This is a genomic window from Cellulomonas hominis (assembly GCF_901521055.1).
Classification (GTDB): domain Bacteria; phylum Actinomycetota; class Actinomycetes; order Actinomycetales; family Cellulomonadaceae; genus Cellulomonas; species Cellulomonas endometrii.
Genome location: NZ_CABEGA010000032.1, coordinates 1 through 48,377, shown reverse-complemented (window position 1 = coordinate 48,377; position 48,377 = coordinate 1). Strand labels below are relative to the sequence as shown.

Below are 48,377 nucleotides of genomic sequence, written 5' to 3'. Positions count from 1 at the left end.
ATCACCATCAGCCGTGCTTCGCAGAGCGCGATGTGTACTAATGTTTGCTCCTGAGCGCGCGGCCCCCGGGGCAGATCTGGAAAGGCTTCAGCGGCAGCGTCAGCTGTGTATGCGGGACAGGGGTGCGGGGACGGGCGACCCCGGTGGCCACGGGGGCCTCGGTGCTGCTCATGTCTCTCCCTCGGGGGATCGGGGTGGTGCCGGTGGGTGGTGCCGGCTGGTGCCGGCCCCGCGGGTGGCGGGGCCGGCACCGCGGTCACGAGGTCGCGCCGGCCTCGGTGGCCTCGACGAAGGTGGTGTCCAGCAGCGCGGAGACGTCGACGTCGCCGTCGATCTGCTGGAGGGCCGCCATCTGCTCGACGAGCGCCGCGACCTGGCTCTCGTACTCGGCGTCGATCTCCCAGCGCGGCCAGATGTTCTGCACGGCGGTGTCGACGACCGCCTGGTCGATGCCGAACTCGGCGACCACGCCGTCGGCCCAGGCCTGCGGGTCCGCGGCCATCTGCTCGGTGGCGCGCACGTGGGTGTCGACCACCTGCTGCACCAGCTCCGGGTCCTCCTCGATCAGCGTGCCGGTCGTGTACAGGCCGATGTTCACGCGGCCGACCGGGGTGTCGTACGGCGAGGCGACCTCGACCGCGCCCGCCTGCAGCGCGGTCGACGGGCCGAGCTCAGCGCTCGCGAACGCGTCGATCCGGCCGGCGGCCAGCGCGCCGGCCATGTCGGAGAACGGCAGGTTCACCAGCTCCAGGTCGGTGTCCGCGTCCATCCCGGCGGCCTCGAGCGTGAGGCGCAGCAGGATCTCCTGGGACGAGCCCTGCGGGTACCCGACCGTCTGGCCGGCGAGCTGCTCGATGCCCTCCAGGCCCTCGCGGCCGATGATGCCGGAGCCCCCGTCGGCCGCCGCGGCGACCACGACGACGTCCTGCCCGGCGGCCGAGCCGGACACCGCCGACGGCACGCCCGCGACGCCGAAGTCGATGTTGCCGCTGACCACGGCGTTCTTGATGTCGGGCGAGGTGTCGAACTGGACGACCTCGAACTCGACGCCCTCCGGTGCGAGGTCCTGGTAGAGGAACGGGTGGTACAGGTGCGGCTGGCCCTTGAGGGTGCCGACGGTGACGACCGTCGTGCCGTCCTCGGCGGCCGTGGTGGCACCGGCGGAGTCGGGGCTGCACGCGGCGAGGCCGGCGACCAGCAGGACGGAGGAGGCGGTCGCGAGGCGACGGGAGAGGCGCACGGGGATCTCTTCTCTTCGGGGGTGCGGGAGCTCAGGGAGGTCAGGCGGGGACGAGGCCGGCGGCGAGCGCCGCCCGCCAGCCGCCGAGGTGGGTGACGTCGACGCCGTCGGCCACCGCGCCGGGCTGGCCGAGGAACCCGACGACGTCGCGCCCGTCCTCGGTCCGCAGGCGGCCGAGGCCGAGCGGTGCGCCGATGCTCAGCAGCAGCCGGCCCAGCGCGTGCGGGGTCAGCAGCCACTCCTCGCCGGCGAGCGCGCCGCCGGTGCCGGGGCGGACGGCGTGCACGAGGGGCTTGGCGGGGACGGTGGGCAGCGCGAGCATCCGGTAGTCCGGCGCCGTGCGGACCGGGCCGACCCACCGCGCGCCGAGCGCGACGAGCTCGTGGTGCAGCGGCTGCCCGCGCAGGTGGGCGCCGAACACCACGACCGGGACGCCGCCGGCCGCGTACGGCTCGGGTGCCGGGGCGTCGCGGTCGACGTCGCCGAGGAGCAGCGCGGCCAGGTCGATCGCGACCTGGTCGTCGAACGCCCGGGTGAGCACCGTGACGCCCGCCTCGCCGTGCGGCGTCGCACCGAGCGGCACCGCCACCCCGGCCATGTCGAACAGGTTGACGAAGTTGGTGAACACCCCGAGCCGCGCGTTCGTGGTCAGCGGGTCGGCCGCCACCTCGGCGAGCGTCGGGTGCTCCGGCGCGGTGGGCACGAGTAGCGCGTCGCACCCGTCGAGCTGCGCCTGCGCGGCGAGGCGGAGGTGCGCGACCTCCTCCCGCGCCGCGATGTACTCCGCGGCGGTCACCCGGCCGGCCGCGGCCGCGATGCTCGCCACCGACGGGTCCGCGCCGTCCGGGTGGTCGGCCAGGAACGCGCCGTACGAGGCGTAGCGCTCGGCGACGAGCCCGCCGCCGTAGAGCAGCTGCGCCGCCTGCAGGAACGGCGTGAGGTCGACGGTCCGGACCCGGGCGCCCGCCCGCTCCAGGCGCGCCACGGCGGCGTCGAACCGGTCCAGGACCTCCGGGTCGACCACGTCGAGGTCGGCCCGCCGGGGGACCGCCACGACGGGGGACGGCGGCGCCGCGAGCCGGACGTCGGCCGGCCAGGTCCGCGACGTGGGGTCCAGGGCGCTCGGCGCGGTCATCACGGCGAGGGTCCGCCGCGCCAGGTCCAGGTCGCCGGCGAGCACGGTGACGCAGTCGTAGGACGGGCACGCCGGGACGACGCCGTCCTTGGGCACGAGGCCGAGCGTCGGCTTGATGCCCACCACCCGGTTGAACGCGGCGGGCACCCGGCCGGACCCCGCGGTGTCGGTGCCGAGCGCGATGTCGGCGACGCCCAGCGCCACGGCCACCGCCGAGCCCGACGACGACCCGCCGGACACCCGGTCCGGGGCCACCGCGCTGGCCACCGCGCCGTACGGGCTGCGGCTGCCGGTCAGCCCCGTGGCGAGCTGGTCGAGGTTCGTCTTGCCGAGCAGCACCGCCCCGGCGTCGCGCAGCAGGTCGACGACGGTCGCCGACCGCGCCGGCACCACCTGGCGGGCCGGGTGCGCGGCGGTGGTCGGCAGGCCGGCCACGTCGATGTTGTCCTTGACGGCCAGCACGAGGCCCGCGAGCGGCAGGTCCTCGCCCGCGGCGACCCGGGCGTCGACCGCCCGGGCGTCCGCCTCGACGTGCGCCCGGGGGCGGACCAGGGTCCACACGTCCGGCCGGGCTGCCGCGTCCAGGGCGGCGAACGCCCGGTCGACGCGCGCCGTGGCGGTGGTGCCGGTGCCGCCGGTGCCCGTGGTGGGGGTGCTCGTCACGGTGGTCATCGCTGCTCCTCGCTCGCCCGCATCCGGGTCACCGCCAGGGCGGCGGCGGCGCGCTCCATGACGACCTCCCGGGACGCGCCGACGTGGGCGCGCAGGGCCTCGAGGGCCTGGGGCAGCCGGTCACGGACGACCAGCTCGGCGATGCCGATGTGCTCCGCGATCGTGGCCGCCATCCGGTCCTCGGTCAGGTAGTCGTACATCCGCACGGACCGGATCCGGCGGTTGACCTGGTCCAGCGCGTGGGTCAGCGCCGGGTTGCCGGAGGTGTCCAGCAGCGTGGCGTGGAACCGCTCGTCCTGGGCGACGAACCCGGCGTCGGGGGCGGGGCGGTCGTCGCGGAACGCGTGCCAGCGGTCCAGCTCGGCCTCGAGCCGCGCCCGGTCGTGGTGCACCGTCGGGTCCTCCAGGGCCCGGGTGAGCCCGCGCAGCTCGAGGGTGATGCGCAGCTCGTACAGGTCCGTCAGCTCGTGGAAGCTGGGGACGTACAGGTGCAGGCCGCTGTCCCGCTTCACGACGATGCCGTCGGCCTGCAGCCGGGCCAGCGCCTCGCGGACGGGGGTGCGGGACACGCCGTGCCGCTCGGCCAGGCGCTCCTCGGTGAGCCGCTCGAACGGCGACACCCGCCCGCTCATCAGCTCGGCGCGGATGGTCAGGTAGACCCGCTCGCGGCGGGAGACGACCGGCCCGGGCGGCGGGACCGCCCCGGGGACGACTTCTGTGCTCATGGATGTATACAGAACCGGGTACGTGTTTCGGCACGTCACGCCCTGTGTTGCGAGTGCGTGACAGGTTCGGGGCGGCCCGACAGCTGCTCTCCGCGCTCGCGCGCGCGAGGCCCGCACGTGCGGGCGAGGGGCGTTCGGGGGGGTTGCCGCTGGTTCGTCGCTGGTTCGCCGCCGGGTCGCCGCCGGCCTCGCGGGCGCCGCGACACGCCGACGCGGCACGACACGCCGCCGCTTCCGGAGCACGCCGCGTGGGACCTCGGTCACCCCCGCCGGGCGGGTGAATCGTCGTCCACATGTGCACCCACATGTGTGCGGATCTGGGGACGGCTGTGGACGACGACGCAGGTCTGCGGGCCCTCCGCACGCGGCCTGTGTGTCAGTGGTCGCCCGTAGCCTGTGGATGAAGTCGGACATCCGAGCGTTGTGCACAGCCTGTGGAGAACGACACGCGTGTAACACCAGCCCTTGTGGTCTCTTGCCGGACCCACCACTAGGTGTAGTGTTCTGACTCGCCGCTCGACGCGGGGCCCGGACCACCGGACGACCCGCTCGGACGGCCCGAGAACAGCATCAGCAGCAGTGCGGGGCGGGCGCGGGGCGCACGTACCAGCGAGTCCTTCAGACCGGGGAGACACGATGACCATCACCGTCTACAGCAAGCCGTCGTGCGTCCAGTGCAACGCGACCTACCGCGCGCTGGACAAGGCCGGCCTGCAGTACGAGGTCGTCGACATCACCGAGGACGCCGACGCGCGTGACTACGTCATGTCGCTCGGTCACCTGCAGGCCCCGGTCGTCGTGGCCGACGGCCACCACTGGTCCGGCTACCGCCCCGACCAGATCAAGGCGATCGCGGACCGCGCTGCGGTCACCGTCGCCTGACACGGCCGTCGCCGCCCGCTGACCCGGGCGGCCCGGTCGCACAGGTCCACGATCCAGCCGGGGCGAGGGGGGATCGAGCCGTGAGCTCCCTGGTCTACTTCTCCAGCGTCTCGGAGAACACCCGCCGGTTCGTCGACAAGCTGGACATCGACGCGACGCGGATCCCGCTCCGTCCCTCGGAGCCGTTCCTGCACGTGCGGGACCCCTATGTGCTGGTGGTCCCCACGTACGGCGGCGGCAACGAGGGCGGCGCGGTCCCGCGTCAGGTCGTGAAGTTCCTCAACGACAAGGCCAACCGTTCCCTGATCCGCGGCGTCATCGCGGCGGGGAACACCAACTTCGGTGCTGCGTACTGCATCGCCGGAGACATCATCGCGGCGAAGTGCCAGGTCCCGTACCTGTACGCCTTCGAGCTCATGGGAACGACCGAGGACGTCACGCGCGTCCGAGAGGGATGGGGACGATTTTGGCAGCGACACTCACAGATGCCGGCGTGACGGACGCGACCGAGGTCATCTCCATCACCCCGGACATGGACTACCACTCGCTCAACGCGATGCTGAACCTGTACGGGCGCGACGGCGAGATCCAGTTCGACAAGGACCGGGAGGCGGCGCGGCAGTACTTCCTGCAGCACGTCAACCAGAACACGGTCTTCTTCCACGACCTGGACGAGAAGTTCGACTACCTGGTCGAGCACAAGTACTACGAGCCCGAGGTCCTGGCGCAGTACGACCGCGCGTTCATCAAGCGGCTGTACCAGCACGCCTACTCGAAGAAGTTCCGGTTCCAGACCTTCCTCGGCGCGTTCAAGTACTACACCTCGTACACGCTGAAGACGTTCGACGGCAAGCGCTACCTCGAGCGGTTCGAGGACCGCGTCGCGATGGTGTCGCTCGCGCTGGCCGAGGGCGACGAGACGTTCGCCCTGCACCTGGTCGACGAGATCATCTCCGGCCGGTTCCAGCCCGCGACCCCGACGTTCCTCAACCTCGGCAAGGCGCAGCGCGGCGAGCCCGTGTCCTGCTTCCTGCTGCGCATCGAGGACAACATGGAGTCGATCGCCCGCGGCATCAACTCCGCCCTGCAGCTGTCGAAGCGCGGCGGCGGCGTCGCCCTGCTGCTCAGCAACATCCGCGAGCACGGCGCCCCGATCAAGCACATCGAGAACCAGAGCTCCGGCGTCATCCCCGTGATGAAGCTGCTCGAGGACTCCTTCTCGTACGCGAACCAGCTGGGTGCCCGCCAGGGCGCGGGTGCGGTGTACCTGCACGCGCACCACCCGGACATCATGCGGTTCCTCGACACCAAGCGGGAGAACGCGGACGAGAAGATCCGCATCAAGACCCTGTCGCTGGGCGTCGTCATCCCGGACATCACGTTCGAGCTCGCGAAGAACAACGAGGACATGTACCTGTTCTCGCCGTACGACGTCGAGCGCGTCTACGGCAAGCCCTTCGCCGACGTCAACGTGTCCGAGAAGTACCGCGAGATGGTCGACAACGGCCAGATCCGCAAGCAGAAGATCAAGGCCCGCGACTTCTTCCAGACGCTGGCCGAGCTGCAGTTCGAGTCGGGTTACCCGTACATCCTGTTCGAGGACACGGCCAACAAGGCGAACCCGATCAAGGGCAAGATCACCCACTCGAACCTGTGCTCCGAGATCCTGCAGGTCTCGACGCCGTCGACGTTCAACGAGGACCTGTCCTACGACCACGTCGGCCGCGACATCTCCTGCAACCTCGGCTCGATGAACATCGCCCTGGCGATGGACTCGCCGGACTTCGGCCAGTCGGTCGAGACCGCGATCCGCGCGCTGACGGCCGTCTCCGACCAGACCGACATCGAGTCGGTCCCGTCGGTGAAGCGGGCGAACCGCGGCGGCCACGCCATCGGCCTCGGGCAGATGAACCTGCACGGGTACCTGGCGCGGGAGCGGATCTTCTACGGGTCCGACGAGGGCCTGGACTTCACGAACATCTACTTCTACACGGTGGCGTACCACGCGATCCGGGCGTCGAACCTGCTCGCCAAGGAGCGCGGCCAGGCCTTCGCCGGCTTCGAGGACTCGAAGTACGCGACCGGGGAGTACTTCCAGAAGTACATCGAGCGGACCTGGGTCCCGAGGACCGCGCGGGTGGCCGAGCTGTTCGCGACGGCCGGCGTGCACATCCCCACGCAGGACGACTGGCGGGCGCTGGCGGAGTCGGTGCGCGAGCACGGCATCTACAACCAGAACCTGCAGGCCGTCCCGCCGACGGGCTCGATCTCGTACATCAACAACTCGACGTCGTCGATCCACCCGATCGCGTCGAAGATCGAGATCCGCAAGGAGGGCAAGCTCGGCCGCGTGTACTACCCGGCGCCGTTCATGACGAACGACAACCTGGAGTACTACCAGGACGCGTACGAGATCGGCTACGAGAAGATCATCGACACGTACGCCGAGGCCACCCAGCACGTGGACCAGGGCCTGTCGCTGACGCTGTTCTTCAAGGACACCGCCACCACGCGTGACATCAACAAGGCGCAGATCTACGCCTGGCGCAAGGGGATCAAGACGATCTACTACATCCGCCTACGGCAGATGGCGCTCGAGGGCACCGAGGTCGAGGGCTGCGTCTCCTGCATGCTCTGAGCCGATGACGCCGGCCGGGCCCTCGGGCCCGGCCGGCGCACCCGCGTCAGGGTGCACGATGGATGCAGTACCTCGCGGGCCCGCCCGCCGCCGCGGTGATCGCGGCCCGAGAAGACACGACATGGAGCAGTGATGGCCGAGAAGCTGAAGTTGGTCGACCGCGTGCAGGCGATCAACTGGAACCGGGTCGAGGACGAGAAGGACGTCGAGGTCTGGGACCGGCTGACGGGCAACTTCTGGCTGCCCGAGAAGGTGCCGGTGTCCAACGACATCCAGTCCTGGGCCACGCTGACGGACGCCGAGAAGCAGATGACCAGCCGGGTGTTCACCGGCCTGACGCTGCTCGACACCATCCAGGGCACCGTCGGCGCCGTGTCGCTGATCCCCGACGCGATCACCCCGCACGAGGAGGCCGTCTACACGAACATCGCGTTCATGGAGTCGGTGCACGCCAAGAGCTACTCCTCCATCTTCTCGACGCTCGTGTCCACCCGCGAGATCGACGAGGCGTTCCGCTGGTCGGAGGAGAACCCGAACCTGCAGCGCAAGGCCGAGATCGTCCTCGACTACTACCGGGGCGACGAGCCGCTGAAGCGCAAGGTCGCCTCGACCATGCTCGAGTCGTTCCTGTTCTACTCCGGCTTCTACGCGCCGATGTACTGGTCCAGCCGCGCCAAGCTCACCAACACGGCCGACCTGATCCGCCTGATCATCCGCGACGAGGCGGTGCACGGGTACTACATCGGCTACAAGTTCCAGAAGGGCCTGGAGAAGCTCACCGACGCCGAGCGCCAGGAGCTCAAGGACTACACGTTCGAGCTGCTCTTCGAGCTGTACGACAACGAGGTGGAGTACACCCAGGACCTCTACGACCCCCTGGGCCTCACCGAGGACGTCAAGAAGTTCCTGCGGTACAACGCCAACAAGGCGCTGATGAACCTGGGCTACGAGGCGCTGTTCCCGCGCGACGAGACGGACGTCAACCCCGCGATCCTCGCGGCGCTGTCCCCGAACGCCGACGAGAACCACGACTTCTTCTCGGGCTCCGGCTCCTCGTACGTCATCGGCAAGGCCGTGAACACCGAGGACGAGGACTGGGACTTCTGAGTCGCTGACCTGCACGGACGCCCCGTTGTCATTTGACAGCCGAGTTCAGAAGATGACAGCGAACGCTGGAGTTCCAGCGTTCGCTGTCATTGCTTGACGCGGCAACCAGCAGCACGCTCGGTCGGTCGGTGCCAGGCGGTCGTCCGGACTAGCGAATGCACGTCCCCGTTATGCCGCCCACAGGGATCGAGCCGGCCTCAGCACGTCCGGGAGGCCGACCGGCCTATGAACGAGCTCGACGTAGCGATCACATCGCTCGGGCGCCTCGTCGACTCTGCCGGTCAGTGGATCTCGGTTGCGTCGTCGTTCGCGGCGGAGCGGACCGCGTCGAGCATCGCCCGGTGGTGCTCGCGCCGCTCACGACGCGCGTGCTTGAACTCCTGGACGAGTTCCTCCAGGTTCCCGGGTGTCGCACGGGTCGTACGGATGTCGCCTAGCCGAATCGTGAGCTCGTCGGCGAGCTCTGTGCCATCAGGAGCCGCACCGGTCAGGGTCAGCTTCACGACCTCGGGTTGGTTGGCGACGCTGAGCAGCTCGCTTCCGATCCCGAGCGCCCAGGAAAGCACCCTGCCGGGCGGCAGGGAGGCGATGCCGGCAGCGGCAGCGTCCTGACCGGCTTCGCATGACATCGGGAAGGGACCTGGGACGATCGGCGGGCTCACGACCGCGCGCACGTTCCGCGCGGTGGTAGGCCCGCTGTTACCGACGTAAAGACAGATGACCGCCCGATGCTCCGTGTCCGGGCGGATGTCGGCCCACAGCATGGGCAGCCGCGCTTCCGCGACGGCTAGGCGCTGCAACTCGGTCTGAGCCTTCGCGGCATTCGCGGCGCGGATCGTGAAGGGCAAAGCCACCAGGGCGAACAACGCCGCGGCGACCGCGGCGATGGCAGCGGCCACTGCGGCAACCGTGTTGGGGTTCACGACCGCAACGTACCGCCGACGCCGGACATCGAGGTCATGTCCGAACGCGTGCATGGACCACCGCCGTACGGACGCCTCGCGCCCCGGACCAGCGTGGCCACGGCTCAGGAGCGGTCGAACTCCGGGCTCCTGACCCGAGCGTCGAACGCGTTCAGCAGCGCGTACAGACGAGCCGTGGACTGTCACGGCGGCTTACAACCGGATCAACGGGCTGTTCGCCTCGCAGAACCCCTGGCTGCTGACGCCCAGTGCACGCGAGGACAGGGGCTTCGACGGGCGCGGCATGATTCCAGTGCGGGAACAAGAACACGACTGCAGGGCGCTCTGCTCGAGCGACATGCCACCGCTTGCGGTGCTGCACCGGTTCGAGACCGAATCGCGACACACCTCAGCCGAGTCCGGGACCCCCGAGTGCCTCGAACTGAGGCCCGTTCCGGTGCCGTTCGTACACCAAGGCGATTCGCGGAGCTCGCTCGGACGATCGACCGGGCGGCGCCACGCATCGCGGAGGTGGGTCAGGCGTGCAGGACGTGGCGGACCGCGGGTGCGACCACGTCGCCGAAGCGCTCGATGGATTCGCGGACCATCTGCCGCGGCATCCCGCCGAGGTCGACCTGCCCGAGGAACCGGTTGACGCCGAGCTCCGCGCTCAGATCCAGGATCTTCTCGGCGATCTCGCGCGGGCCCCCGACCATGAGTGCACCCCGACGTCGCGGTCGAGGCCCGATATCGGAGTCATCGAATCGCTCTCTGAGAGCCGCGGCACGGCCACCCGCAGGGTGTTGTCCCCGACCCAGCGCTTGCTCTCATCGGCGCGCTCGTTCACCTGCTTGCGTTCGGCCCGCCACAGGACTTGGCCAGGTTCGTCAACTTCAGCGGGAAGCGCACGCGCGCGTTCGTCGACCGGTCGGAGGCTTCCGCGCTGCGTCGCTTCTTCGAGAAGCGCGACCGTCGGTGGTTGCAGCGCGTCAGCCGGGGGGGAGGCTGGCTCAGCGGTCCGCGCCCTGACCGGCGGTGACGGGCCGCAGATGCCGGCTCAGTCCGCGGAGATCGGCACCCGGATGCTGTCGCGCGCCACCACCACGCCGTTCTTGATGATGTAGCACTCGACCAGGTGTTCGCCGCGGAACCGGGTGTGCTCCTGGCGCTCACGACCCGTGGTGGAGTGGATGACCTGCCCTCGGATCTCGTCGCGACGCTCGGCTTCGTCGCCGCGGTTCAGGACCTTCCACCGCACGTCGTACGTCTCGGGCGTGTCCGTGTGGACGACCGTGAACTTGAGCGTCTTCCTGGGCTGGAGAATTCGACGCGAGCGCAACAGTTCACGCAGGGACGTGGGCCGGAACCCGTCCTGAGTGACGGTGCAGTCGAGCGCCAGGTCGTACCGGATGTCGACGGGGAACAGGTCCTCGACGAACTCCTCGGTGTTCCTGAACCTCGGCGTTGAGGCGAGCAGCGCCTCCTCGACCGCGGCGACCTCCGGGACCGCTCTGCCGAACACGGCGCGCCACTTCTTGTTGGCGTTGGCGTTGCCGTCGGCTTCGATCGCCGTGACGGCGAGTGCGTGGGCCTTCTTCGCTCGGTGCTGGAACTTTTTCTTCACGCGGACTTGCTGGCCGCTGCCGAGGGCTGCGTAGAACGCGTGATCGGTCTCCTCGGACAGGTAGAGGAAGAAATCCCGGACCATCTCGCCGTACTGGTCCGACTTCGCGGTCCGGTACGTGTCGTGCTTCTGCATGAAGTTGTACGCGAGCGTGTCGATCAGCAGCCCGCCCATCGCGACGCCGTGCTTGTTCTTCCACGCCCGCGCGAACCTGGACAGCCGCCGCAGGTTGCCGTGGGTGAGGCTGTCCTCCCGGCTGGTCTCATCGATCTCGGCCCGGGGCTTGGTCGTCTTCCAGGAGTCGGACTGGGTGTCCGGGTACGCGAAGCTGCCGTCGTCGTTCGCGAACACCGGCTGGACCTCGAACATGAAGTTGGTGAACTGCACGACGACCACGAGGCTGTCGACTGTCACCGACGTCTTCGAGTACCGGGCGGCGATCGCGTCCCTGGTCCTCTTGAGCACCTTCGACGGGCCGCCGGGCTGCTGGTAGGTCGCGCGCTGCGACGCGGGCAGGATGTACAGCAGGTCCAGGTCGGAGATGCCGCGGATCGCCGTATGGCGTCCGTACGAGCCCACCATCATCTGGTTGCCGGTCGACCCGTCGAGGTCACGGAACTCGTGGTTGAGGACCTTGGTGATCTGGTCACGCCGGGCAGCGATGTCGGCTGCGTTGTCGACCTTCAGGTTGGCGAGGAGCCCCTCGAAGATGTCACTGGTCTGGGACACCGTCACCCCTCCCGGTGGGACCGCAGGGCTGGCGGGAGCAGTTCGTCGAGCTCGGCCTCGGAAAAGGTGAGCTCACCACCCTTCAGGGAATCCTGCGCGCGTCCGTACGCCGTCTCGGTGGTCCGCGGGGCGTCCTTGTACACGGCGCCGGCCTCCTCCTGAAGCTGATCCCGGCGTGCGCGGGCGTCCTCCACCGTGACGCAGCGAGCGAGCAGATCCACCAGCAGGGACATGTAGGACTCGCGCACGGCCCACAGCTTCGTGGCCGTCTCTCGGTGCTGTTGCATGTCCTCGCCGTACCGGAACGTCTTGTCGCCCAGGGTCGCAGCAGACACGACGACGGCGATGAACGACGTCGCCAGCGCCGCCCACTGCTCGTCGAGCACGAGGCCGAACAGCGACGCAAGGAACGCACCGGAACTCACCGCCGTGAGTGCCACCTTCCAGCGTCGCTGCGAACGATGCTTGTCTGCGTACATGTCGGCTTGCTTCTCATGCGTCTTGTGCGCGTAGGCGGTGCGCCCGTACGCCTCGCGGATCTGCGCGAGCAGCAGGTCGCGATCACCACTCTCCGGCGACGGGACTGCGACGGTGCTCATCGTCAGGCAGTTCCTCTCGTGCTGGCGCTTCAGCGGTCACGTGCCGGTGATCTGGTGCTGAGGGTAGAGGGCACCTCCGACACGACCGCGCCGGCGGGCGGGGATGAGCCGTGCTCGCGCGTAGAAAGAGGCTGGACGCGATCACGTCTCGATGGTCCACAGGATCCACCTCGTGCCGATAGGAACCGCGTGAACGCGAAGCGTTGGTTCCCGCCGGTCGCCGTGCTGGTCCTGTTCGTCGCACCTTGGACGCAGATCGCGCTCGAGCGCTTTCCCGCCTTCGTGATGCCGGGAGTGGTCATCTGGGCGGGTGTCTTCGCCGCGATGCTCTCGAACGGTGCTCTTCTGCGGACCGTGCGCAAGCTCGCCGCGGGGGCCGCGACGTTCCTGCTCGCGGTGCTTCTGCTTCAGGGGGACTACATCGCGGTAGCGATGACATTCCCCGAGCAGGGCGACGCGCTCATCCTCGACCGGATGGGAATCGTCGAAGGTGCGGGCACGATGATCGTCGTGGCGGCGGTCGCGTTCGGCGTGGCCGAGTACCGCGTCTGGAAGGTGGAGCTCGCGCCACGCCCCGTCGTCTCAGAGCGCGGCGCGCTGACGACCGTCAGCACCGACCCTGCCCAACGAGGCGGTGCGCGTCACAGTCGGCGCTGGCTGGCGACCCTCGCTGTCGGTGCGCTCGCCGTCGAGCTGGCGAGGCGCCGACGACGCGGCTCACGCTGACGCCGGGTGACGTTCACATGCCGGGACCGCAGTTCGCGAGCCGCACCGGGACGAAGTCCGAGGCGAACACCACGAGGAGCCCGGCCCTGTGCCCCCACCCGCCCGGACGCTCGTCCTGGACGTGCAGCACCAGGCAGCCCATGGCGAGCGCGCTCTCGACGGTTGCCGCGGTGACGTCGTACGCGTTCACCACGCGACGTCCACGGGTGGCCAGCAGCTGCTGGACGGGGATGTCCGACGCGCTCGTCGGTTCTATCGCACGCAGCGACTCGAACTCGGCGACCGACAGCACCAAACCGAACACCGTGCGCCACGCGCCTCCCGCGAGCACATGCTCGCCGACGCGGACGTCGTAGGCAGGTGAGCACCAGCTCGAAGGGGCGGGATTCGGGCTGAGAGATCTCCATGCCGCATATACGTGCGGGAATCCTGCGGCTCGCCCCAACGGCCTACGGACGGCTGCGTCCCGGGGTGGAGCCGGCGTCTGCAGCGCCTTGGGCCTCTGCGTCTCGTGCAGGGGTGATCACCGGAGCTGCAGCGCTTCGGATGTCAGTCTTCGCAGGTCTGCTCGCGCAGCCCTGAAACCGCGACGGCCATGACGCGCGATCGGGCGGGGTGATCTGGTCCGCCGAACGCGACGGGGTCTGGCTCCGTCGGTGTCTACGAGGTGGACCGAGCGGCGTTGTCTGGAGAGCGCGCTCTATGCGGTCGGTCCTGCACTACCGCTCGAACGCCCTCAAGAAGTCCTGCGCGAAGGTCATCCAGTCCTCCGCAGGGATGTCGTCGTCGACCATCGAGGCGATAGCGTCGGCGTCGAAATCGTCCTCCCACCGCGAGCGCGCGTAGATGCGGATGCTCGAACCTGCGCTGCGGTCCCAGAAGAGGTTCCAGACCTGCTTCTTCTCGTCTGCGTGGGTCATCACCCACACCGGGTCGGTGCCGTTGCGCAGGTCCGTCTGAACCTGCGGGAATCGGTGCGCGTGCGGCCACTGACGCCAGGCGTAGTCGAACGCCAGGTCGATGCGGAGCTTGTCGAACGGCAACTCGTCCAGGTCACACATGGCGAAGCCAAGGGCGATGCCCTCGGAGACGGCATTGCGCTGCTGCGCAGTGGTAGTGGGCACGGTGCTGAGCTTACGTCCGCCCGTATCCCTGGTGCCTGCGTCCGGCAGGACACCGAATCGTCGTGTGCTGGCCTCGCCTGTCATCTCCAGCGACCGAGTGTGCCCGCTCGGACTCTCTACCTGCGCCGACCGGGTGTCCGCCCACCACGGGCGCGTGTGGGAGACGGCCCCGAAGTCCGCGCTGTCCGATCTTCGCTGTCAGCCCTGAGGTGTCCGCGATGACAGCGCACTCCGCTGACCAGCGACATGGCTGGTCGACGATGCCGAGGAACGCTGTCAGACGACACCCCTCGAGCACGCTGCTCGGCGGGCGTCGCGCTGTGCGGACGAGGCGGGACGACCGGGTCAGTCCCCGACCTCGTCCCGCGCGGCGACCGCCGACGCCGCGGGCCGGGTGGACCCGGCGGTCCGGCGGGCGTGGTCTCGATCGCGGCGAGCACGACCGCTCGGTGTTCCCGCCCCTCGCTGCGTTCCGCTCGTCTACGCGCTCACTGCTCGACTGCCGCGCCGTGAGAGCCATACGGCCAACAGGGCGACGCTGGCGATCACACCGGCGACGGAGACGAGTGCCGCGGGCCAGACGATGGCTCCTGCAGTTCCGGAGTCCTGACCCACATCGCTGCGATCGAACGCGATCGAGAACGACACGGCGTACGAGATCACCGCCGCCACCGTCGCCGTCACTGCGACGATGAACCACCTCTTCAGATGACGTTCTGCCATTGTTGCCCCCGTTTCACCTGCGAACGTAGAGCAAGCCGCCGTTCGCGCGCGCCGGTTCGCGCGAGACCTTCACATCCGCGGCAGCAGCACCCAGGGTCTGCACCTCCTCGACACGCGTAGCGCTGCACGAGGGCATGGGACGGCGCTGGCTGCACTGACCCAGACCGTTGTTGACGTGACGAGAGACCTCCGGGTCGAGTCGGAGCTGTCGAGGAACCGACTCCGACCAACGGAGGCCTCTCATGTCTCACGCAAAACGCCCGGCTGACCCCTGCCCGCGCTGGACCGCGTCGAGTACGCCGACGTCGGGGCGAGGCGGCACGACCGGGTCAGTCCCCGACCTCGTCCCGCGCGGCGGCCGCCGGGGCCTCCGGGGTCGCCAGCTGCGCGGACCCGGCGGTGCGGCGGGTGTGCGTCTCGATCGCGGCGAGCACGACCGCCAGCACGACCGCCGGGAGCAGCGCGGCGCGGGTGCCGAGCGCGTCCGGCCCGCTGGCCAGCGCGCCGATCCCCGCACCCGCGGCGAACGACAGCACGATCGCACCGACCCGCCGCGCCACGAACCGCTGCGTCCGGTCGTAGCCGCTCAGCCACTCGTAGGACGCGCTGACCAGCGTGCGCAGGTTCCCGGTGGTCATCGTCGTGCTGTAGCTGGTGTCGCGCACCAGCCGGAACGTCGCGACTTGGAGGGCGGCGACGAACGCCACCGCCATCGTGCTCGCGGCCGTCGGCGCGGACCGGGGGAGGGCGGCGACGGCGACGAGGGTCGCGATCTCGGCCAGCAGCACGCCGCGGGTCGGGTCGTCGAGCACCCGCAGGTGCCGGTGCGCCGCGAGCCACTCGGCCACGACGAGCCCGGCGAGGAACGCGCCGATGATCGGCAGGTACCCCGCGGCCGCGGCCCAGTGCCGCTGCGCGGCGTCGATCGCGACGAACACCACGTTGCCCGTCTGCGCGTTCGCGAACACCCCGTCGTGCGCGACGTACGTGTAGGCGTCGAGGAACCCGCCGACCACGGCGAGTGCGGCCCCTGTGACGGGGTGCTCGGGACGGGTGCGGACCCTCACGGCGCGCACCGACCCTGCCGGGACGTGCGCGCGGTGGCCGACCACGAGGCTGCGTTCACCCCACCAGTGTCGTCCCCGTCCGGGGAGGCGCGCCGGGGCCCTGGTCCCGGGCGGCGCCGCGCCGGCGTGAGCGGCGAGGTGGGGGCGCGTACCGTCGCGACGGTGACCTCCGTGCTGCTGCTCTCGCTCGGCCTCGGCGCCGTGCCTCCGTTCCTCGCCGCCCACGCCGCGGCCGGCCGGCCCCTGACGATCGGCTACGTCCCCGACGCCGCCCGCACGGACCCGGAGGCCGGGTGGGCGGTCGCGGAGCGTGAGCGCGTCGCCGCGCTCGGCCACGCGGTCGTCGACGTGCGCCTGAGCGGGGCCGACGCCCGGACGGTGGCCGCGGCCCTCGACGGCGTCGACGTGCTCTACGTCGCGGGCGGGAACACGTTCGCCCTCCTTGACGCCCTGCGGACCTCCGGCGCCGACGAGGTGGTCGTGGAGCGGGTCCGAGGCGGCCTGCCGTACATCGGGCTGAGCGCGGGGTCGATCGTGGCCGGGCCGAGCGTCGAGCCCGCGTCCCTGATGGACGACCCCGCCGACGCCCCCGGCCTGACCGACCTGCGCGGGCTCGGGCTGACCGACGCGGTGGTCGTGCCGCACGCCGACGGGAAGCTGCCGCCGTACCCGCTGGAGCTGATCGGGCGGACGCTCGACCGGTACGGGTCCGACCACGAGCTGGTGCCGCTGCGCGACGACGAGGCGCTGCTGATCACGGGGCCGGGGTGGAAGGTCGTGGCCTCGGCCTGAGCGGCCGCCGGTCGGTTCCAGCGACCTCTGCTCGTGTCCTGCTCCGTCAGTCCCGGGGGACGACCCGCAGCGTCGCGCCGACGAGCGCCGGCCCGACGACGGACCCGACGATGCGCGGCCCGTAGCGGTCGTACTTGGCGTGGTACGCCGCGTCGAGCTGGGCGTGGACGTCGGGGTCCGGCTCCTCGAACCGGACGTCCGTCTCGACGCCGCCCGCGCGCACCCGCCCGGTGCCCGACGCCTTCGCGCGGCGGAACCAGCCGTTCTCCGGGCCGTAGGCGGACCGGATGTAGACGTCGTCGCCCGAGCGGACGGTCCAGATCGTCACGGCAGGCCGCAGGCTGCCGTCGGGGCGGTACGAGGCGACCTCGAGCTCGTCGGCGCGCCCGATCGCGTCGAGCTCCGGGGCGGTCCACGCGGTCACGAGCGCACCTCCGCCGGGGCCGAGTACTGCTCGTCGGTGACGGGCTCGCCCCACGTGGTCTCGGAGCCGTCGCGGGCCTCGGTGGTCTCCCACATGGCCAGGTGCTCCATGAAGGCGTCGGGCCCGGCGCCGTGCCAGTGCCACTCGCCGGGCGGGCACCACACGGTCTGGCCCGGCCGCAGCTCGAGCACACGGCCGTCGCGGGTGCCGACCCGGGCGGCGCCCTGGGTCACGTGCAGGGTCTGGCCCTCGGAGTGGACGTGCCAGTGCGTGCGGGCGCCCGGGCTGAACCGGACGGTGTTGACCCGCAGCCGCGACGGGGCGGGCGGGGCGGCGACGACGTCGAACCAGACGTCGCCGGTGAACCAGTCGGCGGGGGCGTGCACCGTCGGCTGCTCGGGGGAGGTGGGCTGGATCTGCATGGGGCTCGGACCTTCCGTGGGTGCCGGTGGTGTCAGGGACGGAGCATGACCTTGAGGGCCTCGCGGGCGTCCATCGCCCGGTAGGCGTCGGGGACCTCGTCGAGGGACACGTTGCGGTCGAACACCCTGCCCGGCTCGATCTCGCCGCTGAGCACCTGGGGGACGGCCGCCTCGATGTAGGCGCGCACCGGGGCGGGGCCGCCGGTCAGGGTGACGTTCTTGCCGAACAGGGAGCCGAAGCCGACGGGGGCGTCCTCGTACTGCGGGACGCCCACGCGGGAGATGACACCGCCCGGGCGGACGATCCCGTAGGCCTGCTCGTAGGCGGGCATGTGGCCGACGGCCTCGAGCACGACGTGCGCGCCCTCGCCGCCGGTCAGCTCCAGGACCTGCGCGATGCCCTCCTCGCCGCGCTCGGCGACCACGTCGGTGGCGCCGAACGCGCGGCCCAGGTCGGTGCGTGCGGTGTGCCGGCCCATCAGGACGATCCGCTCGGCGCCCCTCTGCCGCGCGGCGAGCACGGCGGACAGCCCGACCGCGCCGTCGCCGATCACCGCGACGGTCCTGCCCGGCTCCACCCGGCCCGTGTAGGCGGCGTGGTAGCCGGTCAGGTAGACGTCGGACAGCGTGAGCAGCGAGGCGAGCAGCTCCTCGCTCGCGGTCGCGGGGTCGACTCCGGGGACGACGACCAGGCTGCCGTCGGCCTGCGGGATCCGGGCCAGGTCGGCCTGCAGGCCGTTCGTCTCCGGGGTGGCGTAGAAGCCGCCGTGCACGCACGAGGTGTGGACCCCGTCCCGGCAGAACGTGCAGGTGTTGTCCGAGAACGCGAACGGGGCGATCACGAAGTCGCCCCGCTTCACCGAGGTGACGGCGGAGCCGGTCTCCTCGACGACGCCGATGAGCTCGTGACCCATCGACTGGCCCTGCTCGGCGGCGGGCATGGAGTGGTAGGGGTGCAGGTCCGAGCCGCACACGCACGCCCGGACGACCCGGACGATCGCATCGGTCGGCTGCTGGAGGACGGGGTCGGCGACCTGCTCGACCCGGACGTCACCGGCGCCGTACATGAACGTGGCACGCATGAAGAGGTGTCTCCCTGGGGTAGGTGAGGGTGCTCCCGGCGGGCAGCACTTCCATGGAAGACCCAACGGCATGCGGGCCGCGCGCGGGAGTCCCTGTGCAGCCAGGTACTGGCGTTACCCCTCACTCCTCGACGACATCCGCCCGGCTGAGCCGGAGCTCCTCGACGTCGAGGCGCGCCTGCACGGCTCGGAGCACGGAGTCGTCGATCTCCCGCTCGTCCCGCAGCCGCACGACCGCCTCGCGCTTGCGGGCGATCAGCGCCAGCCGCAGCTCGGCGTACTGGTGGCCGGCGCGCACCGCGTCGTCGTCGTCCGCCGTGCCCTGCGCGTCGACCACCCGCAGGTGCTCCTCGTACTCCGCCACCGTCCGCCGGACCACGGCCTCGTCCGTCCCCAGGCGGGCGGCGACCTCGCCGATCGACTCCAGGGCCTCGCGCGTGGACACCTGCTCGGCGAGGTGCCGCTCGTCCTCCGGGGCGGTGTCGGGGGCGAACGCGGCCCAGCGCACCACCCGGGGGAGCAGCACCCCCTGGACGACCAGGGACAGGGTCACGACGACCGCGGTGACGAACACGACGAGGTCCCGGGAGGGGAACGGCTGCCCCGACGCGATGGTGGTGGGGACGGCGAGCGCCGCGGCCAGCGACACGGCGCCGCGGAACCCGGCGACGGTGCTGACCACGCGGGAGCGGTCGCTCACGCGCCGCAGCCGCTGGGAGGGCCGGCGGTCGAGCACGCGGATCGTGTAGGCGGACGCGAACAGGAACACCAGGCGCACCGCGAGCACGGTGACCCACACCAGGACGGCGAGCACCACGGCGGGCCCGACCTCGTCGCCGGGGACGCTGCGGAGCACCGACTGCACCTCCAGGCCGACCAGGACGAACAGCGCCGCGTTGAGCAGGTAGGTGCCGAACGACCAGAACGACTCCGCGAGCCGGCGGGTCGCGGCGGGCACGAGCCGCGGGCCGACCCGGCTGAGCATGAGCCCGCTGACCACGACGGCGAGGACGCCCGAGGCCTCGACCGTCTCGGCGAGGAGGAACGCGGCGAACGGGGTCAGCAGGGTGACGACGTTCGCGAGCAGCACGTCGGCGAGCCGCGCGCGGAGCACGGTGGCGAGCCACGCGACCAGGACGCCGGCGAGGACCCCGCCGCCGTAGGACAGCACGAGCAGCCACGTGAGGTGCCCGGCGGTGAGCGACTCCTCGCCGACCGTCACCCCGACCGCGACGCCGTACAGGACGAGCGCGGTGCCGTCGTTGACCAGGCTCTCGGAGCGCAGGACCGCGACCGTCCGGCGCGGCAGCGCGCGGGACAGGGCGGCGACGGCGGTCGCGTCGGTCGGCGCGAGGGCCGCGCCGAGCACCCACGCGGGGCCCCATGCGACACCGAAGGCGTGGGCGACCGCGGCGACGGTGCCGGCGGTGAGCGCAACCAGCACGGTGCTGGTGAGGACGACACCGCGCAGGTTGAACCGGATCTCCCTGAGCGAGCTGGTCAGCGCCTCCCAGAACAGCAGCGCCGGGAGGAAGACGAGCAGCATCAGCTCGGGCGGCAGGTGGACCTGGCGCAGGGCGGGGGCGAACCCGAGGAGCACGCCGAGCAGGAGCAGGAGCACCGGGGCCGCGACCCGCAGGCGCTGCGCGAGTGCCCCGCCGAGCACGATCGTGGCGGCCAGCACGACGACCACCTGCAGAGCCTCCACGGCCCTCACCTCCGCCACGGGGTAGACGATGTCCGGCGCACACCCGGGCCGCACGCCTGCGTCGACGTGCGGCCCGGCTCGCCGTCATCCTCCCTGGCGACGTGCTCAGATGCGCGTGGCGGGGTCCGTCCCGTCGTCCGTGCCGAGACCGGTGCCGCCCGGGGCCACGTCCTCGACGACGACCGTCTCCTCCTCGACGACCACCGGCACGACGGGGTCGACCTCGGGGATCGTGCCGACCTCCACGGTGTCGTCCTTGCGGGTGGCGGCGGCTGCAGCGGCGCCTGCGGCCGCCAGCCCGACGCCCGCGGCGACCGCCTTGGCGGAGACACCGGCCTTGCCCTTGTCGCCCTGCGACGCGGCGGCGTGCTCGACGCCCGGCGTGCCGACGCCCGTGCCCTCGCCGACGGTCCCGCGCCACGCGCCGGTGGCGTAGCCCTCGTCCTCGATGAAGGCCTTGAACCGCTCGAGGTCCTTCTCCGCCTGGTTCTCGACGATGTTCAGCTTGTCGCCGACCTTCTCGACGAGGCCCTCGGGCTCGTACTCCAGGTGCAGGCGCACCGAGGTCTGGCCGCCGCCGACGTCTTCGAACGTCACGGCACCCGCGTTCGTCGCGCCCTCCGTGGCGGCCCACGCGACCTTCTGGTCGGGGACCTGCTCCAGGATCCGCGCCTCCCACTCACGCTTGACGCCGGCGATCTCGGCGACCCACTGCAGCCGGTCGTCGCCGAGCTGCGTCACCTTCTTCACGCCGCCCATGAACCGCGGGAAGTCCTCGAACTGGGTCCACTGGTTGTACGCCACGCTCACGGGCACGTTCACCAGCAGGGACTTCTCGACCGTCGTCGTCATGGCTTCTCCTCATCGAGTCCGGGCCGGCGGGAGCTGCTCCCCGCGTCGTCTCCCAGCATGCGCGCCGACGCGCCGGGGCGCCCGGGGAGCGCTGACGTCCCTCGCCGGTCCCGCGGGTGCGCGAGGTCGTCACGACGGCACGAGGTCGTCAGTCCTGCGGGACGACCTCGTGCACGTGTGACGACCTCGCCGGTGGTCGTCGCGGCGGGGGTCGCGGCGGGGGTGGCGCGGAATTGCGCGCGGTGCGCGTCCCGTAATTCATGGCGGCCCTCGGGAAAGGCGTCACGATCGCCCCGCGACGACTGAATTGTCGGCGCCACAGGGCCGTGACCTGCGCCGACGCAAGTGAGCCAGGCCTTCCTTTCTAGACGTCCGACGGAATGCCTCCTACCGTCGACGACAAGGTTCTGGACGCACGCCCCCCACCATCCCGGAGGTCCACGATGAGCACCCTCATGGAGCAGCCCCCCGTCTCCGAGTGTTCGGTCGACGGCTGCTCGTACAACCACGAGCACGCGTGCAGCGCCGCTGCCATCACGATCGGCGGCACCGGTGACGCCCAGTGCTTCACCTTCATCCCGCTGAGCATCAAGGGCGGCCTGGACCGGGTGGTGTCGCACGTCGGCGCCTGCCAGCGGACCGACTGCGCGCACAACGAGCACCTGACCTGCGGCGCCGACGCCGTGCGGATCGGTGCGGGCCACGACCTGGCCGACTGCCTGACGTACGCGCCCGCCTGAGCCGCCCGCCGCGCCGCGGGGAGCCCCCCAGCTCCTGCCACCGCGGCGCGCAGGCCAGGACGTGCGCCGGCCCCCGCCCCCTCGCCGGGTGCGGGGGCCGTGCCGTGCCCGCTCCGGGAACGGGGCGGCGGTGGCAGGCCCGGTCAGTCCTCCGGCTCGAGCGCGGCGGCGATCGCCGCGGCCACCGGGACGGCGCCCTCGGACAGCTCCAGGGTCAGCCCGGCGGTGCGGGGCTCGTCGAGCAGGGCGAGCAGCACCGCGGCGACGTCGTCGCGGGGCACCTTCCCGCGGGGGATCTCCGGGCCGAGGCGGACGTGGCCGGTGCCGGCGTCATCGGTGAGCCCGCCCGGTCGCAGGATCGTCCAGCTCAGGGCACGGCCGCGCAGGTCGTCCTCGGCGGCGGTCTTCGCGCGGAGGTACGCGGCGAACACCTCGTCGGTCCCGGCGGGCGGCTCGGCGCCGGCACCGACGGACGACACGAGCACGTACCGGCGGACGCCGGCATGCTCCGCGGCGTCCGCGAGGAGCGCCGCAGCCCCGCGGTCGACGGTGTCCTTGCGGTCGGCACCGCTGCCGGGCCCGGCGCCGGCGGCGAACACGACGGCGTCCGCGTCGCCGAGCTGCGCCGCGAGGGCGCCGGCGTCCGTGTCCTCCAGGTCGAGCAGCACGGCGGTCGCGCCGTCGGCCTCGACGTCGGCGACGTGGGCGGGGTTCCGCACGATCGCGACTGGCGTGTCACCGCGCTCCGCGAGCAGCCTGCTCAGACGTCGGGCGATCTGTCCGTGGCCTCCGGCGATGGCGATGCGCATCTCCCCACCGTAGGAGCGTGGGGCGGCGGGCGCACCCGGGTCCTCGGGCTCGCGGCCCTTCGGGCGGCTCGGGGGTGGCCGCCCGCCGGCGAGGGGGGCGCGACGGCGGGCGGCCTGCACGCCGGCGGGGTCGCGGTCAGGGGGATGCCGCGTCGACCGCCGGGTACCCCTCCACCCTAGGAGCGCCGCGCCACGCAGAGAGACGGATGAGTAGCACCACCCAGGCGACTAGGTGGTGGGTGCCTCCTGACCGCTACGCGCTCTCCGCGACGGGCGGCTCGTCCGCCGCGTCCGCGCGCACGGTCTCCAGGGGGCGCAGGGCACCGAGCCGCGACCGCAGGCTCTGCACCTCGTCCTGCGCGGCGGCGGTGCCCGGGACGACGGACAGCGCGGTGTACGTCTCCGCGGTCGGCAGCAGGTCCCGGGCGAGGTCCCGCAGCGCCTCCGCGACCTCGGCCAGGTCCGCGGCGTGCGCCGCGTCGAGGTCGGGGGAGTCGCCCTGCAGCCCGACGTAGAGGACGAAGCCGGCGCGGGCGGGCTGGGCCGGGCCGGGCGCAGGTGCGTGCCGCCGGGCGGCGGCGGCTGCGGGCGGTGCGGCGGGTGCGGGCGGTGCGGCGCGGCCGGCCGGTGCCGGACGTGCGGTGCTGCGGGTTCGTGCCACGGGATGCTCCGGGGGTGCGCGGGGACCGCGACGAGGCGGTCGGGCTGAGGTCGGGAGGACGGCGGGGCGTCAGGACCGACAGCGCGTGCGATGCGTCCCCGGGCGTACGCCGGCGGACGCCGGGGCGGCGTCGACGGGGTACGGGCGGGTGATCACGCGACGATCGTCGCAGGGGCCACCGCGGCGACCAAGGGCTTTGCGCGGCGGTCTCAGCGGCCGAGACCAGGGCGCCCTACGGGGCGCCGCGGCCCGGGTGGCCGGAGCCCGGTCAGACGACGCCGTAGAGGCGGTCGCCCGCGTCGCCGAGCCCCGGGATGATGTACGCGCGCTCGTCCAGGCGCTCGTCGACGGCGGCGACCACGACGGTGACGTCCATGCGGTCGCCGACGGCCTCCTCGACCACCTTCAGGCCCTCCGGCGCGGCGAGCAGGCACACGGCCGTCACGTCGCGGGCGCCGCGGGCGAACAGGTAGTCGATGGCCGCGACGAGCGTGCCGCCGGTGGCGAGCATCGGGTCGATGAGGAAGCACTGCCGGCCGGTGAGGTCCTCCGGCAGGCGGTTCGCGTAGGTGATCGCCTCGAGCGTCGTCTCGTCACGCTGCATGCCGAGGAAGCCGACCTCGGCGGTCGGCATCAGGCGGGTCATGCCGTCGAGCATCCCGAGGCCGGCGCGCAGGATCGGCACGACGAGCGGCAGGGGCTCGGCGATCTTCACGCCGGTGGTGCTGGCGACGGGGGTCTCGATGTCGACCGGCTCGGTGCGCACGTCGCGCGTGGCCTCGTACGCCAGCAGGGTCACGAGCTCGTCGACGAGCTTGCGGAACGTCGGGGAGGACGTCTCCTTGTTGCGGAGCACCGACAGCTTGTGGGCGACGAGCGGGTGGTCGGCAACGTGCAGGCGCATGGGCCCAACCTACCGTGCCCGTCGTGGCCCGGGTGGCACGCCCCGGAGGGCGCGGGCGCGGCGCACCCGGGAGGGCCGAACGTCCCGGGCGGGGGAGGCTGGCGCCCACCACGATGGGACCCGCACGGCGGTCGCGCCGGTTCCCCTGACTCGCGTGGCCGCTGTGCCTCCACCTCCGTCCTCCACCTCCGTCACCACCCCGCCCCCGCCGCGGTGCCTGCGGTGCGCGAGGATGGCGCCATGTTCGCGCGCCCCGACGACCTCACCGCCATGGGCCTGGCCCTCACCGAGGCGGCCGGGTGCGCCGCGACGCAGGACGTCCCGGTCGGTGCCGTGGTGCTGGGCCCCGACGGCGCGGTCGTCGGGGCCGGCCGGAACCGGCGGGAGGCGGACGCCGACCCGACGGCGCACGCCGAGGTGCTGGCCCTGCGCGCGGCGTCGGACGCGCTCGGGCGGTGGCGGCTGGACGACTGCACGCTCGTGGTGACCCTCGAGCCGTGCCTGATGTGCGCCGGTGCGACGGTGCTGGCGCGGGTGCCGCGGCTGGTGCTGGGCGCGTGGGACCCCAAGGCCGGGGCGTGCGGGTCCCAGTGGGACGTCGTGCGGGACTCGCGGCTGAACCACCGCGTCGAGGTGGTCGGCGGCGTGCGCGAGGAGGAGTGCGCCCGGGTGCTGCGCGAGTTCTTCGCGACGCACCGCGGCGCCTGACGCCACGGGCCCTCGTGCCGCCACCGTGCCGCCACCGCCCCGGACGCACCGAGGGGCCCCGCCGTCGCCGGCGGGGCCCCTCGGTCACGGCGTGCTCGGCGGTCAGCCGCCCGTGATGTTGTCGTACGCCCGCATGGCCGCGGTCTGGGCGTCGGCCAGGGCCTCCTCGGGCGTCTTGTCGCCGAGCAGCGCCGCGGTGATGGCGTTGTTCAGCTCGTTCTGGATGTCCTGGCCGGCGGGCGACGACCCGAAGGTCTGCCCGTAGTCCACGACGTCGTAGAAGGTCGAGATGACCTGGTCGAAGCCGGCGTCACCGGTCTCCGTGACGTACTGGTCGCGGATCGCCTGGTCGGCCTCCGGGGAGCCCGTGAAGAGGCCGGTGTTCAGGCCGCCCTCCTCGGAGATGGTGTTCGCGCGCGCCTCGCCGGCCGCCATCCAGGCGTCGTACGAGGTGAGGTTGAGCATCCAGGCGCACGCGGCGTCCTTGTTCTCCGCGCCGGCGGGGATGACGAACGCCGTGCCGGAGGCGACGGAGAACGGGTTGCCCTCCTGGTCGAGGAACGGCACCGCCTCGATCTGGAGCTGGCCGACGTAGGCGCCCAGGACGTTCGGGTACCACTGGGCGTTGACCTGCGCGCCGACCTGGTCCGCGACGTACTGGTTGTTGTCGCCGAAGGTGTCGAACGAGTCGGTGAAGCTCTTGACCTTGGCGAAGCCGCCCTGGGCGTCGGTGATCTGCTTGAGCAGCTCGATGCCGGCGACGTTCGACGGGTCGTCGAGGGTGGGGACGCCCTCCTCGTCGGTGAGCTGGCCGCCCTGCCCGAGGATCCACAGGCCGCCCTGCCCGGTGGCCTGCGGGTCGAAGCCGAGCGTCGTGGGGACGCCGCCGCTCTCCTTGTACATCTTCGAGATCGCGTCGACCAGCACGTCGGGCTGCGAGGTGTCGATCTGGTCGGGCGTGATCCCGGCCGCGTCCATGACCCGCTTGTTGACGATGATGGCCGGCGGCTGGAAGAACTGCGGCACGGCCCAGACCTGGTCTTCGTACCGGACGTCGTCCACGACGGATGGGTAGTACTGCTCGTCGGGGTCGACGTCGTGCGCCTCGTAGCAGGCGTCGAGCGGCAGGATCAGGTCCTGCGCGGCGTAGGTGGTGACGTAGCGGCGGTCCATCTGCACGACGTCCGGGACGTCGCCGCCGGCGATGCGGGTGGTGAACTTCTGGGAGTCGAACGCCGTGGCGTCGAGCTCGATGTCCACGTCCGACAGCTGCTCCGCGGCGTAGTCGAGGCGCGAGGTGCCCACGTCGTCGGCGTTCTCGAAGCCCCAGGCGTTGAGCGTGCCCGACGCCTCGGTGGAGAAGTCGGTCGGCTCGGCGGCGCCCTCCTCACCTCCGCCGGAGCTGCACGCGGCCAGCGCGAGCGCGGTGATCGGCAGCAGGGCGATCGCTGCGCGGCGACTCTTGGTCATGAACGTCTTCCCTTCCTCGGCCGGCGGGCCGGCGTCCTCGCAGGCCCACGGGAGAGCCCTCAGCAGCACTGCCGAGGGTCTGAAAACCTTCCCACATCGGACGCTAGTTCAGGCGCCTCGGCCGGGACAAGAGCGTAGGGATCACGGAGTGATTACGCCTGTCGAACCGGTGCTGACCATGGACTGAGCGCCGCCAGTGTGACTAGGCTCATGTGGCAACGATGCCACAAAGACGAGGATTCCGGTATGCCCCCGCGTGATCAGTCCGTCCGTCAGATCCTGCTCGTCGGCCACACGCACCACGACGTCGGGTACACGAACAGCCCGCGCCTGGTCGACGACCTGCACGCCGAGACCGTACGGCGCGTGCTCGAGCTCTGCGACACGAACGACGGCGACGGCCCGGACGCCTTCCGGTGGACGTTCGAGGTGGTCAGGCCGGTGCTCCGGTTCCTCGAGGGCGCCGACGCGGCGGACGTCGAGCGGCTGCGGCGCCGCGTCGCCGAGGGGCGGGTCGCGGTGACCGGCGGCTACCTCAACATGACGCAGCTGCTGTCCGACGCCGAGCTCGGGACCGCCTACGACGCGCTCGACCGGCTCCGCGCCGTCGGGGTCGACGTCCGGACCGAGCAGCACGGGGACGTGAACGGCACCGCGTGGGGCACGGTCGACGGCATGCGCCGCGCCGGCGTCGGCCGGCTGGTCATGGCGCTGAACCCCGACCACGGCCGCCCCCCGTACCCGCAGCCGACCGGGTTCTGGTGGGAGGGGCCGTCGGGCGGCCGGGTGTTCGTGTGGCTGTCGACCCACTACGGGATCGGGGAGGAGTGGGGCATCGTCGACGGCGACGTCGAGGCGGCCGAGGCGCACGTCGCCGACTTCGTCGCCCGGCTCGAGAAGCGCGACGACTACCCGTACGACACGGCCGTGGTGCACGCCGCGAACGACAACCGCTGGCCGACCGCCCTGTTCCTCGACGTGGTGCGGCACTGGAACGCCCGGCACCCGGACGTGCCGATGCGGACCGCCACGGTCGACGAGGCCCTGGACGTGCTGCAGCCGCAGGCCGCCGGCGCGCCGGTCGCCCGCGGGGAGTGGTCGGACTGGTGGGCGCACGGCCACGGGTCGACCGCCCGTGAGGTGGCGGTCTACCGGGAGGCGCGCAGCCTCGCCCGCGCCGCGCAGACCACGCTGGGGCTCACCCGCCTGCGCGGGGACGGCGAGCCGGCGCTCGCGGACGTCATCGGCTACCGGCGCGGTCCGGTGCGGCTGCGGTCCGACGCCGAGGTCGCGCGCGACCTGGCGCGCGTCGACGCGGACCTGCTGCTGTTCGCCGAGCACACGTGGGGATCCTGGGAGACGTACTCCAAGCCGTACTCGACGTTCAGCCACTCGCACTGGAACGCCAAGGCCGCCTTCGCGTACGGCGCGTTCGACGTCGCGCGGGACATGGCGGTGGAGGGGCTGTTCCGGCTCGTGGCGAGCGGCCCCGCCGGCGGCGCGCGGCCGCACACCCCGGGGGAGACCCGGATCGTGGTCGTGAACCCCACGGAGCGCACCCGCACCGAGCCGGTCGACGTCGAGGTCGCCGGACGCCACCGGGCCCGGACCGTCGCGACGGTCCCGCCGTTCGGGGTCACCACCGTGCCCCTGCCCGCGGCACCCGGCGCCGCGCGCCCCGGCTGCGAGCTCGCGTGCGGACCGTACCGGGTGGTGGTCGACCCGGGCCGCGGCGGTGTCGTGTCCCTGGTGCACGTGCCGTCCGGGCGCGAGCTCGTCGACGCGACCGTCCCGCACGGGCTCGGGGCGGTCGTCACCGAGACCGTCGTCCCCGGGAGCACGCACCCGATGGTCGTGCGCGACCCCAAGGACTTCCACCCCGACTTCCCGGGGCCGGACTTCGACCGGCGGCACGCCACCGGGGACGAGGAGCCGCTCGTCACCGACGGCGACGGCTGGGCGCGCATCTCGTGGCGGACGACCCCGCCCGGGCTGCCGGCGGCGACCACGACCCTCACGCTGTACCGCGACCTCGACGTGGTGGACCTGGAGGTCGCGCTGGTGAAGCCGGAGGCGTTCGGGCCCGAGAGCATCCACGTCGCGTTCCCGTTCGCCGTGGCAGCGCCGGAGTTCCTGCTGGAGACCGCCGGCGCGGTCTACGCCGCCGAGACCGAGCAGCTGCCCGACACCAGCAAGGACTGGTACTCCGTGCAGCACGCGGTGGGGGTGCACCCCGCCGGCGGCGGGCCCGGGGTGCTGTGGGGGACGGTCGACGCGCCGCTCGTCCAGCTCGGCGGGCTGCACACCGGCGAGTGGGCACGCACGCTGCGCGCCGAGCGCGGGTACGTGTCGTCGTGGCTGATGAACAACCTGCACTTCACGAACTTCCAGGCCCGGCAGGAGGGCACCCGCACCTACCGGTACCGGTTCGCCGCCGCCGAGGCGGTCACGCGGGAGCAGGTCCGGGTGCTGGGCCGGGACGTCGCCGAGCCGCTGCAGGCGCGCGCGTACGACGGGCCGGTCACCGTCGACGGCGGGACGGGCCTGCGCGTCGAGCCGGCGGACGGGGTGCTCGCCGAGGTGCGCCCGACGGACGACGGCGCGGTGCGTGTGCGGGTGCGGAACGTGGGCGCCGCGCCCGTCGAGGCCGAGGTCGCGTGGGACGGTGACGGCGTGGCCGGGGGCGGGCGGGTCACGCTCGACGCCTTCGGGGTGGCCGACGTGGTGCTGCGCCGCGTCGGGCGGTAGGTCGGTCCGACGACGAAGGGGGGTCCCGGACCGGGACCCCCCTCCGTCGTGCGTGCCGTCGTGAGCCCGGGGCTCAGGCGGGGTCGTCCGCCGAGGGCGCGTCCGCGGCGCGGGGCCGGCCGGTCGCGTCGGGCGAGGACACCTGCGTGGCCGTGAGCACCGTGGTGCCCTCACCGGCTCCCTCGGGGGCCGGGCCGGCGGCCGGGACGTCGGCGTCGATCTCCCCGGACCGCACCGGACGCGTCCCGTCGGGGCCCGTCCCGTCGAGCGGGCGCTCCACCAGGTCCAGCTCGACCACCGGCGCGGCGGGGTCGGCCGGCACCCGGAACGTCCGCAGCTGGTACGGCCCGAAGTCGGCCTCCAGCGTGCGGCCGACCAGCGGGAGGTCGATGCGGGCGGTGCCCGGCTCGCCGCGCGTCTCGACGGCCCGGACGACCAGGTCCGCGCCGCCGGGGCCGTCCGTGACGTCCTCGGTGCCCTTGAGCGCGGTCACCATCACCGCGCCGGCGTTGTCGGACGCGAACGACCCCGTGCGGGGCAGCGACCCGGCGTGGAACGACTCGAGCATCGCCCGCACCGGGGACCCGAGCACCGCGGCGCGGCGGCCCGGGTCGGCGGTGCGGCGGTCGCCGTCGTGCACGACCAGCTCGTAGGAGAACCGCTGCACGCCCTGGTCCTGGTAGGAGTAGATGTCCTCGCCGTCGAGCAGCCGCGGGTCGTGCCACGCGTAGACGGGGCTGCGCACCGCGGTGACCCCGATGCTGGGCTCGTCGCCGGGGGACACGTCGTACCCGTGCTTGTTCGTCGTGACGAGCGTGAGGCCCGCCGGGCGGCCGTCGACCGTGCCGGTGAGGTCCACCCAGCCCTGGCCGGGCTCCTCGGCCCCCTCGACCGGCCGCTCGAGCGCGGCGTACGGGATCTGGTACGTCGCCCGCGGGTCGGACAGCGCCGTGGGGAACCGCAGCTTGAGCAGGTGCGCGTGCTCGCGCCAGTCCAGCGTGACGTCGACGCGCAGGACGGCCGAGTCGTGGTCGAGCAGCAGCTCCTCCGTCATGGTCGAGGCGCCCCACTCCCGCTCGACGCGGACCCGCGCCCGCAGCGGCCCGGACTCCCGCACGACGATCCGCGCGAGCTTCATCGGGTCGCCCGCCCAGGCGTAGGACACGACGCGGTGGCCCCAGGTGTCGGTCGGGTCGGCGCAGACCTGGGTGTGCTGGGCACCGTCGACGCCGCGCATCACGTCCAGCCCGGTGCGCTTGTCCCGGTAGGAACGGATCCAGCCCGTCGCGGGGTCGAGCTCGATGCGGACCAGGTCGTTCTCGAGCACCGTCTCGGACGCCGAGAGCCGGCCCGGGGCGCCGGCGCTCCACTCCGGGCGGGCGGGCTCCGCGGCCATCCGCACCCGGTACAGCCGGTAGCCGAGCGCGGGCACCTCGGCCCGGAACACCAGGGCACCCCGGCCCGTCTGGTTGGTGGTGGCCTTCGACTGGGTCGGCTGCGAGACGACGGTGCGGCCCTCGTCGTCCACGACGTGCACGGGCCCGGGCGTGGAGCCGTAGTGCAGCTCGACGTCCGTCGACACGGGCCACGGGTGCGGGTTGAAGACCAGCACCGGCTGGCTGGCCTCCTCCATCGGCACGTCGACCTGCCGGGCGATCGTGTTGTGCGCCCGCACGATCACCCGCTTCGCGATGGCGACGGCCTCACCGAGCTGGTCGCGCGCGTCGTCGTAGGCGTGCTCGATCGCGGACCCGGGCAGCACGTCGTGGAACTGGTTGAACAGCACCTGCTTCCAGGCCCGCTCCAGGTCCTCGCGGGGGTACGGCGTGCCGTCGTGCACCGCCGCCACCGCGGCCCAGCGCTCCGCCGACAGCAGCGCGAACTGGGCGCGGCGCTGCCACGCCTTGATCCCGGAGTGCGCGGAGTAGCAGCCCGGGGCGTGGTGCTGGAGGTCGTCCGACCACGCGGCCAGGCCGTCCAGGAACTCGGGCCCGCGCGCCTGCACCGAGTCGAGGTAGTCGCGCGGGGAGGACATGGTCAGGCGGCCGAACGAGCCCATCCGGTCGTACCGGTGGATCGACTCGATGTTCGCGATGGTCGGGCCGCCGCCGTGGTTGCCGACCCCGTACAGCACCATGACGTCGCCGAGCGAGCGGTCCAGCGTGCCGAGCGCCTTGTCCACCTGACCGTCGACGGACCCGGCGGGGGAGCAGTACTCGAACGGGATCCGGTAGGCCAGGACGGTGCTCCCGTCCGGCGCGCGCCAGCGGAACAGGGTGTCGGCCAGGTCGCTCTCGTGCGGGCCGGGGCGCAGGAACAGGTAGGAGTCGAGCCCGTGCCCGCGCAGGACCGTCGGCAGGGAGGCGCTGTGGCCGAACGGGTCGACGTTCATCCCGACCGTGGCGGCCTTGCCGAACCGGGAGATCAGGTAGCGCTGCCCGTACAGGCCCTGGCGGGCGAACGACTCGCCCATCGGCATGTTGCAGTCGGGCTCCACCCACCAGCCGCCGACGTTGACCCACCGGCCCTCGGCGACGCGCTCGGTGATGCGGGCGAACAGCTCGGGGTCGGACTCCTCGACCCACGACAGCAGCACCATCTGGTCGCACGTGAACACGAAGTCCGGGTACTCGTCCATCCGGTGGATCGCGGACCAGAACGTCGCCCGCGCCTCCTGGTAGCCCTCCTGCCACGGCCACAGCCACACGGGGTCGATGTGCGAGTTGCCGATCATGTGGATGGTCCGGTCCGGCGTGGCGTGCGGCCGCTGGGTGGGCGGCAGGTCCCGGGGCTGGGTGCCGGCGGGGGCGTTCGACAGGGGGGCGCCCGTCGTCGTGCGTGGCCTGCTCATCTCGCTCCTCGTGCGTCGTCGCGCGGGTTCGTCGTGGTGATCCGGTGATCGGTCGTGCGATGGCAGGGCGGTCCGCCCCCTCGGGGCCGCTCCGGCGGGTCGATCGTATCCTGCAATCGATCCCATACCGCGCGGCCCCCCGCTGTCAAGAAGGGCCCTCCGACGGGTTCTCGTGTTCGGGGGAGCACATCTGTGCGGCGATTGACATCCCGGGCGCGCGCCCGCTTGCATGGTCGGCATGTCGCGTCGCGGAGGACCGTCCCTGCCCGTCCGCCTGTCCGCGGGGGTGGTCGAGGGGTTCTACGGCCCGCCCTGGCGGCACGACGAGCGGCTGGCCCTGCTCTCCGCGGCACCGGCGCTCGGGCTCGACACCTACCTGTACGCGCCGAAGGACGACCCCTGGCACCGGGAGCGGTGGCGCGAGCCGTACCCCGCCGCGGAGCTCGCCCGGCTCGGTGAGCTGGCCCAGCGCGCCGCGCACGCCGGCGTGACGTTCGTGTGGTCCGTCGCCCCGGGCCTGTCGATGCGGTACACCGACGACGCCGACCACGACGCCCTGGTGGCGAAGGCGGAGCAGGTCCGGACGGCGGGCGTGCACGACGTGTGGCTGCTGTTCGACGACGTGCCCTACGGGCTGCCGCACCCCGCCGACGAGGCCGCCTACGGGCCCGGCCGGGGCGGCAGCGGCCGGGCGCACGGCGAGGCGGCGCGGCGGTTCCGGGACGCGTTCCTCGAGCCGGCGGGCCTCACCCACCCGATGACGGTCTGCCCCACCGACTACGCCGGCTGCGGCCCCTCGGACTACCGCGACGGGCTCGCCGAGACGCTGCCCGACGACGCCCGCGTGCTGTGGACCGGCGCGGACATCGTGGTCGGGACGGTCACCCGGCAGGATGTGGCGGATGCGGCCGCGGCGTTCCGGCGCCGGCTCGTGCTGTGGGACAACTTCCCGGTCAACGACTTCGACCGCACCCGGCTGTTCCTGGGGCCGCTCACCGGGCGGCCCGAGGACGTCGAGGACCTGCCGCTCGACGGCATCGTCGCCAACGCCATGATCGAGGCGGTGCCGTCCCGGCTGCCGCTCGCCACGGTCGGGGCCTGGGCCCGCGACCCCGCGGTGTACGACCCGGAGGCGGCCGGTGCGGCGGCGCTCGCGGCCGTCGCGGGTGACCGCGCGCCGCTCGTCGGTCCGCTCGTCCGCGCGTGCGGCACCTGGCCGCCCGACGCCCCGCGGGACGCCGGGCTGGCGGCCGCGATGGACGCGGCCGTCCGGGGCGACGCCGGCGCCCTCGACGTCGTCGCCGGCCGGATGCGGGAGCTCGCGGAGGCGGTGCCCTCGGCGGCGGACGACGGGGACCCCCTGGTCGAGGGCCTGCGCCCGTGGCTGACGGCCGCGGCACGCACCGGGGCCGCCGGGCTCGCGGCGTGCGCGCTGCTGCGGGGCGACGGCGACGCCGCGACGGCGCGGGCGGCGCTCGACCTGGTCGAGACGAAGTTCCCCGACGTGCTGCGGTCCGACGTCGCCCGGTTCGTCCGCGCGGCCCTCGCGGCGGTCGGTGCCGCCGTCGACGGGGTCGCGGGCGTCCGGGGTGAGGCGCACCGGGCCGTGCTGGTCACCGGGCCCGAGCCGACGCCGGGGGACCGCGCGACCGCCGGCTGGCTGCGGCTGCGCGGGCTCGACGTCCGCGTGGCCTCGACCTGGCCGCCCGCCGACCACGCCGAGGTCGACCTGGCGGTGCTGACCCCCGACGCCCCCGCGGCCGCCGCGGGCTCCCTGGCCGACGCCGCCGTGCCGGTCCTCGCGTGGGGCCGGCTGGTCACGCTCGGGATCGCGCGGGAGTCCGGCGTGCTGCTCGACCGGGACCGGCTGGTGCCGGACGGCGCCGCCCCCGTGCGGGTGCACCGCGGGGCGGGCCGGCTGACCTGGTGCGAGCCCGTCGCCGGCGCGCGCGTGCTCGCCCGGGCGCCGGAGCCCGAGGACCGGCCGGTGGTGGTCGAGGTCGCCGCCGGGACGCCCCTGACCACCGGCCGGCCCGCGCCCGCGCCCCGCACGGTCGTGTTCCTGACCGGCGACGGGGCCGTGCGCTGGCTGCTCACCGACGCGGGCTGGGCGGTCCTCGACGCCGCGCTCGACCGCCTCCTCGCCGCCTCGCGGGTCGCTGCCGCCTCCCGGGTCCCCGCCCTCTGACGGGGACCCGGGCCGGCGTCACGCGCGGCGGAAGCGCAGCGTCACCACCTGGAACGGGTTCAGGTCCAGGGCGACGCCGCCGCCGGGCAGCGGCTCGAGCGGCGCCAGCGCGGCGACCTCCGGGTCCTCTCGCTCCAGCAGGTCCCGCACGTCCACCCCCGCGGCCTCGAACCCCGGCCGGACCGTCGCGCGCCCGTGCCCGCCGCGGGACTCGTACAGCCGCACCACGACGTCGCCGGACCGGTCGTCGGCGAGCTTCACGGCCTCGACGACCGCGCCGCCGCCCTCGACGGTGACCAGCGGCCGGACCTCGCCGGCGCCGCGCACCCGGCGGGCGGGCAGGTTGATCCGGTAGCCCTCTCGGACGGCGTCGTCGACACGGGCCCCGACCACCAGGGCGTACCGCATCGTGTGCCGGCCCTGGTCGGTCTCCGGGTCCGGGTAGAGCGGCGCCCGGACCAGCGAGAGCCGGACCGTCGTGGCGCCGGCACCCCGCGCGTCGCCGGGGCCCGGCCGGGTGACGTCGTGCCCGTACGTGGAGTCGTTGACCAGCGCGACGCCGTAGCCGGGCTCCGCGACGTGCACCCAGCGGTGGGCGCAGATCTCGAACCGGGCGGCGTCCCACGACGTGTTGGTGTGGGTGGCGCGCTGCACGTGGCCGAACTGGATCTCGCTCGCGGACCGGTCGGCGTGCACGGCCAGCGGGAACGCCGCCTTGCAGAGCGTCTCGCGCTCGTGCCAGTCGACGTCGAGCGCGAGGTCGACGCGGCGCTCGCCGGCCGCCAGCGCGATGGTCTGCACGTAGGTGGACGCGCCGTCCTGCCGCGTGACCCGGACGACCGGGCACGCCGGGTCCGTGGTGTCGACGGCCAGGTTGGTGACCTCGCGGAGCTCCCGGACGCGGTGCCGGTAGAACTCGTCGACGTCCCAGGCGTCGAACCGCACGGGCTGGTCCGGGTGCAGCTGCAGCACGTTGGCGGCCGCCCCGGGCGCGAGGACCTCCCGGCCCGCGACCAGGTCCCGGACGGAGCCGATCGTGCCGTCGGCGTCGACCCGCACCCGCACCAGGCCGTTGTCGAGCACCGTGGCGCCGTCCTGCGACCGGACCTCGACGGTGCCGGCGCCGCCGGTCGTGCCGGCAGCGGGCCCGGCGCCGAGCGCGGGCACGCCGTCGCGGGCGTGCGGTGCGGCGTTCGCGACCACCTCGACGTCCCCGTGGCCGGCCGCCGCGGCGAGCGCGTCTGCGACCAGGGCCTCGAGCTCCCGGGCCAGCCGCTCGTAGGTCTCGCGCGCCTCCCGGTGCACCCAGGCGATGCTGCTGCCGGGCAGGATGTCGTGGAACTGCAGCAGCAGCATGTCCTGCCAGAGCCGGTCCAGGTGCTCGTGCGGGTAGTCCGCGCCGGCGCGCACCGCGGCGGTCGCCGCCCACAGCTCGGCCTCCCGCAGCAGGTGCTCGGTGCGGCGGTTGCCCTGCTTCATCTTCAGCTGGCTGGTGTAGGTGCCGCGGTGGAACTCCAGGTACATCTCGCCGGCCCACACGGGCGCCTGCGGGTACTCGGCCTCCGCCCCGGCGAAGAACTCCGCCGGCGTCTCGACGACCACGCGCGGCGAGCCCTCGAGGTCCGCGACGCGGTGCGCGGTCTCCATCATCTCGCGGGTCGGGCCGCCGCCGCCGTCGCCGTAGCCGAACGGCAGCAGGCTCCGGTTCGCCGGCCCCGCGTCGGCGAAGTTCGCGACCCCGTAGGCCAGCTGCTCCCCGGAGAGCTTCGCGCCGTAGGTGTCGGCGGGCGGGAAGTGCGTGAAGACGCGGCTGCCGTCGATGCCCTCCCACCAGAACGTGTGGTGCGGGAACCGGTTGGTGGTGTTCCACGACATCTTCTGCGAGAGGAACCACCGGAACCCGGCCAGCCGCGCGAGCTGGGGGAGCGCGCCGGTGTAGCCGAAGGAGTCGGGGAGCCAGACCTCACGCGGCTCGACGCCGAGCTCGCGGTCGAAGAACCGCTTGCCCTGCACGAACTGCCGGACCAGGGCCTCGCCGCCGGGCATGTTGGTGTCGGACTCGACCCACATGCCGCCGACGGGGACGAACTGCCCGGACGCGACCTTCTCCCGGATCCGGTCGAAGACGTGCGGGTGGTGCTCCTTCGTCCACGCGTACTGCTGCGCGGAGGAGCAGGCGAACCGGAGGTCCGGGTACGCGTCGGCCAGCGCGACGACGTTGGAGAACGTGCGGGCGCACTTGCGGATGGTCTCGCGGACCGGCCACATCCACGCCGAGTCGATGTGGGCGTGCCCGACCGCGGACACCCGGTGCGCGCTCGGGGCGGCGGGCCGCGCGAGGAGGTCCGCGACCTGGGCGCGGGCGCGCGCGGCGCTGCCCGGGACGTCGCGGACGTCGAGCTCGTCGACCAGGCGCTCCAGCCCGGCGCGGACCTGCTCGCGGCGCGGGTCGTTCTCGGGCAGCTGGAGCGCCAGCTCGTGCAGCACCTGCACGTCGAGGGCGAGGGCCTGGACCTCCTCCTCCAGGACGGCCACCTCCGCGCGGGCGAGCCGGTACAGCAGCGTGTCCGGCACGGTCGCGAGGTCGCCCAGGTCGGTCGTGGGCTGCCCGCCGATCGACGGGTTCGCGGCGGCCTCGACGTAGAGGTCCACGACCTCCCCGCCCTGCGCAGACGGGCTGACGGGGACGTAGAGGTTGCGCGGCTCGATGCCCTTCACCGGCACCCCGTCCGGCGTGTACACGAGGCCCTCGGCCTCGAAGCCGGGCCCGCCGGTGCGGAACCCGAGGTCGACGAGCACCTCGACGCGCCGCCCCGCCATGCCGGGCGGGACGACGCCGCGCAGCCGGAACCAGCTGGTGGACCAGGCGCGGCCCCACGGCTCGCCGACGGCCGTCGGCTCGAACGGCAGCCGCACCGCCTCGGCGAACGGGAGCGGCTCGCCCGGCAGGTGGGCGACGGTCACCTCCAGGGGCGTCCGCTGGGTGTGGACCCACGGCAGGACGCGCTCCTTCAGCGTGCGGTCGATGCGGGCGGTCAGGTCGGCGAGGCTGCGGTGCACGGCTCTCCTCGGTCGGGCGCGCGCACGGTCCCCGTACGACGCCGGACGGATGTAGGAACGTTGCCACACTACGGGATGTGCGACTTCGCACACCAGGGGGTCGGAAATCTGGGACACGGGCGGGGAGAACCACTTCGACGCGCGGTCCGCGAGAACCGCTTCTACGCTCGGGGCGGCGGGCTGCGGCAGTGCGGCGCGCGACCGACGTCAGGGAGGTGCGTCGTGGACGTGACCATCGATCTGGGACGGCCGGCGGCGCCCTCGGTGATCGCGGTGCGGGGCGACCTCGACGTGCACAGCGCGTCGGCGCTGCGCGAGGCGCTGCACTGCCTGCTGCAGGCCACCGGCGACGAGCTGCTCGTCGACGCGAGCGACGTGCAGGTGCTCGACGACGCCGGCCGCGCGACCCTCGAGGGCGTGGCCCGGCACTGCCGGGAGTACGGCGGTCAGCTGCGGCTCCCCGCGGACACGTCCGCGTCCTGAGCCCCAGCGGTCCAGCCGGGCCGGCGGTCCGGTCGGGTCAGCGCGCCCGGAGCGCCGCGACCTCGGCGGCCGTGAGCCGCCGGTGCGGCACGCCCTGCAGCAGCAGCACGACCTGCGCGGCGGCCTCCAGCTCCTCCGCGAGGTCCACGGCGGCGTCGAGGTTCGCCCCGGCGACGACCGACCCGTGGTTGGCCAGGAGCATCGCGGGCGCGGAGCCGGCCAGCGCCGCCACGCCGTCGGCGAGCTCGGCCGTCCCCGGCAGTGCGAACGGCGCCACCGGCAGGTCCCCGAGGCGCATCACCTGGTAGGGGGTGGTCGCCGGCAGCGGCCCGGTGGCCGTCTCCCGCGGGAGCGCTGCGGGCTCCAGGCAGGACGCGGCGACGGCGGCGGGCGAGTGCAGGTGCACCACGGCGACGGCGTCGGGCCGCGCCGCGTAGACGGCACGGTGCAGGGGGAGCTCCTTCGACGGCCGCGGGTCCGAGGGGTCGTCCCGCAGCGGTGCCCCGGGGTCGACCGGCACGGCCGCGAGCTCCCCGGCGGAGACCCGGCTCAGGCTCGACCCCGTGGGGGTGATGAGCAGCCAGCCGCCGTACCGGACGCTGACGTTGCCCGAGCCGCCCGGCGACAGGCCGCGGGACGCCAGGTGCCGGCACGCCGCCACGACGGCGTCGCGCGCCGCGTCCACCACCTGCCGGTCCACCGACCGGTCGTCGCCGTCCGGCGGGTGCGTGGTCACGGGCAGACCTCCCAGGCGGTGCGGAACAGGTCGGGCGCCCCGAAGTTCCCGGACTTGAGCAGCACGGCGACGCGCGGCCCCGTGGCGGGCACCATCCACGGCACCCCGGGGGCGGCGGCGGGGCCGACGTGCAGCACCCGCAGGCCCAGCGCCCCGGCGACCGCTCCGGACGTCTCGCCGCCCGCGACCAGCAGCCGGCGCACGCCCAGGTCGCGCACCGCGCGGGCGGCGACCTCGCCGGCGGCCTGCTCCAGGAGGGCGGCGGCGTGCCGGACCCCCAGCCGGTCCTGCGTGGCGCGCACCGCGGCGGGGTCGGCCGTGGAGGAGACGAGGACGGGTCCGTCGCCGGCGCCGTACGCCGCGGCGACCTCGCGGAGCACGGCCTCCAGGGTCGCGGCGGGGTCGGCGTCGAGGGCGACGGCGTCGAGCACGACCCGGGGGCCGTCGAAGGCCGCCACCTGCTCCAGCGTCCGCGCGGAGCAGCTCCCGGAGACGATCAGCGCGCGCCCGGCGCCCGGGCCCGGCACGGGGTCCGGTGCCCCGCCCGTGCGCCCCCACGTGCGGGCCACGGCCGCCGCCAGCCCGGCCGCGCCGCCCAGCAGCACCCGCGCGCCCCGGGCACCCGGCCCGAGCGCCAGGGCGGCCCCGGCCAGCACGTCCAGGTCATCGTCGGTCAGGGCGTCCACCAGGACGTGCTCCGTCCCGTCCGCCACGAGCCGCGCCAGCGCCTCCGCGGGGTCGCCGGACCGCAGCGCGGCCCACGGCAGCAGGCCGACGCGGCCGGGGGTCTGGCGGCCGAGGACCCGCACGAGGTCGGGGTCGTGCATCGGGGTCAGCGGGTGGTCCCGCAGCGGCGACTCGGACAGCAGGCGGTCCCCGACGAACAGGTGGCCCTGGTACTGCGTCCGCCCGGCCCGCGGCGTGGCGGGGGTGCCGACGGACACCGTGCCCGGCCCGAGCAACCCGCGCAGGGCGTCCGCGACCGGGCCGATGGTGTCCTGGTCGGTGGAGTCGAAGGTCGAGCAGTACTTCTGGTAGATCGACTGCGCGCCGTGGTCGAGCAGCCAGCGGGCCGCGGCGACCGACTCCTCGACGGCCCGGGCGGGCGGCGCGGTGCGGGTGCGCAGGGCGACCACCGCGCTGTCGCACGGCGGCAGGTCCAGGTCCGGGCCGGGCACGCCGAGGACCACCACGGCGGAGCCGCCCGCGTCCCGGACCGCGTCGGCGAGGTCGCACGCGCCGGTCACGTCGTCGGCGACGACCCCCAGCCGCGGCCCGGTCACGTGGCCCGGCCCGCCAGGGCCTCGGCCGGCCGGACCTGCGCGGGCGCGGCGCCGGTGTCGGCGACCACCACCCGCTCGCACCGCTCGCGCAGCACGGCGAGCTGCGCGTCGGTGACCTGGTCGTCGACGACGACGGCGTGCGCCTGCTCCAGCCCGAGCACCCGCATCGGGGCGCGGGCGTCGAGCTTGCGGTGGTCGAGCAGCAGGACCACGCGGTCGGCGATGGCCGCCATCGCGCGCTTGGTGTCGGCGTCCCACTGGTCGGCGGAGAACACCCCGGCGGCCCCGGCGGCGGTGGCGGACAGCACGGCGACGTCGACGGCCAGGTCCGCGAGGCCCGCCCGGGTGCTCGGCCCCGCGAACGAGCGGGTGGCGCGGTGGTAGGTGCCGCCGAGCGCGACCACCTCCAGGTCGTCGCGGCCGGTGCACGTGGTGATGACGGGCACGGAGTGGGTGACGACGGTCAGCCCCTCGGGCAGCCGGCGGGCGAGCGCGGCGACCGTCGTGCCGGCGTCGAGCGCGACCACGCCGGCGTCGGCGAGCAGCGGGAGGGCGGCGCGCGCGATGGCGTCCTTCTCCCGGGTGGCCTCGGTGCGCCGGAGCTCGAACGGCGGTGCCGCGCTGCCGTCCAGCAGGCTCGCGCCGCCGACCACGCGGCGGACCCGCCCCTCGGCGGCGAGCTGCCCGAGGTCCCGCCGGATCGTCATCTCGGACACGCCGAGCTCGGCTGCCGCGGTGCTGGAGGAGACGTAGCCGGACTCCTCCAGGCGGCGCAGGAGCTCGTCGCGTCGGCGGGGAGCGGCGGAGTAGCGCACGGAGGTCATCCAACGGCGGCGCACCGGGGTTGTCAATCGACGGACACGGTTGACCGATCTGTTCGATCTCGCACACACTGGCGCCGTGAGTGCCCCACGGCTGGGACTCGGCATCGACGTCGGGACCACCAACACCAAGGTCGCGCTCGTCGCGGTGCCCGCGGACCCCGGCGACGGACCGGCCGTCGACCTCCTCGCCGTGGCCGCCGCCCCGACGCCGGAGCCCGCGGCGCTCGACCGCACCCTCCGGGAGCTCACCGTCCGGGCGCTCGCGCAGGGGACCCGGCGCCTCGGCCCCACCCGCGGCCGCCCCCGGCGCGCCCCCGACGCGGTGGGCATCGCGTCGATGGCCGAGACCGGCGTGCCGCTCGACCGCGACGGCCGCGCGCTGGGCCCGTGGCTCCGCTGGGACGGGCACCGGGCGGCGTCCGAGGCGGCGGCGCTCGCGGACCGGCTGGGTGCCCGCGCCCTGTTCGAGGCGACCGGCGTGCGGCCGAGCGCCAAGGTCCCGCTCGCGACCCTCGCGTGGCTCGCCGCGCACGAGCCCGGCGTCCGCGCCGCGATGACCCGCTGGTCGGGCGTCGCCGACCTGGTGTGCCTCGGGATGACCGGGGCCCTGGTCACCGACCACACGCTCGCCGGCCGGACGATGGCGTACGCCCTGCCCGCCGCGGGCGAGCCCCTGCCCGGGTCCTTCGACGCGCGCCTCCTGGCCGAGGTCGGCCTGACCCCCGAGCACCTGCCCCGCGTGGCGGCGCCCGACGCCCCGGCGGGCGCGGTGCGGCACGCCGCGTGGGCCGCCGCCGGCGTCCGGCTCGGCACGCCCGTCACGGTCGCCGGGCACGACCACGCCGTCGGCGCCTGGGCCGCCGGGGTCCGGGCACCCGGTGACGTGGCCGACTCGATCGGCACGGCCGAGGCGCTGTACACGGTGCTCGCCGGCGACCCGGTCCGCGTGGACGTCGCGGCCGCCGGGATGAGCCTGGTCCGCACCGTCACCGGCCGGCCGGCCCTGCTCGCCGGATCCTCCAGCGCAGGCGCGATGGTCCGGTGGTGGCTGGAGCACGAGGCCCCGGGCCGCACGGCTGACGACCTGTTCGCCGCGGTCGCCGCCCTGCCGCCGGACACGCACCCGCGGGACGTGGTGGTGCTGCCGTACGTCTCCGGGCGGCAGACCCCGGACCCCGACCCGGCCGCCCGCGTCGCCGTGCTGCACCGCGACGGGCACGGCCCGGCCGAGCTCGCCGCCGCCATGGTCGACGGCCTCGCGCTGCACGCCCGCTGGATGCTCGACGCCCAGCTCCGCCTCGCCGGCGGCCACCTGCGGCCCCGGCACCTCGTCGTGCTCGGCGGACCCGCCTCCCGCAACACCCCGTGGATGCGGGCCAAGGCCGCCGTCAGCCCCGTGCCGCTGCGGCTCGTCGACTGCGCCGAGCCGGTGGCCGCGGGCGCCGCGCTGCTGGGCCTGCACCGCGCGGGGCTGCTCGGGGCGGGCCTCGACGCCGGACGGCTCGGCGCCGGCGAGCCGCCCGTGCTCCCCGCGCTGCCCGGCCTGCCCGACGGCAGCCCGTTCCCGCGCACCCGACCCGACGCCGACGCGGCGCTCGACCGGTTCGTGCGCGCCGCGCTCGCCGGTGCCGCCGGTGCCACCCCCGACCCCGACCGCCAGGAGGCCCAGCCGTGACCCAGCAGACCAGCACACCGACGCTCGACGCGATCGCCCGACCGTCCGGCACCCTCGCGATGGTGGCGATGGACCAGCGCGAGAGCCTGCGGACCATGTTCGACCAGGCCGGCGCCGGCCGGGTGGACGACGCCACGATGGTCGCGTTCAAGCTCGACGTCGCCCGCGCGCTCGGCCCGCTGGCGTCCGGGTTCCTCATCGACCGCGAGTACGGCGTCGAGCAGGCGGCCCCGCTGCTGCCCCCCTCGTGCGGGCTGATCCTCGCCGCGGACGCCCTGGAGCAGGAGGCGGGCGGGCCGGTCGAGGAGACGGGGCTCGACCAGGTCGTCGTCGCCCCCGACGCCGACCTGCACGGGGCCGTCGCGATCAAGCTCCTGGTCATCTGGCGACGTGACGCCCGCCGCGAGCAGCGGGTCGAGCTCGCGCGGCGGTTCATCGAGGTCGCCGCGCAGCGCGGGGTGCTGTCCGTGCTGGAGCCGGTCGTCCGGGCGACGCCCGAGGAGGTCGCCGCGGGCACCTGGGACGACGAGGCCGCGATCGCCGAGGCGGCGCGCGAGCTGTCGCCCCTCGGGCCCAGCCTCTACAAGGTGCAGGTGCCCCTGGGCGGGCGGGCCGCCGCCGCCGACCTCGAGCGGGCGTGCGCGACGCTCGGCGAGTCGATCACCGGGCCGTGGGTCGTGCTCTCCCAGGGCGTCGACCGGAACGACTTCGCCGGCGCGGTGCGGGCCGCCTGCCGCGGCGGGGCCAGCGGGTTCCTGGCCGGGCGGGCGCTGTGGAGCGACGTGGTCGGCCGCCCGGACGTGCCGGCCGCGCTCGCGGAGGTGTCCGTGCCGCGGCTGCAGCGGCTCGTGGACCTGGTGGACGCCGAGGCCCGGCCGTGGACCGCGGCGTGACCGGCCCCGCTGCGGCGCCGGGTGCCGCTGCCGCTCCGGGTGCCGCCCCTGGCGCAGCCGGGACCGTCGGGCTGCTGCACACCGTCCCCGCCCTCGCGGCGCGGTTCGACGCCGACGTCGACGCGGCCGCCCCCGGGCTCCGGCGCCTGCACGTCGTGGACGGCTGGCTGCTGGCCACGGCGATCGCCTCGGGCGTCACCGCGGAGGTCGAGGCGGCCGTGCTCGCGCACGTGCGGCACCTCGCGGACGCGGGCGCCTCCGCCGTGCTGGTGACGTGCTCCTCGATCGGCGAGGCGGCCGACCGCGCCGCCGCCGCGGTCGACGTGCCGGTGCTGCGCGTCGACGCGGCGATGGCCCGCGAGGCGGTGACCCGGGCGGCGCTGCCCGGCGCGCACGGGCGGGTCGCGGTGCTCGCCACGCTCGGGTCGACGCTCGGGCCGACCGGGCGGCTCGTCGAGCGGGCCGCCGCGGACGCGGACGCCGCGGAGGCCGTCGAGGTCGTCGCCCGCGTGGTCGAGGGTGCGGCGGCGGCGCGGGACGCCGGCGACGGGGAGCGCGCGGACCGGCTGGTGGCGGCGGCGGTCGCGGAGGCCGCCGCGGACGCGGACGTCGTGGTGCTGGCGCAGGCGTCGATGGCCGGGGCAGCCGCCCTGGCCGAGGTGGACGTGCCGGTGCTCACGTCGCCTGCGGGCGGGGTCGCGGCGCTGGTGCAGGCCCTGGGGACGACCGCCGGCGGTGCCGCCGGTGCGCGATGAGAGGACGAGCGTGACCGACCACGACGACCACGGGGTGCACCTGCTCGCCTACACCGAGCGGCTCGGCGGCGACCTCGCCGGTGTGCGGGCGCTGCTCCGGGACGGCCCGCTCTCGGTGTTCAGCGGCGTGCACCTGCTGCCGTTCTTCGTGCCCTTCGACGGCGACGACGCCGGCTTCGACCCGGTGGACCACGGCACCGTCGACCCGCGGCTGGGGACCTGGGACGACGTCCGGGCGCTCGCCGCCGACGGCGTGCACGTCACCGCGGACCTCATCGTCAACCACGTCTCGGCGTCGTCGGCGGAGTTCGCGGACTGGCTGGCCCGGGGCGCCGCGTCCCCGTCCGACGGCATGTTCCTCACGTTCGACACGGTGTTCCCGGACGGCGGGCGCGAGTCGGACATCACCGCGTTCTACCGGCCGCGCACCGGCCTGCCGTTCACGCCGTACCAGCAGGCCGACGGCACGCGGCGGCTGGTGTGGACCACGTTCATGCCGACGCAGGTCGACCTCGACGTGCACCACCCCGCCGCCGTCGCGTACCTGCGCCGGACCCTGCGCACGCTCCGGGAGGGCGGGGTGTCGACGGTCCGGCTCGACGCGGTGGGCTACGCCGTCAAGACGCCCGGCACCGACTCGTTCATGACCCCCCACACCCTGGAGTTCGTCGAGCGGATCACGGCGCTCGCCCACGAGGAGGGCCTGCAGGTGCTGGTCGAGGTGCACGCGCACCACACGCAGCAGGCCGCGATCGCCCCGCTGGTCGACCTGGTCTACGACTTCGCCCTGCCGCCCCTGCTGCTGCACGGGCTGGCGACGGGCGAGTCGGCGCGGCTGCGGAACTGGCTCGGCATCCGGCCGACGAACGCGATCACGGTCCTGGACACCCACGACGGCATCGGGGTGATCGACGCGGGACCGTCCGGCGACCGGCCCGGCCTGCTGACCTCGGAGGACATGGCCGCCGTGTTCGCCGAGGCGGAGCGCCGCACCGGCGGGGAGTCGGCGCTGGCGTCGGCGAAGGTCGCCTGGGCCGCGCTCCCGCACCAGATCGGCTCGACGTTCTACTCCGTGCTCGGCGAGGACCCGACGGCGTACCTGCTCGCCCGGTGCGTGCAGCTCTTCGTGCCCGGCCGGCCGCAGATCTACTACGTCGGCCTGCTCGCCGGGACGAACGACATGGCCCGGTTCGCCCGCTCCGGGCAGGGCCGGGACGTCAACCGGCACCACTACACGCCCGAGGAGCTCGCGCCCGCGCTGACCGGGGAGGTGACGCGGGCGCAGCTGGGGCTCGTGGGGCTGCGCACCGACCACCCGGCCTTCCGCGGCGAGTTCACCGCGACCGAGCCCGCCGCGGGACGGCTCCAGCTCGCGTGGCACGACGCGGCCGGTGCGGCGGCGGTGCTGACCGTGGACCTCACGCCCGGTGCGCAGGGGTTCGCGATCGAGGTGACGGGCGGCGTCGAGGGCGACCAGCGGTACGCGTCGGTCGCGGACCTGGCGGCGCTCGCGGACCAGCACGCGCACCCCTCGCGCGCCTGACCCGCCCAGCCCCCCGGGTGGGCCCCCGGCTGTCGAGTGGAGCGTTCGGCCGGACACGCCGTCGGCGTGTCCGGCGAAACGCTCCACTCTGGGGGCTGGGGCTCGGGGGTTGGACGGGCCAGCGGCGTTGCCGCGCACCCGGACGATGTGGTTTCGTTCTCATATGGCATCGATGCCAGATCCCCTGACCTCGGACGACGCGCCCGCGCGGGTCGTGGACCTCGACGGTGCCGGGTGGCTGCTGCGGGAGGCACTGGGCGACACGTGGCAGTGGCACGTCGACAGCGGGGTCCGGGCGCTGAACAACGCCGCGGACGCCGCCCGAGCGGCCGCCGCGACGCCGGGCTGGTGGCGCGCGACCGTCCCGGGGTCCGTGGTGACGGACCTGGCGCGCGCGGGGGAGCTGCCCGACCCGTACCGGGGCCGTAGCAGCCGCGCCGCCGAGTGGACCGGCGCGCGGTCCTGGGTGCTCCGCCGCACCGTGCACCTCCCGGAGCGCGGCCCGGGGCAGCGGGTGGTCGTCGAGCTGGACGGCGTGGACCCGTCCGGGACGCTGTTCTGGGACGGTGCGCCGATCGGGCGGGTCGACGGCCTCTACCACCGGCTGCGGGCCGAGGTGCCCGCCGCGGCGGCGTCGCCCGGTCCGCACCGGCTGGCCGTCGTGGTCGACCCGGTCCCGCCGAACGAGCCGCAGGTCGGCCGGACGGAGCGGGTCCGGGTGCACCGGCCGCGCATGAACGAGGGCTGGGACTTCTGCCCGCGGTTCCCGCACCAGGGGCTGTGGCGGTCGGCGCGCGTGGTGGTCGACCGGGTGCACCTGGCGGAGCTGGCCGTCCGCGCGGACCTCGACGGGGAGGACGGCGTCGTCCGGCTGACGGGCACGGCGGAGGTGGCGGGCGACGGCCCGGCAGTGCTGGACGTCGAGGTCCGGGACGCCGCCGGCGCCGTGGTGGCGACCGGCCGGGTGGCCCTGCCCGGCGGCGGCGACCGGCGGGCGGTCGCGGGGGAGGTCCGGGTGCCGCGGCCGGCGCTCTGGTGGCCGCGGCGCCTCGGGGTGCCCACCACCTACACGGTGCACGTCCGGACGCCGGCCGGCCGGGAGGCGTGGCGGGGGACCGCCGGGTTCCGCACGGCGCGTCTGGTCCCGAACGAGGGAGCACCGGCGGGGGCGCTCCCGTACACGGCGGAGGTCAACGGGGCGCGGGTGCCGCTGCTCGGCTGGAACTGGGCGCCCGCCGACGCCCAGCACGGCGCGGTGCGGCCCGAGCGACTGCGGCACCTCGTGGGGCTGGCCGCGGACTCCGGCGCCGTGCTGCTGCGCGTGTGGGGCGGCGGGCTGGTCGAGACCGAGGACTTCTACGACGCGTGCGACCGCGCCGGGCTGCTGGTCTGGCAGGAGCTCTCGCAGTCGTCGTCCGGCATGCAGAGCGCCCCGGCGACCGACGACGCGTTCGTCGCGATGCTGCGCGCGGAGGCCGCCGTGGTCGTCCCGGCGCGCACCCACCACCCGAGCCTGCTGCTGTGGGGCGGGGGCAACGAGCTGGACCTGGACGGCGTGCCCCTGGACGAGGACCGGTCCCCGGCGCTCGCGGCGCTGCGGGACGAGATCGCCCGCCTCGACCCGGGCCGCGCGTGGCTGCCGACCTCCCCGACCGGGCCGGCGTTCCACCACCGCGCGGACGTCATCGCCGCGGCCCCCGACGACCAGCACGACGTGCACGGCCCGTGGGAGCACCAGGGCCTGACCGGTCAGCACGCGCTCGCGGACGCCGGGACGTGCCTGGCGCACAGCGAGTTCGGCGTCGAGGGCATGGCGAACCGCCGGCTGCTCGACCACGTGGTGCCGGCCGGCGAGGTGTGGCCGCTGGACCGGTCCAACCCGGTGCACCGGCACCTCGGCGAGTGGTGGGACAACGCCCCCCTGGTCCAGGACTGCTTCGGCGGGCGGCTGACCGACGTCGAGGGCTACCGGCGGGCCAGCCAGCACCTGCAGGCCACCGGCCTCGCGTACGCGGTGGAGGCGGACCGGCGGCGCTGGCCCCGCTGCTCCCTCGTGCTGCCGTGGCAGCTCGCCGAGTCGTACCCCACCACCTGGTGCACCGCCGTGGTCGACCACCTCGGTGACGTGAAGCCGGCGTTCCACGCGGTGACCCTGGCCTTCGCGCCGGACCGCGCGACCCTCCGGACCGCCACCACCGCGTGGGGCGGCCGCGCGCACGCCGCCGCCGAGGTCTGGTTGTGGTCCGACGGCGGCGTGGGGCCCGGGTCCCGGGTGGTGGCGCGCCTGCGGACGGCGGACGGCGCGGTGCTCGTGGAGCAGAGCTGGGACGTCGAGGGTCGCGTCCGGCACCCGCGCCCCGCCGGCGAGCTGCGGGTGCCGGCGGCCGCGCTTCCCCCGGGCGCCGTGCTGCTCTGGGAGGTGCGCTGGACCGGGCCCGACGGCGCGCTGCTGGACCACGAGGTCGTCACCGCCACCACCGCCGCCGACCTCGCGCCGCTGCTCGACCTCCCGCCGGCCGCGGTCGACGTCACCGTGCGGCCGGACGGGCCGGACGCCGCGGCCGTGACGGTGGCGCACCGGGGCGGCCCGGCGGTCGTCGGACTGGAGCTGCGGGACGCGCGCCCGGCGGGCGCCCCGGGCTGGGCGGTGCTCGACGGCGACCCGCGCCCGCTGCTGCCCGGCGCCGCCCGCACGCTGCGGGTCCGCTGGCGGGACCGGCTCTTATACACATCTGACGCCGCCGACGAAGGCCTAGGCGGAGACCTTGGTCGTCGCCGCAATATTCATAAAACAAAACGAGATTCGCGCACAGTTCTCGGGTCCCGTGTCGGCCGCCACCACCTGCCTGACTCCCGACCGCGCCCGCCCCGCG

40 protein-coding genes are annotated in these 48,377 nt (G+C 74.1%); 16 read left to right on the top strand and 24 right to left on the bottom strand.

Features of this window, described 5'->3' with window-relative positions:
• Positions 1–256 precede the first annotated feature (256 nt).
• Genes KJP73_RS09725 through KJP73_RS09715 form a run of 3 tightly spaced genes read right to left on the bottom strand, consistent with a single transcriptional unit; the run spans position 257 to position 3,772 of the window.
• Entirely contained in the window at positions 257–1,240 is a 984-nt protein-coding gene (locus tag KJP73_RS09725) for an ABC transporter substrate-binding protein (protein WP_213282656.1), read from the bottom strand.
• A 40-nt stretch (positions 1,241–1,280) separates the two neighbouring features.
• Positions 1,281–3,047, bottom strand: coding sequence for an allophanate hydrolase (atzF, locus tag KJP73_RS09720; protein ID WP_213282655.1), 1,767 nt, complete (start codon positions 3,045–3,047; stop codon positions 1,281–1,283).
• Complete coding sequence (locus KJP73_RS09715; RefSeq protein WP_213282654.1) at positions 3,044–3,772, bottom strand: GntR family transcriptional regulator; 729 nt, start codon at positions 3,770–3,772, stop codon at positions 3,044–3,046. Before KJP73_RS09715 ends, atzF begins: the two co-directional genes overlap by 4 nt.
• A gap of 636 nt (positions 3,773–4,408) precedes the next feature.
• On the opposite strand from KJP73_RS09715, the gene nrdH reads away from it, so the two are divergent.
• From nrdH to nrdF, 4 genes are all read left to right on the top strand, one after another.
• Positions 4,409–4,654 (top strand): glutaredoxin-like protein NrdH, encoded by a 246-nt coding sequence (gene nrdH, locus KJP73_RS09710; protein ID WP_213282653.1) that lies wholly within the window; start codon positions 4,409–4,411, stop codon positions 4,652–4,654.
• 80 nt (positions 4,655–4,734) lie between these two features.
• A complete protein-coding gene (gene nrdI / locus KJP73_RS09705) occupies positions 4,735–5,151 on the top strand; it encodes a class Ib ribonucleoside-diphosphate reductase assembly flavoprotein NrdI (protein WP_213282652.1) in 417 nt (138 codons plus the stop codon).
• A 35-nt stretch (positions 5,152–5,186) separates the two neighbouring features.
• Positions 5,187–7,292 (top strand): class 1b ribonucleoside-diphosphate reductase subunit alpha, encoded by a 2,106-nt coding sequence (nrdE, locus tag KJP73_RS09700; protein ID WP_213282660.1) that lies wholly within the window; start codon positions 5,187–5,189, stop codon positions 7,290–7,292.
• Between the two features lie 132 nt (positions 7,293–7,424).
• Positions 7,425–8,399 carry a class 1b ribonucleoside-diphosphate reductase subunit beta gene (gene nrdF, locus KJP73_RS09695; protein WP_213282651.1) on the top strand — a complete coding sequence of 325 codons (975 nt, stop codon included), beginning with the start codon at positions 7,425–7,427 and terminating at the stop codon, positions 8,397–8,399.
• 281 nt (positions 8,400–8,680) lie between these two features.
• On the opposite strand, the gene KJP73_RS09690 is transcribed toward nrdF, so the two are convergent.
• From KJP73_RS09690 to KJP73_RS09675, 4 genes are all read right to left on the bottom strand, one after another.
• Positions 8,681–9,322: a hypothetical protein gene (locus tag KJP73_RS09690; protein WP_213282650.1), complete on the bottom strand. Its 642-nt coding sequence runs from the start codon at positions 9,320–9,322 to the stop codon at positions 8,681–8,683.
• A gap of 515 nt (positions 9,323–9,837) precedes the next feature.
• The gene (locus tag KJP73_RS09685) at positions 9,838–10,017 is read right to left on the bottom strand and encodes a hypothetical protein (RefSeq protein ID WP_213282649.1); all 180 of its coding nucleotides are present in this window, start codon (positions 10,015–10,017) and stop codon (positions 9,838–9,840) included.
• A gap of 341 nt (positions 10,018–10,358) precedes the next feature.
• On the bottom strand, positions 10,359–11,654 hold the full coding sequence (locus KJP73_RS09680; RefSeq protein WP_213282648.1) for a nucleotide-binding domain-containing protein: 1,296 nt from the start codon (positions 11,652–11,654) through the stop codon (positions 10,359–10,361).
• 2 nt (positions 11,655–11,656) lie between these two features.
• Positions 11,657–12,253, bottom strand: a complete 597-nt coding sequence (locus KJP73_RS09675; protein ID WP_213282647.1) for an SLATT domain-containing protein — start codon at positions 12,251–12,253, stop codon at positions 11,657–11,659.
• A 189-nt stretch (positions 12,254–12,442) separates the two neighbouring features.
• On the opposite strand from KJP73_RS09675, the gene KJP73_RS09670 reads away from it, so the two are divergent.
• Positions 12,443–12,979, top strand: a complete 537-nt coding sequence (locus KJP73_RS09670; RefSeq protein ID WP_213282646.1) for a hypothetical protein — start codon at positions 12,443–12,445, stop codon at positions 12,977–12,979.
• A 13-nt stretch (positions 12,980–12,992) separates the two neighbouring features.
• On the opposite strand, the gene KJP73_RS09665 is transcribed toward KJP73_RS09670, so the two are convergent.
• The 3 genes from KJP73_RS09665 to KJP73_RS09655 form a co-directional block, all read right to left on the bottom strand.
• Positions 12,993–13,274, bottom strand: coding sequence for a hypothetical protein (locus KJP73_RS09665; protein WP_213282645.1), 282 nt, complete (start codon positions 13,272–13,274; stop codon positions 12,993–12,995).
• Between the two features lie 424 nt (positions 13,275–13,698).
• Positions 13,699–14,103 (bottom strand): hypothetical protein, encoded by a 405-nt coding sequence (locus tag KJP73_RS09660; RefSeq protein WP_213282644.1) that lies wholly within the window; start codon positions 14,101–14,103, stop codon positions 13,699–13,701.
• Positions 14,104–15,155: 1,052 nt separating this feature from the next.
• Entirely contained in the window at positions 15,156–15,893 is a 738-nt protein-coding gene (locus tag KJP73_RS09655; RefSeq protein WP_213282643.1) for a YoaK family protein, read from the bottom strand.
• A 162-nt stretch (positions 15,894–16,055) separates the two neighbouring features.
• Here KJP73_RS09655 and KJP73_RS09650 point away from each other — a divergent pair, with 162 nt between their 5' ends.
• The gene (locus KJP73_RS09650; RefSeq protein ID WP_213282642.1) at positions 16,056–16,685 is read left to right on the top strand and encodes a Type 1 glutamine amidotransferase-like domain-containing protein; all 630 of its coding nucleotides are present in this window, start codon (positions 16,056–16,058) and stop codon (positions 16,683–16,685) included.
• A 46-nt stretch (positions 16,686–16,731) separates the two neighbouring features.
• On the opposite strand, the gene KJP73_RS09645 is transcribed toward KJP73_RS09650, so the two are convergent.
• From KJP73_RS09645 to KJP73_RS09625, 5 genes are all read right to left on the bottom strand, one after another.
• Positions 16,732–17,109 (bottom strand): DUF2255 family protein, encoded by a 378-nt coding sequence (locus KJP73_RS09645; RefSeq protein ID WP_213282641.1) that lies wholly within the window; start codon positions 17,107–17,109, stop codon positions 16,732–16,734.
• Positions 17,106–17,531 (bottom strand): (R)-mandelonitrile lyase, encoded by a 426-nt coding sequence (locus KJP73_RS09640; RefSeq protein ID WP_213282640.1) that lies wholly within the window; start codon positions 17,529–17,531, stop codon positions 17,106–17,108. The genes KJP73_RS09645 and KJP73_RS09640 overlap by 4 nt, the downstream gene beginning before the upstream one ends.
• A gap of 32 nt (positions 17,532–17,563) precedes the next feature.
• Positions 17,564–18,613: a zinc-binding dehydrogenase gene (locus KJP73_RS09635; protein ID WP_213282639.1), complete on the bottom strand. Its 1,050-nt coding sequence runs from the start codon at positions 18,611–18,613 to the stop codon at positions 17,564–17,566.
• 121 nt (positions 18,614–18,734) lie between these two features.
• Positions 18,735–20,321 (bottom strand): Na+/H+ antiporter, encoded by a 1,587-nt coding sequence (locus tag KJP73_RS09630; RefSeq protein ID WP_213282638.1) that lies wholly within the window; start codon positions 20,319–20,321, stop codon positions 18,735–18,737.
• 105 nt (positions 20,322–20,426) lie between these two features.
• Positions 20,427–21,173, bottom strand: a complete 747-nt coding sequence (locus KJP73_RS09625; RefSeq protein WP_213282637.1) for an SRPBCC family protein — start codon at positions 21,171–21,173, stop codon at positions 20,427–20,429.
• Positions 21,174–21,616: 443 nt separating this feature from the next.
• Between KJP73_RS09625 and KJP73_RS09620 the strand changes: the two genes are divergently transcribed.
• Positions 21,617–21,913 carry a DUF1540 domain-containing protein gene (locus KJP73_RS09620; RefSeq protein ID WP_213282636.1) on the top strand — a complete coding sequence of 99 codons (297 nt, stop codon included), beginning with the start codon at positions 21,617–21,619 and terminating at the stop codon, positions 21,911–21,913.
• 143 nt (positions 21,914–22,056) lie between these two features.
• Here KJP73_RS09620 and KJP73_RS09615 read toward each other — a convergent pair whose 3' ends face one another.
• From KJP73_RS09615 to upp, 3 genes are all read right to left on the bottom strand, one after another.
• Complete coding sequence (locus KJP73_RS09615) at positions 22,057–22,722, bottom strand: SDR family oxidoreductase (RefSeq protein WP_213282635.1); 666 nt, start codon at positions 22,720–22,722, stop codon at positions 22,057–22,059.
• Positions 22,723–22,975: 253 nt separating this feature from the next.
• The gene (locus KJP73_RS09610) at positions 22,976–23,383 is read right to left on the bottom strand and encodes a hypothetical protein (RefSeq protein WP_213282634.1); all 408 of its coding nucleotides are present in this window, start codon (positions 23,381–23,383) and stop codon (positions 22,976–22,978) included.
• A 268-nt stretch (positions 23,384–23,651) separates the two neighbouring features.
• A complete protein-coding gene (gene upp, locus KJP73_RS09605) occupies positions 23,652–24,287 on the bottom strand; it encodes a uracil phosphoribosyltransferase (RefSeq protein ID WP_213282633.1) in 636 nt (211 codons plus the stop codon).
• Positions 24,288–24,527: 240 nt separating this feature from the next.
• Here upp and KJP73_RS09600 point away from each other — a divergent pair, with 240 nt between their 5' ends.
• Positions 24,528–24,995 (top strand): nucleoside deaminase, encoded by a 468-nt coding sequence (locus KJP73_RS09600; RefSeq protein WP_433995165.1) that lies wholly within the window; start codon positions 24,528–24,530, stop codon positions 24,993–24,995.
• Positions 24,996–25,097: 102 nt separating this feature from the next.
• Here the strand turns inward: KJP73_RS09600 and KJP73_RS09595 are convergent, their stop codons facing one another.
• Positions 25,098–26,465 carry an ABC transporter substrate-binding protein gene (locus KJP73_RS09595; protein ID WP_213282632.1) on the bottom strand — a complete coding sequence of 456 codons (1,368 nt, stop codon included), beginning with the start codon at positions 26,463–26,465 and terminating at the stop codon, positions 25,098–25,100.
• Between the two features lie 246 nt (positions 26,466–26,711).
• On the opposite strand from KJP73_RS09595, the gene KJP73_RS09590 reads away from it, so the two are divergent.
• The gene (locus KJP73_RS09590; protein WP_213282631.1) at positions 26,712–29,213 is read left to right on the top strand and encodes a hypothetical protein; all 2,502 of its coding nucleotides are present in this window, start codon (positions 26,712–26,714) and stop codon (positions 29,211–29,213) included.
• Positions 29,214–29,286: 73 nt separating this feature from the next.
• Here the strand turns inward: KJP73_RS09590 and KJP73_RS09585 are convergent, their stop codons facing one another.
• Positions 29,287–32,064 (bottom strand): alpha-mannosidase, encoded by a 2,778-nt coding sequence (locus KJP73_RS09585; protein ID WP_249669272.1) that lies wholly within the window; start codon positions 32,062–32,064, stop codon positions 29,287–29,289.
• Between the two features lie 238 nt (positions 32,065–32,302).
• On the opposite strand from KJP73_RS09585, the gene KJP73_RS09580 reads away from it, so the two are divergent.
• Entirely contained in the window at positions 32,303–34,252 is a 1,950-nt protein-coding gene (locus tag KJP73_RS09580) for a beta-N-acetylglucosaminidase domain-containing protein (RefSeq protein WP_213282629.1), read from the top strand.
• Between the two features lie 18 nt (positions 34,253–34,270).
• Here KJP73_RS09580 and KJP73_RS09575 read toward each other — a convergent pair whose 3' ends face one another.
• Positions 34,271–37,312, bottom strand: coding sequence for an alpha-mannosidase (locus KJP73_RS09575; RefSeq protein WP_213282628.1), 3,042 nt, complete (start codon positions 37,310–37,312; stop codon positions 34,271–34,273).
• A gap of 222 nt (positions 37,313–37,534) precedes the next feature.
• On the opposite strand from KJP73_RS09575, the gene KJP73_RS09570 reads away from it, so the two are divergent.
• Complete coding sequence (locus tag KJP73_RS09570) at positions 37,535–37,795, top strand: STAS domain-containing protein (RefSeq protein ID WP_213282626.1); 261 nt, start codon at positions 37,535–37,537, stop codon at positions 37,793–37,795.
• Positions 37,796–37,832: 37 nt separating this feature from the next.
• Here KJP73_RS09570 and KJP73_RS09565 read toward each other — a convergent pair whose 3' ends face one another.
• The 3 genes from KJP73_RS09565 to KJP73_RS09555 are packed head-to-tail and all read right to left on the bottom strand — an operon-like array spanning position 37,833 to position 40,638.
• Positions 37,833–38,531: a class II aldolase/adducin family protein gene (locus KJP73_RS09565; RefSeq protein ID WP_213282624.1), complete on the bottom strand. Its 699-nt coding sequence runs from the start codon at positions 38,529–38,531 to the stop codon at positions 37,833–37,835.
• A complete protein-coding gene (otnK, locus tag KJP73_RS09560) occupies positions 38,528–39,814 on the bottom strand; it encodes a 3-oxo-tetronate kinase (protein WP_213282622.1) in 1,287 nt (428 codons plus the stop codon). The genes KJP73_RS09565 and otnK overlap by 4 nt, the downstream gene beginning before the upstream one ends.
• On the bottom strand, positions 39,811–40,638 hold the full coding sequence (locus KJP73_RS09555) for a DeoR/GlpR family DNA-binding transcription regulator (protein ID WP_213282620.1): 828 nt from the start codon (positions 40,636–40,638) through the stop codon (positions 39,811–39,813). Before KJP73_RS09555 ends, otnK begins: the two co-directional genes overlap by 4 nt.
• Positions 40,639–40,714: 76 nt before the next feature.
• Between KJP73_RS09555 and KJP73_RS09550 the strand changes: the two genes are divergently transcribed.
• The 5 genes from KJP73_RS09550 to KJP73_RS09530 form a co-directional block, all read left to right on the top strand.
• A complete protein-coding gene (locus KJP73_RS09550; RefSeq protein ID WP_249669271.1) occupies positions 40,715–42,313 on the top strand; it encodes an FGGY-family carbohydrate kinase in 1,599 nt (532 codons plus the stop codon).
• The gene (locus KJP73_RS09545) at positions 42,310–43,206 is read left to right on the top strand and encodes a hypothetical protein (RefSeq protein ID WP_249669270.1); all 897 of its coding nucleotides are present in this window, start codon (positions 42,310–42,312) and stop codon (positions 43,204–43,206) included. The genes KJP73_RS09550 and KJP73_RS09545 overlap by 4 nt, the downstream gene beginning before the upstream one ends.
• Positions 43,203–43,961 carry an aspartate/glutamate racemase family protein gene (locus tag KJP73_RS09540; RefSeq protein ID WP_213282618.1) on the top strand — a complete coding sequence of 253 codons (759 nt, stop codon included), beginning with the start codon at positions 43,203–43,205 and terminating at the stop codon, positions 43,959–43,961. Before KJP73_RS09545 ends, KJP73_RS09540 begins: the two co-directional genes overlap by 4 nt.
• 10 nt (positions 43,962–43,971) lie before the next feature.
• Positions 43,972–45,504 (top strand): alpha-amylase family glycosyl hydrolase, encoded by a 1,533-nt coding sequence (locus KJP73_RS09535; protein WP_213282616.1) that lies wholly within the window; start codon positions 43,972–43,974, stop codon positions 45,502–45,504.
• Positions 45,505–45,676: 172 nt separating this feature from the next.
• The coding region (locus tag KJP73_RS09530; protein ID WP_213282614.1) for a glycosyl hydrolase 2 galactose-binding domain-containing protein at positions 45,677–48,377 on the top strand (2,701 nt) is incomplete at its 3' end.

Bases quoted from the DNA above. Each gene is read 5' to 3' on its own strand.
- KJP73_RS09625 (WP_213282637.1), bottom strand. From the start codon at position 21,173: ATGACGACGACGGTCGAGAAGTCCCTGCTGGTGAACGTGCCCGTGAGC.
- atzF (WP_213282655.1), bottom strand. From the start codon at position 3,047: ATGACCACCGTGACGAGCACCCCCACCACGGGCACCGGCGGCACCGGC.
- KJP73_RS09620 (WP_213282636.1), top strand. From the start codon at position 21,617: ATGAGCACCCTCATGGAGCAGCCCCCCGTCTCCGAGTGTTCGGTCGAC.
- upp (WP_213282633.1), bottom strand. From the start codon at position 24,287: ATGCGCCTGCACGTTGCCGACCACCCGCTCGTCGCCCACAAGCTGTCG.
- KJP73_RS09555 (WP_213282620.1), bottom strand. From the start codon at position 40,638: ATGACCTCCGTGCGCTACTCCGCCGCTCCCCGCCGACGCGACGAGCTC.
- KJP73_RS09585 (WP_249669272.1), bottom strand. From the start codon at position 32,064: ATGAGCAGGCCACGCACGACGACGGGCGCCCCCCTGTCGAACGCCCCC.
- KJP73_RS09580 (WP_213282629.1), top strand. From the start codon at position 32,303: ATGTCGCGTCGCGGAGGACCGTCCCTGCCCGTCCGCCTGTCCGCGGGG.
- KJP73_RS09640 (WP_213282640.1), bottom strand. From the start codon at position 17,531: ATGCAGATCCAGCCCACCTCCCCCGAGCAGCCGACGGTGCACGCCCCC.
- nrdH (WP_213282653.1), top strand. From the start codon at position 4,409: ATGACCATCACCGTCTACAGCAAGCCGTCGTGCGTCCAGTGCAACGCG.
- KJP73_RS09715 (WP_213282654.1), bottom strand. From the start codon at position 3,772: ATGAGCACAGAAGTCGTCCCCGGGGCGGTCCCGCCGCCCGGGCCGGTC.
- KJP73_RS09615 (WP_213282635.1), bottom strand. From the start codon at position 22,722: ATGCGCATCGCCATCGCCGGAGGCCACGGACAGATCGCCCGACGTCTG.
- KJP73_RS09590 (WP_213282631.1), top strand. From the start codon at position 26,712: ATGCCCCCGCGTGATCAGTCCGTCCGTCAGATCCTGCTCGTCGGCCAC.
- KJP73_RS09685 (WP_213282649.1), bottom strand. From the start codon at position 10,017: ATGGTCGGGGGCCCGCGCGAGATCGCCGAGAAGATCCTGGATCTGAGC.
- KJP73_RS09675 (WP_213282647.1), bottom strand. From the start codon at position 12,253: ATGAGCACCGTCGCAGTCCCGTCGCCGGAGAGTGGTGATCGCGACCTG.
- nrdF (WP_213282651.1), top strand. From the start codon at position 7,425: ATGGCCGAGAAGCTGAAGTTGGTCGACCGCGTGCAGGCGATCAACTGG.
- KJP73_RS09635 (WP_213282639.1), bottom strand. From the start codon at position 18,613: ATGCGTGCCACGTTCATGTACGGCGCCGGTGACGTCCGGGTCGAGCAG.
- nrdE (WP_213282660.1), top strand. From the start codon at position 5,187: ATGGACTACCACTCGCTCAACGCGATGCTGAACCTGTACGGGCGCGAC.
- KJP73_RS09600 (WP_433995165.1), top strand. From the start codon at position 24,528: ATGTTCGCGCGCCCCGACGACCTCACCGCCATGGGCCTGGCCCTCACC.
- KJP73_RS09595 (WP_213282632.1), bottom strand. From the start codon at position 26,465: ATGACCAAGAGTCGCCGCGCAGCGATCGCCCTGCTGCCGATCACCGCG.